At 34.7% G+C, this 57671-nt stretch carries 45 protein-coding genes (1 of these 45 running past the window's edge); 9 read left to right on the plus strand and 36 right to left on the minus strand.

All coding sequences use genetic code 11. The annotated features are described in order from the left end of the window. Positions 1-9: 9 nt before the first annotated feature. Both rpsT and gyrB read left to right on the plus strand, forming a co-directional pair. The gene (gene rpsT / locus K8V80_RS08270; protein WP_006743646.1) at positions 10-261 is read left to right on the plus strand and encodes a 30S ribosomal protein S20; all 252 of its coding nucleotides are present in this window, start codon (positions 10-12) and stop codon (positions 259-261) included. A 234-nt stretch (positions 262-495) separates the two neighbouring features. Then, complete coding sequence (gene gyrB / locus K8V80_RS08275) at positions 496-2454, plus strand: DNA topoisomerase (ATP-hydrolyzing) subunit B (RefSeq protein ID WP_276776938.1); 1959 nt, start codon at positions 496-498, stop codon at positions 2452-2454. A 111-nt stretch (positions 2455-2565) separates the two neighbouring features. On the opposite strand, the gene K8V80_RS08280 is transcribed toward gyrB, so the two are convergent. From K8V80_RS08280 to K8V80_RS08365, 18 genes are all read right to left on the minus strand, one after another. After that, entirely contained in the window at positions 2566-3153 is a 588-nt protein-coding gene (locus tag K8V80_RS08280) for a DUF3109 family protein (RefSeq protein ID WP_276776940.1), read from the minus strand. Positions 3154-3221: 68 nt separating this feature from the next. Next, positions 3222-4739 (minus strand): 2,3-bisphosphoglycerate-independent phosphoglycerate mutase, encoded by a 1518-nt coding sequence (gene gpmI, locus K8V80_RS08285; RefSeq protein ID WP_006743650.1) that lies wholly within the window; start codon positions 4737-4739, stop codon positions 3222-3224. 247 nt (positions 4740-4986) lie between these two features. Beyond that, the gene (gene sufD / locus K8V80_RS08290) at positions 4987-6327 is read right to left on the minus strand and encodes a Fe-S cluster assembly protein SufD (RefSeq protein WP_276776943.1); all 1341 of its coding nucleotides are present in this window, start codon (positions 6325-6327) and stop codon (positions 4987-4989) included. Position 6328: 1 nt separating this feature from the next. Continuing rightward, positions 6329-7081, minus strand: coding sequence for a Fe-S cluster assembly ATPase SufC (gene sufC / locus K8V80_RS08295; protein WP_006743652.1), 753 nt, complete (start codon positions 7079-7081; stop codon positions 6329-6331). A 324-nt stretch (positions 7082-7405) separates the two neighbouring features. Beyond that, complete coding sequence (locus K8V80_RS08300) at positions 7406-8005, minus strand: ribonuclease HII (protein WP_006743653.1); 600 nt, start codon at positions 8003-8005, stop codon at positions 7406-7408. A gap of 114 nt (positions 8006-8119) precedes the next feature. Beyond that, positions 8120-8575, minus strand: coding sequence for a copper resistance protein NlpE (locus tag K8V80_RS08305; RefSeq protein WP_006743654.1), 456 nt, complete (start codon positions 8573-8575; stop codon positions 8120-8122). Between the two features lie 13 nt (positions 8576-8588). After that, entirely contained in the window at positions 8589-9800 is a 1212-nt protein-coding gene (locus K8V80_RS08310) for an aminotransferase class V-fold PLP-dependent enzyme (protein WP_276776951.1), read from the minus strand. A gap of 8 nt (positions 9801-9808) precedes the next feature. Further along, a complete protein-coding gene (gene sufD, locus K8V80_RS08315; RefSeq protein ID WP_276776954.1) occupies positions 9809-11152 on the minus strand; it encodes a Fe-S cluster assembly protein SufD in 1344 nt (447 codons plus the stop codon). Positions 11153-11154: 2 nt separating this feature from the next. Continuing rightward, positions 11155-11907 carry a Fe-S cluster assembly ATPase SufC gene (gene sufC, locus K8V80_RS08320; RefSeq protein WP_276776957.1) on the minus strand — a complete coding sequence of 251 codons (753 nt, stop codon included), beginning with the start codon at positions 11905-11907 and terminating at the stop codon, positions 11155-11157. A 78-nt stretch (positions 11908-11985) separates the two neighbouring features. Next, positions 11986-13434 carry a Fe-S cluster assembly protein SufB gene (sufB, locus tag K8V80_RS08325; RefSeq protein ID WP_006743658.1) on the minus strand — a complete coding sequence of 483 codons (1449 nt, stop codon included), beginning with the start codon at positions 13432-13434 and terminating at the stop codon, positions 11986-11988. A 47-nt stretch (positions 13435-13481) separates the two neighbouring features. Next, a complete protein-coding gene (locus K8V80_RS08330) occupies positions 13482-13988 on the minus strand; it encodes a CvpA family protein (protein WP_276776960.1) in 507 nt (168 codons plus the stop codon). 115 nt (positions 13989-14103) lie between these two features. Next, a complete protein-coding gene (gene infB / locus K8V80_RS08335; protein ID WP_006743661.1) occupies positions 14104-17034 on the minus strand; it encodes a translation initiation factor IF-2 in 2931 nt (976 codons plus the stop codon). A 116-nt stretch (positions 17035-17150) separates the two neighbouring features. After that, positions 17151-18413 (minus strand): transcription termination factor NusA, encoded by a 1263-nt coding sequence (gene nusA, locus K8V80_RS08340; protein WP_006743662.1) that lies wholly within the window; start codon positions 18411-18413, stop codon positions 17151-17153. Positions 18414-18415: 2 nt separating this feature from the next. Beyond that, positions 18416-18883, minus strand: a complete 468-nt coding sequence (rimP, locus tag K8V80_RS08345) for a ribosome assembly cofactor RimP (RefSeq protein WP_006743663.1) — start codon at positions 18881-18883, stop codon at positions 18416-18418. 190 nt (positions 18884-19073) lie between these two features. Next, complete coding sequence (locus K8V80_RS08350) at positions 19074-21398, minus strand: glycoside hydrolase family 20 protein (RefSeq protein ID WP_006743664.1); 2325 nt, start codon at positions 21396-21398, stop codon at positions 19074-19076. Between the two features lie 10 nt (positions 21399-21408). Then, entirely contained in the window at positions 21409-23979 is a 2571-nt protein-coding gene (locus K8V80_RS08355; protein ID WP_338083568.1) for a beta-mannosidase, read from the minus strand. A gap of 144 nt (positions 23980-24123) precedes the next feature. Further along, the gene (locus K8V80_RS08360) at positions 24124-25182 is read right to left on the minus strand and encodes a lactonase family protein (RefSeq protein WP_276776969.1); all 1059 of its coding nucleotides are present in this window, start codon (positions 25180-25182) and stop codon (positions 24124-24126) included. Between the two features lie 73 nt (positions 25183-25255). Continuing rightward, positions 25256-26851 (minus strand): YfcC family protein, encoded by a 1596-nt coding sequence (locus K8V80_RS08365; protein WP_276776972.1) that lies wholly within the window; start codon positions 26849-26851, stop codon positions 25256-25258. Between the two features lie 210 nt (positions 26852-27061). Between K8V80_RS08365 and K8V80_RS08370 the strand changes: the two genes are divergently transcribed. Further along, positions 27062-27196 (plus strand): hypothetical protein, encoded by a 135-nt coding sequence (locus tag K8V80_RS08370; RefSeq protein ID WP_276776974.1) that lies wholly within the window; start codon positions 27062-27064, stop codon positions 27194-27196. Positions 27197-27493: 297 nt separating this feature from the next. Here the strand turns inward: K8V80_RS08370 and K8V80_RS08375 are convergent, their stop codons facing one another. The 5 genes from K8V80_RS08375 to K8V80_RS08395 are packed head-to-tail and all read right to left on the minus strand — an operon-like array spanning position 27494 to position 36851. Then, complete coding sequence (locus K8V80_RS08375; RefSeq protein WP_276776975.1) at positions 27494-30163, minus strand: transglutaminase-like domain-containing protein; 2670 nt, start codon at positions 30161-30163, stop codon at positions 27494-27496. 7 nt (positions 30164-30170) lie between these two features. After that, positions 30171-32237, minus strand: a complete 2067-nt coding sequence (locus K8V80_RS08380) for a family 20 glycosylhydrolase (protein ID WP_276776976.1) — start codon at positions 32235-32237, stop codon at positions 30171-30173. Positions 32238-32263: 26 nt separating this feature from the next. After that, positions 32264-34516, minus strand: coding sequence for a GH92 family glycosyl hydrolase (locus K8V80_RS08385; RefSeq protein WP_276776977.1), 2253 nt, complete (start codon positions 34514-34516; stop codon positions 32264-32266). Positions 34517-34549: 33 nt separating this feature from the next. Then, positions 34550-35512, minus strand: coding sequence for a glycoside hydrolase family 130 protein (locus tag K8V80_RS08390; protein ID WP_040310257.1), 963 nt, complete (start codon positions 35510-35512; stop codon positions 34550-34552). Positions 35513-35564: 52 nt separating this feature from the next. Next, positions 35565-36851 carry an MFS transporter gene (locus K8V80_RS08395; RefSeq protein WP_006743674.1) on the minus strand — a complete coding sequence of 429 codons (1287 nt, stop codon included), beginning with the start codon at positions 36849-36851 and terminating at the stop codon, positions 35565-35567. A gap of 479 nt (positions 36852-37330) precedes the next feature. On the opposite strand from K8V80_RS08395, the gene K8V80_RS08400 reads away from it, so the two are divergent. Continuing rightward, the gene (locus K8V80_RS08400) at positions 37331-37726 is read left to right on the plus strand and encodes a hypothetical protein (protein ID WP_006743675.1); all 396 of its coding nucleotides are present in this window, start codon (positions 37331-37333) and stop codon (positions 37724-37726) included. Here K8V80_RS08400 and K8V80_RS08405 read toward each other — a convergent pair. From K8V80_RS08405 to K8V80_RS08420, 4 genes are all read right to left on the minus strand, one after another. Further along, positions 37707-38435, minus strand: coding sequence for a SprT family zinc-dependent metalloprotease (locus K8V80_RS08405; RefSeq protein ID WP_276776980.1), 729 nt, complete (start codon positions 38433-38435; stop codon positions 37707-37709). The two genes, K8V80_RS08400 and K8V80_RS08405, sit on opposite strands and share 20 nt — an antisense overlap. Positions 38436-38444: 9 nt before the next feature. Then, positions 38445-39221 (minus strand): acetylglutamate kinase, encoded by a 777-nt coding sequence (gene argB, locus K8V80_RS08410; protein ID WP_276776983.1) that lies wholly within the window; start codon positions 39219-39221, stop codon positions 38445-38447. An 81-nt stretch (positions 39222-39302) separates the two neighbouring features. Continuing rightward, positions 39303-41198, minus strand: a complete 1896-nt coding sequence (speA, locus tag K8V80_RS08415; RefSeq protein ID WP_276776985.1) for a biosynthetic arginine decarboxylase — start codon at positions 41196-41198, stop codon at positions 39303-39305. Positions 41199-41456: 258 nt separating this feature from the next. Beyond that, positions 41457-41999: a shikimate kinase gene (locus tag K8V80_RS08420; RefSeq protein WP_276776987.1), complete on the minus strand. Its 543-nt coding sequence runs from the start codon at positions 41997-41999 to the stop codon at positions 41457-41459. Between the two features lie 139 nt (positions 42000-42138). On the opposite strand from K8V80_RS08420, the gene K8V80_RS08425 reads away from it, so the two are divergent. Continuing rightward, positions 42139-42777: a viroplasmin family protein gene (locus K8V80_RS08425; RefSeq protein ID WP_040310258.1), complete on the plus strand. Its 639-nt coding sequence runs from the start codon at positions 42139-42141 to the stop codon at positions 42775-42777. Between the two features lie 2 nt (positions 42778-42779). Here K8V80_RS08425 and K8V80_RS08430 read toward each other — a convergent pair whose 3' ends face one another. From K8V80_RS08430 to rpsO, 5 genes are all read right to left on the minus strand, one after another. Then, positions 42780-44615, minus strand: coding sequence for an ABC transporter ATP-binding protein (locus K8V80_RS08430; protein WP_006743681.1), 1836 nt, complete (start codon positions 44613-44615; stop codon positions 42780-42782). A gap of 318 nt (positions 44616-44933) precedes the next feature. After that, positions 44934-45683, minus strand: coding sequence for a lipopolysaccharide kinase InaA family protein (locus K8V80_RS08435; RefSeq protein ID WP_276776991.1), 750 nt, complete (start codon positions 45681-45683; stop codon positions 44934-44936). Between the two features lie 25 nt (positions 45684-45708). Continuing rightward, complete coding sequence (locus tag K8V80_RS08440) at positions 45709-46743, minus strand: glycosyltransferase family 9 protein (protein ID WP_006743683.1); 1035 nt, start codon at positions 46741-46743, stop codon at positions 45709-45711. A 7-nt stretch (positions 46744-46750) separates the two neighbouring features. Next, positions 46751-47356 (minus strand): DUF4254 domain-containing protein, encoded by a 606-nt coding sequence (locus K8V80_RS08445; RefSeq protein WP_006743684.1) that lies wholly within the window; start codon positions 47354-47356, stop codon positions 46751-46753. A gap of 201 nt (positions 47357-47557) precedes the next feature. Further along, complete coding sequence (gene rpsO, locus K8V80_RS08450; RefSeq protein WP_006743685.1) at positions 47558-47827, minus strand: 30S ribosomal protein S15; 270 nt, start codon at positions 47825-47827, stop codon at positions 47558-47560. A 155-nt stretch (positions 47828-47982) separates the two neighbouring features. Here rpsO and typA point away from each other — a divergent pair, with 155 nt between their 5' ends. Next, positions 47983-49782, plus strand: a complete 1800-nt coding sequence (gene typA, locus K8V80_RS08455; protein WP_006743686.1) for a translational GTPase TypA — start codon at positions 47983-47985, stop codon at positions 49780-49782. A gap of 292 nt (positions 49783-50074) precedes the next feature. On the opposite strand, the gene K8V80_RS08460 is transcribed toward typA, so the two are convergent. The 3 genes from K8V80_RS08460 to K8V80_RS08470 are packed head-to-tail and all read right to left on the minus strand — an operon-like array spanning position 50075 to position 52964. Continuing rightward, on the minus strand, positions 50075-51064 hold the full coding sequence (locus K8V80_RS08460; protein ID WP_276776998.1) for a phosphatase PAP2 family protein: 990 nt from the start codon (positions 51062-51064) through the stop codon (positions 50075-50077). Then, the gene (locus K8V80_RS08465; RefSeq protein ID WP_006743688.1) at positions 51055-52062 is read right to left on the minus strand and encodes an NAD-dependent epimerase/dehydratase family protein; all 1008 of its coding nucleotides are present in this window, start codon (positions 52060-52062) and stop codon (positions 51055-51057) included. Before K8V80_RS08465 ends, K8V80_RS08460 begins: the two co-directional genes overlap by 10 nt. After that, positions 52062-52964, minus strand: coding sequence for a cation diffusion facilitator family transporter (locus K8V80_RS08470; protein WP_006743689.1), 903 nt, complete (start codon positions 52962-52964; stop codon positions 52062-52064). Before K8V80_RS08470 ends, K8V80_RS08465 begins: the two co-directional genes overlap by 1 nt. Before the next feature lie 319 nt (positions 52965-53283). Between K8V80_RS08470 and rnr the strand changes: the two genes are divergently transcribed. Further along, entirely contained in the window at positions 53284-55455 is a 2172-nt protein-coding gene (gene rnr / locus K8V80_RS08475; protein WP_276777003.1) for a ribonuclease R, read from the plus strand. Then, positions 55452-55985 (plus strand): pyridoxamine 5'-phosphate oxidase family protein, encoded by a 534-nt coding sequence (locus K8V80_RS08480; protein WP_276777006.1) that lies wholly within the window; start codon positions 55452-55454, stop codon positions 55983-55985. Before rnr ends, K8V80_RS08480 begins: the two co-directional genes overlap by 4 nt. A 55-nt stretch (positions 55986-56040) precedes the next feature. On the opposite strand, the gene cysK is transcribed toward K8V80_RS08480, so the two are convergent. Continuing rightward, a complete protein-coding gene (gene cysK / locus K8V80_RS08485; RefSeq protein WP_006743692.1) occupies positions 56041-56988 on the minus strand; it encodes a cysteine synthase A in 948 nt (315 codons plus the stop codon). A 157-nt stretch (positions 56989-57145) separates the two neighbouring features. Between cysK and epsC the strand changes: the two genes are divergently transcribed. Then, positions 57146-57671: the 5' portion of a serine O-acetyltransferase EpsC gene (gene epsC / locus K8V80_RS08490; protein ID WP_006743693.1), read on the plus strand. 374 nt of this gene lie beyond the right edge of the window; only the first 526 of its 900 coding nucleotides appear in the window; the start codon lies at positions 57146-57148; the stop codon falls past the right edge of the window.

Here is a 57671-nt window from a genome sequence, read left to right on the forward strand (position 1 = left end):
TAGTCAAAAATGGCAAATCACAAATCATCTCTAAAGAGAATCAGACAAGATCAGACAAGAAGACTACGTAACAGATATTATGGTAGAACCATGAGAAATGCTGTTAGAAATCTTCGTAATGCTACTGATAAAAAGGAAGCTGAAGAAATGTTTCCTAGTGTTGCTAAGATGGTTGACAAGCTTGCTAAGAAAAATTTCATTCACTGGAAAAAGGCTGGCAACTTGAAATCAAAATTAGCAAAGCATATCAATAGCCTTTAAGAATCGCATTTCTAAGACAATTACTTAGACAATATATAGACTGAACATTAATGTTCAGTCTTTTTTGTTTACCCCTACTCTACCTCATAGTTATCGAATCCTATCTATACTTTTATCGGGTGCTACTAACCTATTGAAATACACGAATTGAGAGATACTAAAATCAGTAAAAAGCCCTCATAAATCGGAGTATTTTCACTATCTTTGTATTGATAATATAAGAGAAAATTAATTATGACCGAAGAACAAATTCAAGCCAATAAGGGTTCCTACAAAGCGGATAGTATTCAGGTTCTAGAAGGACTTGAAGCAGTAAGAAAACGTCCAGCTATGTATATTGGAGATACTAGCTTAAAAGGGCTACATCACTTAGTATACGAAGTTGTAGATAACTCTATTGACGAAGCATTAGCTGGATATTGTGATCACATAGATGTAACTATTAACGAAGATAACTCAATCACCGTAAAGGATAATGGTCGTGGTATTCCTACCGACTTTCATGAGAAAGAACAGCGCTCTGCTCTTGAGGTGGTAATGACCGTTCTACACGCTGGTGGTAAATTTGATAAAGGTTCATATAAAGTTTCAGGTGGTCTGCACGGTGTTGGTGTTTCTTGTGTTAATGCACTTTCAACTCGAATGATTACCGAGGTCAGCCGCAATGGCATTACTTATCGTCAAGAATATGCTTGTGGTAAACCTCAATATCCTGTCAAGGAAGTGGGTACAACTGATGATACTGGGACAAAACAAACTTTTTGGCCAGATCCAACTATCTTCACTGTATTAGTATATAGCTATGATATTCTTGCTACAAGAATGCGTGAGCTTGCATTCTTAAATGCAGGTTTAAAAATTAGCCTTACAGATAAACGCACACAAAATGAGGATGGAACATATAAATCGGAATCCTTCCAATCTAAAGAAGGATTAAAAGAATTTGTCCGCTATATAGACTCTTCACGCGAACACCTTGTCAATGACGTAATTTATTTAAATACAGAAAAACAAGGAGTTCCTATTGAAGTTGCTATCATGTACAACACTTCTTTCTCAGAAAACATTCACTCATACGTGAATAATATTAATACTATAGAAGGTGGTACACACTTAGCTGGATTCCGACGTGCTCTTACACGTACCCTTAAAAAGTATGCTGAAGACAACAAACTATTAGATAAGATAAAAGTTGACATCTCTGGAGACGACTTTAGAGAAGGTTTAACAGCCGTTATTTCCATCAAGGTGGCTGAGCCTCAATTTGAGGGACAAACCAAAACTAAGCTAGGAAATACAGAAGTTATGGGTGCAGTAGACCAAGCTGTTGGTGAAGCACTAAATTACTACTTAGAAGAACATCCTAGAGAAGCTAAAACTATCGTTGATAAAGTAATCTTAGCAGCTACAGCACGTCACGCAGCTCGTAAAGCAAGAGAACTAGTACAACGCAAATCTCCTATGTCTGGAGGAGGACTTCCAGGAAAACTAGCTGACTGCTCTGAAAAGAATCCAGAAATATGTGAATTATTCCTTGTCGAAGGGGACTCTGCGGGAGGTACTGCTAAACAAGGAAGAGACCGATCATTCCAAGCTATTTTGCCATTAAGAGGTAAAATCTTAAATGTAGAAAAAGCAATGTATCACAAGGCTCTAGAAAGTGAAGAAATTCGCAACATTTATACAGCTTTAGGTGTTACAATAGGAACAGAGGAAGATAGCAAAGAAGCTAATTTAGAAAAATTACGCTATCATAAGATTATTATCATGACCGATGCTGATGTCGATGGTTCACACATTGACACATTGATTATGACTTTCTTCTTTAGATATATGCCTCAAATGATTCAAAATGGCTATCTATATATTGCAACTCCTCCATTATACCTTTGCCGAAAAGGAAAAACAGAAGAATATTGCTGGACAGAAGAACAACGTTTAGCTTTTATCAATAATTATGGTGGAGGTTCTGAAAGTGGTATTCACATCCAACGCTACAAAGGTCTCGGAGAAATGAATGCACATCAGCTATGGGAAACCACAATGGATCCCGACAATAGAATGCTTAAGCAAGTAACTATTGATAACGCATATGATGCAGACAGAATATTCTCTATGCTAATGGGTGAAGATGTTGGACCAAGAAGAGAATTTATTGAAGAAAATGCAACTTATGCTAATATTGACGCATAAGATGATACTATAATTAAATAATACGTAAATCCGACCTCACATCTTACAGAGGAAAAAAGCGAGTAATGAACCAATCATTACTCGCTTACTTTTTATAGCCTAAAACAAAGTTTATTCTTTAATATAACCTGCCTTTTTTAATTCATCTACTGCTATTTCTAATTCATCAAACCAAGCTTGACCAAATTTACGTATTAAGGGCTTTTCCAAGAACTTATAGACAGGAACACCTTCTTTCTCACCTAATAGTACAGCAGCTTTACAAATCTCCCATCTATGGTAATTAACAGCTTTATATTTACCAAAGTTTGAAACTCTAATAGGGTATAGGTGACAAGAAACAGGCTTGTAAAAATCTGTCTTACCTGCACGATATGCTTTTTCAATAGCACAATAACAGAACCCTTTTTCATCATAACAGGTAAAAACGCAATCTTTCCCATTCACTATTGATGTGACAATATCTCCTTCTTCATCCACATATACTACTCCTTGCTTGTTGATAATTTCTTTAGCATTATCTGCTAAATCATCCCAGATAATAGGCAACACTTCTTCAAGTTTGGCAACTTCTTCTTTCTCAACAGGAGCACCAGCATCACCCTCAATACAGCATGCACCTTTACACACTCCAAGGTCGCAGATAAACTTCTCACGTAGTACATCTAAAGTAACTACAACATCATCTATTTGAATCATATTGAAATATAACTATAAAAAATGCCCAAGCAATTGCTAGGGCATTTATATGAAAATAGCCCTGCAGACTATTCTTTAATCAAAACTTTTCCTGCCATTTCTGCTGGAGCTTCTAATCCCATAATATGTAGAATAGATGGAGCTACATCAGCTAAACGACCATTGTCCACCTCTACATCCATCTTTTCACTTACATATACACAAGGAACAGGGTTTAGAGAGTGAGCAGTATTAGGAGAACCATCAGCATTTACTGCATTATCAGCATTACCATGATCGGCTATAATTATAGCTTCATATCCTGTTGCTTTAGCAGCTTCAATAGTTTCTTTTAAGCAAGCATCAACAGCAACTACAGCTTTTTCAATAGCTTCGTAAACACCAGTATGTCCTACCATGTCACCATTTGCATAATTCACAACGATAAAATCATATTTATCTTCTTGGATAGCAGCAACTAATTTATCTTTCACTTCATAAGCACTCATTTCTGGCTTTAAGTCATAAGTAGCTACCTTAGGAGAAGGAACAAGAATTCTATCTTCATTATTATAAGGTTGTTCACGGCCACCATTAAAAAAGAATGTTACGTGTGCATATTTTTCGGTTTCAGCAATATGAAGTTGAGTAAGACCTTTTGATGCCACATATTCACCTAAAGTGTTCTGAACATTTTCCTTATCAAATAAGACATGAACACCTTTAAACGAGGCATCATATGGAGTCATACAATAATATTGAAGATTAGGAACAATATTCATTCCTGCATCGGGCATATCTTGCTGTGTCAGAACAATAGTAAGTTCTTTGGCACGATCATTTCGGTAATTAAAGAAAATAACGACATCACCTTCTTGAATTTTACCATTAATAGAGCTATTTACAATTGGCTTAATGAACTCATCAGTCACACCTGCATCATAAGAAGCTTGTACAGCATCTACCATTGATGTAGCCTCAACACCCTTACCATGTACCAACAAATCGTATGATTCTTTTACACGTTCCCAACGTTTATCACGATCCATAGCATAATAACGACCAATAACAGATGCTATTTTCCCTGTAGATTTAGCACAGTGCGCTTCCAACTGTTCGATGAATCCTTTACCACTCTTAGGATCGGTATCACGACCATCCATAAAACAATGAATGAATGTGTTTTCAATAGCATATTCCTTAGCAATATCACAAAGTTTATATAAGTGATCTAAAGAACTATGCACACCACCATCCGAAGTAAGACCCATGAAGTGAATGTTCTTGTTATTCTCTTTAGCATAGGTAAATGCAGAAACAATTTCTGGATTTTTCATAATGCTATTGTCTTCACAAGCTTTATTGATTTTCACAAGGTCTTGATCTACTACACGGCCTGCTCCAATATTCAAGTGTCCTACCTCTGAATTACCCATTTGTCCATCAGGTAAACCTACATTTTCACCACTTGCTTGTAATTCAGAATGTGGATATGTTTTTAGAAGATAATCCCAGTATGGAGTTGGAGTATTAAATATTACATCTTCTTTACCTTTATCTCCTATACCCCATCCATCAAGGATTACTAATAGTGCTTTCTTTTTCATTATAAATATTTTTAGATCTTGTTATCCATTATTTATTGAGGCACAAAGGTACAAAAAACACAGCGTATTAAGTATTTCTTTAAAATCAATTAATATAATAAGTCAATCAAAACTGATTTTACACATTATTTTGCTAGTTGGGTATCTCATAAGCAGTTAAAAGCTCTTTGTTTAAGAATAAAATCAAATAAAAAGCCTCCACTTGTTTAAACAAATGGAGGCTTGCAAATTAATTGAACCTATATTATTATTTAATATCCGATCCAGAGCAATTACACAACTCTCCTTTAAACCTCTTTTCAACCAATACATGAAGACGTTCTTTAAGAGGTTCAATCTTAATCTTATCTACTACCTCATTAATGAATGCAAACATAAGAAGTAAGCGTGCTTCATACATAGACATACCTCTAGTACGCATATAAAACAATGCATCTTCATCTAGCTGGCCTACTGTGGCTCCATGCGCACACTTTACATCATCCGCATAAATTTCTAACTGTGGACGAGCATACATACGCGCATCTTTTGTTAGACAAATGCTTCTATTCGTTTGAATCGAATCTGTCTTTTGTGCATTCGGTCGAACCAAAATCATACCTGTAAAAGCTCCTACTGACTTGTCATCTAATACATATTTATAGAGTTCATGACTTGTGCAGTGAGGAACCGAATGTTCAATAAGCGTAATATTATCAACATGTTGTTCCTTATCTGTAATAGCCATACCATTACAATCGGCATGAGCACCTTCTCCAGCAAGATAGAAATTTGTACAATTACAGCTAATGCCGTTATGAAGTGTCATTCCATTGACTTGGACAGTACTATTTGATTCTTGATAAACAAAAGTATGATTGAATCTTTTCGACTTAGAGTTATTCTCCTCTATTTCATAAAAGTTCACATGAGCATTTTCACCTGCAAAGATCTCAGTGACCCCTGTCATTAAAAAACTTACAGGATCAACTGTATGATTACAAAGTAAAAAGTTTACTTGACTATTTTCTTCGGCAATGATTAATAAGCGTCTATTCACCATCAAATTCTCTTTTGAAGTAAGAATATTGATTAGTTGGATAGGCATATCGACTACGGTGTTTTTAGGAATATAAATAAAGACACCATCTTGAACAAGAGCTGTATTCAATGCAACTATAGCATCTTCTCTCGTATCAGCTATCTTGCCATAATACTTGGCAAACCATTCTAAAAACCTCTCCGACATGGCATTTAACCCACCAATGGTAACACCTCTTGGTAAGATATCCTTTTTAGTAATCTCTGGATGGAAACTATCATTCACTAGAAAAGCCTGAGCAGTATCTAAATGAGGTACATCACATTTAAAAACTTCATCCACTTTCAAGGACGAAGGAGCTCTATTAAAATTCACTTTGTAATCCCCCTCAAAAAACTGAGCAACATCAGTATATTTGTATTTTTCAAGCTTTCGAGTAGGCAACCCCAACTTTTTAAAGCTAGAAATAGCACTAGGCCGAGTTCCATTAAGGATATAAGAACAATTCTCTTCAATTATCCCTCTTTCCCTCTTATATAACTCTAATAACTTTTCTGTAGTATCCATATTATTTCTCTCCTTCCTCTTTAATCCAATCATACCCTTTCTCTTCCAAAAGTAAAGCCAACTCTGGACCACCCGACTTTACAATTTTTCCCCCATAAAGGACATGAACATAATCAGGTTTAATATAGTCTAGTAATCTTTGATAATGAGTAATAATAATAAAACTTCTTTCAGGAGATTTATATTGGTTGACGCCATTAGCTACAATTCTTAAGGCATCAATATCCAACCCTGAATCGGTTTCATCTAGAATACTCAATGTCGGTTCAAGAAGAGCCATCTGAAATATTTCATTCCTTTTTTTCTCCCCTCCCGAGAATCCTTCATTTACAGCTCTAGAGGTTAAATTTCCATCTAGCTTAACAAGGTCTCTTTTTTCCTTCATTATCTTCAGGAAATCTTCTGCACTTACGTGAGGTAAGCCTCTATATTCTCTCTGTCCATTCATTGCTGAACGAAGAAAACGTGTCATACTTACACCTGGTATCTCCACAGGATACTGAAAACTCAAAAATAAGCCTTCGCCAGCACGTTCCTCAGGCTCTAACTGAAGCAGATCTTTATCAAGATACTCTACAGTACCCTTCGTAATTTCATAATTGGGATTCCCAATCAAAACATTTCCTAAAGTACTCTTACCTGAACCATTAGGTCCCATTATAGCATGAGTTTCTCCTCTATTTATACTTAGGTTGATCCCTTTTAGAATTTCATTTCCGTTAATACTAGCATGCAAGTTTTTTATTTTTAACATAGATAGATCTTTTTATAGAATGAATTATTGGCATAAGTCTATATATCATTCAAATTGACTAGTGATAAGTAAGCTCCTATCAAAGTCTTATGCTATATCTAGATTAAATTAATCCACCACGATTTTCAATAGACTTAAAATGACAACTATTGTTATAGTACTCAAAAAAGAGTATTATGAATCAGGATAAACTTAACCTTTACATATTAATGATTTAAGAGGCTGAAATGTTCTATTTATTTAGATGTATTCTATATTAAAAGTTTTATATATAAAAAAAGCACTATAAAATAGTGCTTAACATTAAAATTGAATTTTAATCATTTAAAAAATTGAGAGCTGTTTATCTTTTAACAATCGAAAAGTATGACGATGTAGCGGAGTAATTCCATACTTCTCAATAGCTTCTCTATGCTTCTTTGTTGGATACCCTTTGTTATGATTCCAGTCATAGTTTGGATATTTATTATGTTGAGCTAGCATATAATCATCACGATAAGTCTTAGCTAATATTGAGGCTGCAGCAATAGATAGAAAAGTAGCATCTCCTTTCACTATAGTTGTATGCTTTATACCGTCATAAGGGTTAAAACGATTACCATCAATCAATAAATGCTCTGGTCTTACTTTAAGGCAATCAATAGCTCTATGCATTGCTAAAAAGGAAGCATTTAAAATATTAATTTTATCTATTTCTTCAACAGAAACTACTCCAACTCCACATGCTAATGCTTCATTCTCTATAATAACACGCAGTTCATAACGTTTTTTCTCTGACAATTGCTTGGAGTCATTTAGTAAGTTGTTTTCGAAATCAGAAGGTAAAATTACTGCCGCGGCAAAAACAGGACCTGCTAAACATCCTCTGCCTGCTTCATCACAGCCTGCCTCTATACGTTCTTTTAATAAATATTGTTTCAACATTATCTAAAACTTTTTACAAATATACTGATATCAAAAACTAGGAGAAGCAATATACACCATAAAAAAGGCACCTCAAGAAAGAGATGCCTTTAAATGTATATTTTAAAATTCTTATTATTCAAATACTTCAGTTTGATTTAAGATGTAATGAGGAGCTAATTCACTTGTCACTTCTTCTTGATCCTGAGTAAGCATTTTAAGTCTACCTTCTTCTACTTTATAGTATGATTTTTCATTTTCATTTCTAAATAAAGTAAGAACATTTTCATTTAAAGAATAAGAACCTTTTTCTTGAAACTCTCCATCTTCTTTATCAATGAATGTTTCATGAAGTTCATAGCTATTGTCATCATTAAGAATTAATGTAACTTGAATACCTGGAGCATCAGCAGCAGGAATGACCCCTTGATAAATACCACAATAACTTAATGAATTTTCAGCATTGTGCATATCCACAACTTGTTCCGTATTATTCTGAGCCACAACTTCATTCTTATTCTCAGATTTATTGGTGTTTTTACAAGCGACTACACTTAAACACACACATAAGGTTAAGATTATTTTTTTCATTTCTATCTATTGTTTAAAACATTGAGCGAACTCTATTTATCCCATTTATAAGGATATCTACTTCTTCTTTAGTATTGTATAATGCAAATGATGCTCTTACTGTACCTTCTATTCCTAAACGAATCATCAAGGGTTGAGCACAATGATGCCCTGTTCTGACAGCAATACCTAAACGATCCAATAAAGTACCCATATCAAAGTGATGGATATTTCCAACTAAGAATGAAACAACACTTGTCTTCTCTTTTGCCGTACCGATCAACCGCATACCCTCTATCTCACTCAAGCGAGCCATAGCATAATGAGTTAATTCAAGTTCGTGAGCAGCTATTTTATCTAAACCAATACTATCTATATACTCTAAAGCTTTAGCTAAGCCAGTTGTTCCAACATAGTCCGGAGTACCGGCTTCAAACTTAAAAGGCAACTCATTAAATACAGTTTTTTCAAAGCTGACAGATTGAATCATTTCTCCACCGCCTTGATAGGGAGGCATTTTATCAAGCCACTTTTCTTTACCATAAAGAACTCCAACACCTGTTGGTCCATAAGCCTTATGAGCAGAGAATACATAGAAATCAACATCTAAAGCTTGTACATCAACGGCTTTATGAGGAATGGCTTGTGCACCATCTAGCAGTACAGGAACATCATGCGAATGTGCTATTTCAATGATTTCTCGAACAGGATTTATCGTTCCTAACACATTTGATACATGAGCTAAACTAACTAGTTTTGTTTTGTTATTGAATATCTTTCGATATTCATCCATACACAACTCACCTTCATTTGTTATGGGTACCACTCGTAAAACAATTCCTTTACGCTGTTCTAACAACTGCCAAGGCACAATATTACTATGATGCTCCATTTCCGATACAATCACCTCGTCTCCCTCTTTGAGAAAAGCTTCACCAAAACATGAAGCTACAAGGTTAATAGACTCGGTAGTCCCTCGAGTAAAGATAACCTCACCAACGGAAGCAGCATTTATATGCCTTCTAACTATTTCTCTTGCACCTTCATGCAGTTCTGTAGCTTGTTGAGAAAGGTAGTGAACACCACGATGAACATTTGCATTTACAGTAAAATATTCATCAGACATTGCATCTACCACTACTCTAGGTTTTTGAGAAGTAGCTCCGTTATCTAAATAAACGAGAGGTTTACCATATACTTCTCTTGAAAGTATAGGAAAGTCTGCTCTAATTTTATCTAAATCCATTTTATTAATTATTTACAAACAGCACAACCCGAGCATTTACTCAATTCTCCTCTAAAGCGTTTTTCAACTAAAATATGTAAGCGATCTTTCAATGCTTCGATTGAAATTGTATCAATAACTTCATTTACAAAAGCAAACATAAGCAATAAACGAGCTTCATGCTCTGATATTCCTCTTGCACGCATATAAAATAAAGCGGTTTCATCTAGCTGACCTACTGTAGCCCCATGTCCACATTTCACATCATCAGCATAAATTTCCAATTGTGGTCGAGCATACATACGTGCATCTTTAGTAACGCATAGGTTGCGATTCGTTTGTTGTGAATTCGTTTTTTGTGCATCTGGGCGCACTAATACTAATCCTGTAAAAGCTCCTACAGAGTGATCATCTAGAACATATTTAAATAGCTCATTACTTGTACAATTAGGCACAACGTGATCAATTAATGTTGTGTTATCCACATGCTGGTTCTTATCCTCTATTGCCATACCATGACAATCAATATGTGCTCCCTCACCCAATAGTTTTACTTCAATAGTATTACGAGTAGCACCATTATGTAAAGTCATATTATTTAGCAACACATTACTGTTAGCATCCTGACTAACAAATACATTGTTAAAACGAGCTGTTCTAGTGTGTGTTTCTTCTAACTCATAGAAGTCGAAGTTTGCATTTTCTCCCACAAAGATTTCCGTAACTCCTGTTGAGAGAAATTCAACCTCATCTACAGCATGATTACATATTAACATTTTAGCCTGGGCTCCTCTTTCTAGAATGATTAACAAACGACGATTAGACATTAAATTCACATCTGCTCGTAGAAGATTAATCAGTTGTATAGGTTCTTCTATGATTACATTTTTGGGAATGTACAAAAGGATTCCATCTTGAGCAAACGCCGTGTTCAAAGCAGAAATAGCATCCTTAGACGTATCAGCCAACTGCCCATAATACTTTTCTACTATATCTGCATATTTATCACCTAAATCCTTCAAACTACCAAAAACGACACCATCAGGAATTAATGATTGCTTTCTAACTTCAGGATAAAAAACATCATTAACCATAAAGCATTCAATAGTATTTAAATTGGGGACATCACATTTAAATACACTATCTGGATTTGCAGGAATATTTAATCTTTTTAAATTAATACCATAATCAGGTTCAAAGAACTTGGCTACATCGGTATATTTAAAATCCTCTAGTTTCTTAGTTGGAAAACCTTGTTTTTCAAAATCAGAAATAGCATTTTTTCTAAGCCTATTCATTATGACTGAACTATTGCTATTAATCACCTTTTCTGATTGAGAGAACAGATCTATATATTGTTTTTCTGCACCCATAATTACTCTCCAATTTCTTTCTTAATCCAGTCGTAGCCTCTTTCTTCTAACTCAAGAGCTAATTCTGGACCAGCTGTTTTCACTATTTGTCCCTTATATAAAACATGAACTATATCGGGTTTTATATAATCTAATAAACGTTGGTAGTGGGTAATTAGGATACAACTATTTTCTGGAGTCTTCAACTTATTCACACCATCAGCGACAATACGAAGAGCATCAATATCCAAACCTGAATCTGTTTCATCGAGAATACTTAATTTGGGTTCTAGCATTGCCATCTGAAATATCTCATTACGCTTTTTTTCTCCTCCAGAGAAACCTTCGTTTACCGAACGATTGGTTAGTTTGTTATCTAATTCAACGATCGCTCTCTTCTCACGCATTAGCTTTAAAAACTCGCTTGCTGTTAATGGAGGAAGATTACGATATTTACGTTGCTCATTTACTGCAGAGCGCATAAAGTTTACCATACTCACTCCTGGTATTTCAACAGGATATTGAAAACTGAGGAAGATACCTTCATGACTTCTATCTTCTGGAGCCAAATCTAGCAGGTTTTTACCCATAAACTCTACAGATCCCTTTGTTACTTCAAAGTTCGGATTACCTACTAAAACACTACTTAGAGTACTTTTACCAGAACCATTAGGTCCCATAATAGCATGCACTTCTCCTGGTTGAACTTCAAGGTTGATTCCCTTTAATATCTCCTTACCATTAATACTGGCATGTAGGTCTTTTATCTTTAGCATAATTATTGTTTATATTCTGGGGTGACACATATTCAAATGTATCATCTTTATATTGTATGTATAATTTATTTTAATTCGTTATCCAACACTACCTTCTAGTGAAATAGACAATAGTTTTTGTGCTTCTACTGCAAACTCCATAGGAAGCTTATTTATAACCTCTTTGGCATAGCCATTTACAATTAGCCCAATGGCATCTTCTGTACTAATACCTCTTTGGTTACAATAGAAAATTTGATCTTCATTAATTTTACTAGTAGTTGCCTCGTGCTCAATGACAGCTGTCTCATTATGAATATCCATATAAGGGAAAGTGTGTGCACCACATTTATCTCCTAGTAAAAGAGAGTCACACTCACTATAATTTCTAGCATTTTCAGCCTTCTCAGCAACACGCACTAAACCTCTATAAGAGTTTTCACTGTGTCCTGCAGATATACCTTTACTAATGATAGTACTACTGGTATTTTTTCCTAAGTGAATCATCTTTGTTCCTGTATCAGCCTGCTGATAATTGTTAGTAACAGCAACACTATAAAATTCGGCCGTAGAATTATCACCACTTAAGATACATGAAGGATATTTCCATGTAATTGCTGAACCTGTTTCTACTTGAGTCCATGACAATTTACTATTAATACCTTTACAATGACCACGTTTAGTAACAAAGTTGTAAACACCACCTTTACCTTGAGCATCTCCTGGATACCAGTTTTGAACGGTGCTATATTTCACTTCAGCTCTATCATTCACTATAATTTCAACAATAGCAGCATGAAGTTGATTTTCATCTCTCATAGGAGCAGTACAACCTTCCAAATAAGACACATAAGCATCATCATCTGCCACAATTAAAGTGCGTTCAAATTGCCCTGTATTCATTGCATTAATACGGAAATAGGTAGATAGCTCCATAGGACATCTTACTCCTTTAGGAATATAAACAAATGACCCATCCGAAAATACTGCAGAATTTAAAGCGGCAAAGAAATTATCTCTATAACCTACAACACTACCCATATATTGACGGACTAAATCAGGATGTTCCCTCACTGCCTCACTAAATGAGCAGAAGATAATCCCTTTTTCCATCAATGTTTCTTTGAAGGTAGTTTTAACAGACACAGAGTCCATTACAGCATCAACAGCAATTCCACTTAAAGCCATTTGTTCCTCAAGAGGAATCCCCAGTTTATTAAATGTTTTAAGAACTTCTGGATCTACTTCATCAAGACTCTTTGGACCTTCTTTCTTCTTTGTTGGGTCTGCATAATAAGAAATAGCTTGATAATCTATTTCTGGTATTCTCAAGTGTGCCCATTTAGGCATCTCTAATGTTAACCAATGACGATAAGCTTTTAGTCTAAAATCTAAAAGCCAATCGGGTTCACCTTTTTTTTCTGAAATTAAACGAACTACATCTTCATTTAGTCCTTTTTCAATGATTTCAGTATGGACATCAGTAGTAAATCCATATTTATATTTCTCTTTGGTGAGCTCCTTTACGTATTTATTAGCTTCTTCCATCCTTAATAACTCTTTTAATTGATTATCAATATTGACAATATATATATTTAGTCAACTTGCTCATATTCAAAGCAAGTATCTTTAACGACAAAAAATAAAACTTTTGTCACAGACTTTGTTGGTCTATATAACACAGACTCAGTCTTCTTTGTTTCACTTATAATTTTATTATCAGAATCTATAAAATCAAATACACAAAGAATAATACTGAGTAGCAGGATATATTTTATAACGCCCACTACTATCCCTAATAAGCGATTAACCCATCCTAAATAGATTTTATCCATTATAAAGGTTAACAATGACGCTAATATACTAAAGACAATAGGAACTAAAATCCATATTCCTATAAAAGAAACAGCTTGAGCTACAGATATCGAATCTATTACTCTAGGGGAAATTTCTTCTGCTACAGAGCTAAAATACTCTTTAGCTACATAAAGTCCAACTATGAACCCCAAGAGAGAGGCTAGCTGGTGCAATAAACCTTTCCGGTACCCCGCAAATATACCTAATCCTACGAATAAAAGTATAGCTATATCCAAAGGTTGCATTCTTTTTCCATTTATTTATAAAAAGTGCCGATAAATCACTACAAACGGATAATTTTCGATTTGCAATGATTCATCGGCACAATATTTTAAAAGCTAGTGCTCTAAGGCGCTAGTATTATAATTTTTGTTTGATTTCTACTTCTTCGTATCCTTCAATTATATCATTAGGTTTAATATCATTGAAGTTTGTTAAACTGATACCACATTCAAAGTTTGAACCAACCTCTTTCACGTCATCTTTGAAACGTTTTAGAGCAGCCATTTGACCAGAGAAGATTACTATACCGTCACGGATTAAACGAACCTTATCAGAACGTTTTATTTTACCCGTCTTAACAAGACATCCTGCAACTTGACCTACCTTAGTAATGTTAAATACTTCTTTAACTTCTATAGTAGCAGTAACTTGTTCCTTTATAATAGGCTCAAGCATACCTTCCATTGCAGATTTCACTTCCTCTATAGCGTCGTAAATAATAGAGTATTTACGGATATCAACACCTTCATTCTCTGCCATTCTTTCAGCCATATTAGATGGTCTCACTTGGAAACCAATAATAATCGCATCAGAAGCTGCAGCAAGAGATACATCAGATTCAGATATTTGTCCTACGCCCTTATGAATTACATTTATTTGTATTTGTTCAGTAGACAATTTGATCAGAGAGTCACTTAACGCCTCAACCGAACCATCCACGTCACCCTTAACAATAACATTAAGTTCTTGGAAGTTACCTAGAGCAATACGTCTACCGACTTCATCCAAAGTAAGAAGTTTCTGAGTACGAATACCTTGTTCTCTCTGAAGCTGTTTACGTTTGGTTGTGATTTCTCTTGCTTCTTGTTCTGTTTCAATAACATGGAATGTATCACCAGCAGCTGGAGCACCATCTAAACCTAAAATCAATACTGGTTCAGAAGGACCAGCTTCTTCAATAGCTTGATTACGCTCATTAAACATTGCTTTAATTTTACCAAAGCTTGTTCCTGCAAGAACGATATCTCCCATTCTTAGTGTACCATTTGACACAAGCATTGTAGCCACATAACCTCTACCTTTATCCAAAGTAGATTCAATTATAGAACCAGTACCTGGTCTATCAGGGTTGGCTTTAAGGTCTAGCAATTCTGCTTCAAGAAGAACTTTTTCTAGAAGTTCTTGAACCCCAGTACCTTTTTTAGCTGAAATATCTTGAGATTGATATTGACCACCCCATTCTTCTACTAAGTAGTTCATTTCGGCCAATTCTGTTTTAATCTTATCTGGATTAGCTGTTGGTTTATCAACCTTATTAATAGCAAATACAATAGGAACGCCTGCTGCCATAGCATGATTGATAGCTTCTTTTGTCTGAGGCATCACATTATCATCAGCAGCAACAATTACAATTGCAATATCTGTAACTTTAGCACCACGAGCACGCATCGCTGTAAACGCTTCGTGACCTGGAGTATCCAAGAATGTTATTTTTCTATTATCAGGTAAAGTAACGTGATAAGCACCAATGTGCTGAGTAATACCACCAGCTTCACCAGCAATCACATTTGCTTTACGAATAGAGTCTAGTAAAGATGTCTTACCGTGGTCAACGTGACCCATTACAGTTACGATTGGAGCACGATGTTCTAGATCTTCAGGTTCATCATCTTCCTCTTCAATAGCTTGAGAAACCTCCGCACTCACGTATTCTGTCTTAAAGCCAAATTCTTCTGCAACGAGGTTAATTGTTTCTGCATCCAAGCGTTGGTTGATAGAAACCATAATACCAATAGTCATACAAGTACTAATAACCTGTGTAACGGATACATCCATCAGACTAGCTAGTTCACTTACAGTAACAAACTCTGTAAGTTGAATTACTTTTTCTGCAGCTGTTTCTTGTTTCTCCTTTTGCTGAGCACGAACAGAAGCTTGTTCTCTCTTTTCTTTTCTATAGCGTGAAGCTTTATTACGACCTTTAGAAGTTAATCTAGCAAGAGTTTCTTTTATTTGTTTTGCTACATCCTCTTCACTTACCTCTTGTTTTTGTAGAGGTTTTTTGAAGCGATTCTTATTTTTGGTAAACTTCTTACGTTCTGGGCGTGGAGTTTGAGTACCTTGATTAGAAGAAGCTGCCTTGTCTATATCTACTTTCTCTTTAGTTATACGACGACGTTTTCTAATCTTTTTTGTATTAGTTGTACCACTTGTATTAGCGCGATTCTTATCTTTTTCCTCGCGTTCTTTTTTACGTTCTTCTTTAGACTTTTTCTTAGGACGAGTTGATTGGTTTATTGCATCCAAGTCAATATGTCCGACAACGTTTATACTTGTTTTTAACTCTGAAGAACCTAAAGTAAATACTTCATCTTTTTTCTTAGTACTTGCTCCGTCACCTTTAACCTCAGTTTTAGCAACTTTAACTTCTTGTTTAGCTGTTGTTCTAGTACTTGTCTTTACGGATTTCTTATCCTTAGACTCCTGTTTTTTAACCTCTTTCACGTTCACGCTCTCTTTTACAGCCTTTTTAATAGGTTCAGCCTTTTCCTCGCGTGGCTTTTCCTTTTTAGTCACAGGCTCTTTCTTTTTGTCTGCAACAGCTGTTTTCTTATTTTCTAAATTAGACTTAATATTTTCGGAATTTTCAGTTTTTACTGCATCAGCAGGAGTAGATTTCTCTTCTTTTTTCTCTTCCACTTTTTTACGACCAGGGTTGTCTAAATCAATTTTACCAACTGGTTTAACTTTGGGACGTACCTCCTCTGGAACTACAGTCTCGATAACCTCTTTCTTTTCAGTAGTTGGTTTCTTAGACTCGTAACCATCAATAGCAACAGATGCTTTGTTGCGTTTTTTGTCTTCTTGACGTTCTTGAATAAAACGTTCAGACTTTATTCTAAGAGTCTTATCTGTACTAAACTCTTTCACGAGTAAAGAGTATTGCTCTTTGGTAATTTTCGTATTTGGGTTTTCATCAACCTCTATTCCCTTCTTTTTTAAGAACTCAACTACCGTAGCAATGCCAACATTTAAGTCTCTTGTTACTTTATTTAACCTTATCGTCATATTAATAATTTAATAAATAAATGGAGAGAGAAGCAAAAATCTCTAATGTAACTTTCCGCTATAGACGATATTAAGATTGAAATCTACATGCCTATTATCGTCTACTCATAAGTCTTTTAGTTTTCATCTTCTTCAAACTCCGATTTCAAAATACTCAATACCTCATCAACTGTCTCTTCTTCTAAGTCAGCATCTTCAATTAATCGATTACGAGGTACTTCTAATACAGCTTTTGCTGTAGTAAGGCCTAGGCCTTTAATTGCATCAATTACCCATCCTTCAATCTCATCAGAGAATTCATCAAGATAGATATCCTCACCTTCAGTTTCATCAAGTTCACGGAATACATCAATAGTGTATTCTGTTAACATACTAGCTAGTTTAATATTCAAACCACCTTTACCTATGGCTAAAGATACTTCATCTGGTTGAAGGAAGATTTCGGCTTTATGCTCTTCTTCATTCAAACGGATAGATGAAATAGTAGCAGGGCTTAAAGATCTTTGAATAAATAGCTGAATATTTGATGTGTAATTTATTACATCAATATTTTCATTGCATAGTTCTCGTACGATACCATGAATACGGCTACCTTTCACACCTACACATGCTCCTACTGGATCAATACGATCATCATAAGATTCAACAGCAACTTTAGCACGTTCACCTGGGATACGAGCAACTTTTTTGATAGTTATCAAGCCATCATTGATTTCAGGAACTTCTAATTCAAAAAGACGTTCCAAAAACAAAGGAGATGTTCTTGACAAAATAATTTTCGGATTATTATTCTTATTATCAACACGAGCCACTACAGCACGAACGCTTTCTCCTTTACGGAAGAAATCTCTTGGTATTTGCTCCGATTTAGGTAGTATCAATTCATTACCCTCATCATCAACAAGAAGTATTTCTTTTTTCCAGATTTGATAGACTTCTGCTGAAACAATCATTCCAACACGCTCTATATACTTGTTATATAGACTGTCTTTTTCTAACTCTAGAATTTTTGAAGCCAATGTTTGACGAAGATTCAAGATAGCACGACGACCAAAGCTTTCAAAGTGGACTTTATCTGTTACTTCTTCTCCAATCTCATATGACTCATCTGTTTTTCTAGCTTCTGTCAATGAAATCTGCATATTTTCGTCGGTAACATCACCGTCAGCTACTACCTCACGATTACGCCATATTTCAAAGTCACCCTGATCAGGGTTTACAATTACATCGTAATTTTCATCAGTTCCAACAATCTTCGCGATTACGCTACGAAAAGACTCTTCAAGAACACTAATCATAGTGGTCTTGTCAATTTTCTTATTTTCTTTAAAATCAGAAAACGTATCAATTAGACTGATGTTGTCTTCTTTCTTGGCCATAATTATTTAAAACTAATTAAGTATTTAGTATATTTTATTTTCTCAAATGGAATATCTTCTTCCACAGCGATTAGTTTAGGACGCTTTGAGCCTTCAACTTTAACCTTCTTTTCAACGGCAACTTTAATACCGTCCTCAGTCACATCAAGAAGTTCTCCAATCAACTTTATTCCAGTTTTTTCTAAAACTTCAACTTGACGACCAATATGGTTATAATACTGCTGCAGCACTTTGAATGGTTGACCAACTCCTGCAGAGCCTACTTCAAGTTCATAGTCTTCTTCATCTCTGTTTAACTTGGATTCGATGAAACGACTTAGGTCTACACAATCTTCGATCCACACGCCTTCAGCGTGATCAATCTCAACAACAATTTTATCATCAGATTCTACTGAGACTTCTACGAGGAAATATTCCTTTCCTTCTAGCCACTCTTCAACTATCTGATGAACAGTTCTTTTATCTATCATTAATTAACTATTAAGAACAAAAAAAGGAAGCTTTATCGCCCCCTCCTCAATCATCCATATCGCGAACAAAGATACTAATAATCTATTCGAATACAAAATATTAGAAAAAAAAATGTATTTACCTGCTATGTATTCAGGGCCAGGTAAATACATTTTTCATATTTTAAGTTTAAACAACTTACATATTTGTTTAGTTTACTCCGATTTCATCTATAAATAAGAAACCAGGCTTTCCTTTTCCATCATGCCACTCAGGTAGATTATGCTCAGAAAGACCTTTAACTTTAATATATTGAGCATGAATAGGATCAAAAGTCAAATGGTAAGTTTTTATTCCATTTTCATCTGTTTCTTTCATCGGTAAATATGATTCTGTCAACACATTTTTGAAGTTTTCTCCATCTGTAGAAACAGATATTTCAAACCCCCTTGAATCGAACACCCAATCACTTTTATCGACAAACACTCTAATATCCACTGAACTTACTTCTTGTTCTGATTTCAAATTGATAACTGCCTCTAGATCATTTCCAGAAAGACCTAACCAACGAGTGGTTCTTAAAGTTAGATTGCCTTTTAAGCCATCTACCAAGGTCGTTTCTCCACCATATTTATATCTTTCATTTAGTGGCTGAAGCAAAGTAATAGGCTTCATGGTTGCTTTATTAAAGTCGATCTCTTCGCTAAACACTTTACTATTTCCTGATGTCCGAACTGCTATTGCCCTAAAAGAGCAAGTTTCATTTAATTTTAGAACTCCCTCATAATGTACTGAAGCCTCAGTAGGTTGTGAGCCATCTAAAGTATAATAAATTGGAGCATCATCAATTGTATTTAGGTGTACTTCAATAACTCCTTCATTAATATTAGGAATTAACTTCGCTTGAATATCAAATACATGTTTAGCATAATTATAACCCTCTAAAGCATAAATTTCCATTAAGCCAGGTAGGCGTTTAATAAAGTTGACATAGTCTTTCTGTTCAGGAACACACCATTGAACTTCTGCTAATGCAGCCATACGAGGTAAGACCATATATTCTACTTGTTCGGTAGTAGGAATATATTCTGTCCACAAGTTTGCCTGAGTACCTATTATATATTTTTGTTCTTCAACAGTTAATTCAGCAGGAGCAGGCTCCAAACTATATACAGTTTGAATAGGAACATACCCTCCAATTGCTATAGGCTCATTTTCTACATCCTGAGTTTGGTAGTAATCGAAATAAACATGAGATGTTGGAGCCATAACTACATCATGTTTCATTTTTGCTGCCTCAATACCTCCAGAGAGTCCTCTCCAAGACATAACTGTAGCATTTGGAGCTATATCTCCTTCCATAATCTCATCCCAGCCAATAATTTGACGCCCATTATCATTAAGGTATTTTTCAACATGCGACATTATAAAGCTTTGCAAATAATCTTCAGCCGAATGCTTTTTATCTGCTTTCAAACCTAATGTTTTAATGCGAGATTGGCACTTAGGACACTCTTGCCATCTTGATTTGGGGCACTCATCTCCTCCAATATGGATATATTCTGATGGAAATATTTCCATAATTTCATCCATTACATCTATAAGGAATTCTAGGACATCATCATTACCAGCACAAAGAACATCTTCAGATACTCCCCATTGCTTCCAAACTTCATAAGGGCCTCCAGTACAACCCAGATTTGGGTATGCAGCTAATGCAGCTTGCATATGTCCAGGTAAGTCTATTTCAGGAATAACAGTAATAAAATGATCAGCTGCATATTCCACTATTTCTTTAGCTTCTTCTTGTGTGAAAAAACCACCATAAGGTATACCATCGTATTCTCCTGAGTTATGCCCAATAACAGTTTCTGTTCTTTGTGAACCTATTTCTGTCAATTTAGGATATTTTTTTATCTCAATTCTCCAGCCTTGATCATCAGTTAGATGCCAATGGAACGTATTAATATTATGTAAGGCTAAAATATCAATATATCTTTTAATAAAATCAAGAGGGAAGAAATGACGAGATACATCCAGCATCATTCCTCTATAAGAGAAACGAGGCTCATCTTTAATTTCTACAGCAGGTAATGACACCTTTAGATTCTTACCTATTGGTAGTGATTTGCGTAAGGTTTGAATTCCATAAAAAACACCAGCTTCGGATGTACCATGAATTGAAACTTTATTAGCCTCAACAACAAGAGTATATGCCTCTTTATTTTCTCCCTCCACTAAATCAAGAATAATAGCATTTGTGGATTTGAGATCAGTTGTTAATGACAGTTTTAAACCCAACATTTCATGCAAGTAATCCGAAAGGAAGTTTGCATTTTTTTCCATCTTCTCATTTTCTGCAGGATAGGCTATAAGAGTCGCCTTATCTAAATTAAAAGCTTCACCCTCTCCTTTCACTATTGTTTTAGGTAAGGGAATTACTTCATAATTAGCTTTTTTCATTTCAGGCGACGAACAAGCAACAAGAGCTATACATGCCACCAGTGTACTACAAATTGTTAACAGTTTTTTCATAATCATTTTATCAATATGTGTTTTTTATATGATTTATTTTCACTTCAGTATTTTGAATTTCTTTACTTCTTCCTTCCAAGCTCAAGCTTACAATTTTTTTTTCTCCAGGTAGCAAGTCAAAGAAATTATCTGTGAAGCGTACCCCTTGAATAGGAATTTCAATAAATACGTCTTTAGCCAAAGTTTTTGATTTTAAGGTTAATTCAATCCCTTCGGTTGTTTTCTTTATTTGAGTTGTAACTTTTGCCTCAGGTAATTCTAGATTTTTTGTGACATCGAAAAAGTAGTGATCCTCTACCAATATACCCTTTTTCTGTTTTAACTTTAAGTTTAGAAATACTTTGTTTTTGTCTAAACCAGACAACCACTCTGTCATATCCTTTGACACTAATTGAGTACTGCTATTTGATTTTACAGATAAGTTATGAAAGGAACCTTTTTTCAATTTCTTTCCATGAAAATCGATTATTTCATAATCAAGAACTAAATTTTCATAGTCTCGTAATTCATCTGATAAAAGATACACATTAACATTCTCTCCTTCTTGAATAGTATTCAATGCCAATGGAGCAAAAGCTCTTTTGGCTTGATAGTGCATAGCCTTCCAATTTCCGTAATAATCAATACTCGACCAAGAGACCACAGGCCAACTATCGTTTAATTGCCAGTACAGAGTACCCATACAATAGGGTTTATTTCTTCTATGAGCTTCAAAACCATGTTTCATCCCCTGCCCTTGCAATACAAGTCCTACATAAACAAAGTCTTCAAATCGCTCTGGTACATTATAATACCGTTTCATACTGGCTTCTACTAATTCATTCCCTACAGAACTTTTTTGGTGGCCATTCATTACATCAGATTCTAACTGATAATCTTTAGGCTCCGCAAAAGTGGATATGGTTTTCATTTCAGGAAAAGATTGAAATCCAAATTCGCTCATAAAGCGAGAAAGCTCGGTATCCAAACTTTCAAAAGGCTTTCTCCCATACCAAATACCCCAGTTATGGCTATCTCCATACTTCCAAGATTCTGGCCTACCCCAATTAGCTGAGTAAGGAGAACTATGAACATAAGATCGAAAGGGGTCTAAATCACTCACAACTTCAGGTAGTAGTTGATTAAATAATATTTCATATCCCTCTTTCATATCACTATAAACAGCAGGAGAGAATCGCTTATCCCAACCCCAATATTTAATACCTTCTAATATTTCATTATTTCCGCACCAGAGTGCTACAGAGGCATAGTTCCTTAATCTCTTTATATTATACGTCGCTTCTTCCTTTACTTTTTTTAAAAACAGAGAATCGTGAGGATACGTTGTACAAGCAAACATAAAATCTTGCCAAATCAAAATACCGTTTTCATCAGCCAATTGATAAAACACATCATTCTCATAAGTTCCACCTCCCCATATTCTAATCATATTCATGTTTGCATCTTTAATATCTCTAAATAGATTTTGATATCTATCCACTGAAATATTAGGAAGCAGAGCATCATCAGGAATATAGTTAGCACCTTTAGCAAACATGGGCTCGCCATTCACTTCAAAGAAAAAAGATCGTCCATTCTGATCCTCTTCGTGAATTAAGCGTATCGTCCTTAAGCCTGTTCTTACTTGTTTTGTAGCAAAAACATCACCATCAGGATTTGACAAATTTATCCCAAAATCATATAAATTAGGATCACCCCAACCATTTGGCATCCATAATTCTGGATTCACTATATTTATCGGAATTTGCTTCTTATTAAGTCCTTTTTTGAGATCTAAGTTTTGAATAAGAATCTCTAAGTTAGTACCTATACCATAGAGTAATTCTAGTCGTACATCCTCCACATCTACGAGACTATTGATCTCTAAGTTTAAATTGAGATCTGCCGATTCTTTTGATATTTCCCTCTGCTCTACGTACATATCATCTATGCGAGCAATATCATATAATGTCAGACTAATAGGTCGCCAGACTCCAGATGTAACCATGCGTATACCCCAATCCCACCCATAACTATAGGGTGCTTTACGAGTAAAGACACTTAGTTTTTGATTATGATGATCGTTATCTGCAGGATAGTCAAATCCTCTAGCAGCCCATTGGGGAATAACGTGATTTATAGGAGAATGAAAATAAATATAAAGTAAATTCTCTCCTTCTCGCAAAATATTTCTCACCTCTTCTTTATAACCTACGAACATATTATCTGCTTTAAAAAGCAGTGTTCCATTGAGATAAACATCAGCATAAGTATCTAGTCCTTCCAAAAACAACATAGCGCCGGAATGAGCTAAATCTTTATCGGTAAGAATAAAAGAGGTTCGATACTCCCAATCATAATTCTCTACCCATTGAATTTTTTCTTCATTTAAACCCCAGAAAGGATTTGGCAATAAGTTATGATTAATTAAAGCTTGATGTACAGTACCAGGAACTGTTGCTGGTCGCCATTCATTTTTATGAGCTTGGGAGAATTCCCAATTCTGAGAAATATCTATTTGACACATTCTATCCGTATTTGAAGCCAAAAGACAGGAGGTAACTAAAAAAGAGAATAATAGAGATAAATAATATTTAGTCATAACTTATTAGGATTCATTTGTTTTCTTAGGCAGAAGAATCTACTTACTCTCCAACAAAGATAACAATTAAACCCTATGTATATCAACTATATATACCACTAATTATTGAAGGGATGATTAAATTCAACCCTTGAGTAGCCATATTTAATTAGAAAAAAACTTGATACAAACGGGCATACTAATATTTATAGAGAAAGGAGTCGGTAATAAACGCCCTGTTTTATAATCAATCTCATAAAACTCTATGGAGTCTTCATCTCTACAAGCAACTACTAAATATTTACCATTAGGAGTTATGTTTATATTTCTAGGATGCTTTCCTGTAAACTGATACCCTATCCTCTCAAGTCCACCTGTTTTAGGGTCAACTCTAAAGATAGCCACACCATCTCCAGCTAGTCTATTTGAAGCATACAAGAATTTGCCATTAGGTGAAATTTGAATATCACCAGAGCCCTGAACTTGTAAACTATCCGCTATGATAGACTGAAACTCATGTAATATTCCATCTTGATATTTATAAGCAACAACCTCACCTGATAGTTCTGTTATAGTATAAGCCCATTTCTGATTAGGATGGAATACAGTATGACGAGGTCCTGCCCCTGGTTTTAGAGAGAAGCAAACATCTGAAAGTCCCAACCCAACAGAATCAAGATTAAAACGATATATTTTATCTGAACCTAAATCATTTGCAAACAGATAATGATCATCGGGAGAAAGATAGACACAATGTAAATGCGATTGTTCTTGTCTTTCTTTAATAGGACCATTACCCAAAAAAGGTATTACCTCTACTAAGTCTACAAGATTATTATTGTCATCTTGTGTAAATACTGAAATACTACCACTCATATAGTTTGCTGTAACCACCTTATGACTAGAAGGTATTTCCAATACATAACAAGGAGCGGCTCCTTGTGTTAATATAGAATGTTCTAATTGAAGCTTCCCTTTCTCTTTATCTATTGCCACTTGATGTACAGCATCACGCATCATATCATTACTTTCTGTTACTATATACATTTTATCTTGGGTAGAAGAGATTGTTAAATAAGAAGGATTTTCCACCTCAAGGGTATCTACAAAGAGAGATTCTCCTGTTTCCGTATTTAGTTTCAATAGATAAACTCCCTCACTCTCTTTCTGTGTATATGTTCCTACAGCCATATACACATCATAATTCTTATCTTTGTGCTTCATGCAAGAGCTAAATATTCCCAGTACTGATATAAGTATGAATAATTTCTGAATCATATTAAAATTTTAAATATCCCTAAAACCCATTTAAGGATATAGTGACAGTAGGAATCAATAATAAGAATCCTACAAGGATAAAAAACAATAGGTATTTAAAAAACCATTTCAGCCAGACTCCATAAGGAATTTTCGCTATACCCAATACACCTAGCAATACGGCTGACGTGGGTGTAACCATATTTGTAAACCCATCACCAAACTGAAATGCCATAACAGTCGCTTGTCTTGAAATCCCTATTACATCTGAGAATGGAGCCATAATAGGCATAGTCAATGCGGCCTTAGCTGTTCCAGAAGGGATAATTAGGTTTATTAGGGATTGTATAATATACATTATAGTCAGAGAGAATACTTTACTTGTTTCTCCAAGTAATGAAGCTAAGCCATGTAATATCGGATCAATGATAGAGCCATCTTCTAATATTTGAATAATACCCCCTGCTAGGCCAACTACAATCGCTGCAGACAGCATATCTTTTGCTCCATCTTGAAAATGCTTTATCAAACTATCTGTTTTTAACCCATCTGCAAATCCAGCCATAACACCCATTGCTAAAAATATACCCGAAATCTCGGGTAGATACCAGCCATGTGCCATTACTCCTACAATAAGGAATATAATGGTAAACGCTAAGATGGTTAATATAAAAAAATGATTCGATTTTCTCAAACCTACAAACCCTAGTAAAGCATATAAAACTGTTAAGACTGGTGTGACTAGCAATGTAGAGCTTTTACCCCCTAATTCAAAAGTACTATAAGGATATTGAATGGAGAATAAAACCAAAGCTATGAGTATTAAACCATAAACAACTTTTGAAGAACGAGTTGTCTTATACTCAAGAGCTATATCTTCGCTATCTTCTTTACTCCTCCAGTAACTATCTATTTCGTACATAGGAGAAGCTTTGGGATTCTTTTTTATTTTAGCAGCATAACGCAACACAAAAAAGATGATTAAAGTAGTTAGTACCACCCAGCAAAAAAGTCGATATTCTATCCCTGAAAATAAAGGTAGATCAGAAAACCCCTGTGCAATACCCACAGTAAAGGGATTGAGCATTGCTCCTGAAAAGCCAATATGAGCTGCCACATAAACCATACATACTCCTACAATAGAATCATACCCCATGCGAATAGCTAGCGGCATCACTAAAATAGTAAAAGCTATAGTTTCTTCCGACATTCCAAAGACTGCTCCAAAAAGACTAAAGAGAAGCATTACAGACACAATGATGAGATTATTGACGCCAATCCGTTGCATCCATTTATGTTTTTCAAACTTTTTAGTATAGTTTAAAAATGAAAAAATACCAATATCAATAGACCGAGTTACATTCATTACCTGAAAAGCTCCTCCCATGATTAAAAGAAATGCAATAATTCCAGCCTGCCTTTCAAAACCCACAAGCAGAGAACTAAAGACCTGCCAAGTTTGGGGAGATTGTTCTACTAAGTGAAAAGAGTTCTCAACTATTACAGTTTTTTCTACACCATTTACTAGTATTTGTTCTCGATCATATTCTCCGGCAGGAATAACCCAAGATAATACAGCACATAATAATATTGCTACAGAAATAATTGTGTAAGCGTGTGGTATTCGTTTTGTCATGTCATCAGTTTAGTTATAACACAAAGTTATGTAATATAAATGTAACAAGGAGAATCAAGTATGCGTTCTAAAAATTAAATATAGCATTAAAAGCAAATTTATATGTTGTATAACATGTTATATTCAAAAGAAGTCGTATCTTTGCAGTGATAATTAAAAGAAATAAAAAAACCGATCTTCAAAACGTGAGGATCACAAAAGATGAACAAGATGAAAAAGAACGAAAATGAAATTATGATGTTGCAGTACCGTATCAAAAGATACCAAGCAATGGGAAATGGAATCATGAGCCAAAGATTAAATGGCCAATTACAAAAGTTACTTTCCAAAAAAGTAACTCTTTAATTAGAAAAAAGATTTATTTAGATATATAGAAAGAGGGTTTGCTACTTAAGCAAGCCCTCTTTTATTTTGGTACAAACTCCTTAGCAGAATGAAGGGAATAGAAGATTCTAATCAAGTTGCATTAACTACATAACACCGACATGAGGATGCTTTGACACCGACATGTCATCCTCATGTCGGTGTCAAAAGAGTTCTATGATTCCTCTTAAAACACAATTTAAACCTCAATCAGCCACAAAAAAAGCCTATCTAAAACAAATTAGACAGGCTTTTATGCTCATTTATATATTTTAAATTTTACAATCCATGTATCGTCTTCATTAATTGGTTTCCTAGTCCGATAGTATAACCTTGAGATACAAAAACTACTCTATTGAAGGTATCTGCTATAATAAAAATAGGTAATGCCGATTTATTCAACTTCATAGACTCTGCAATATCTCTTTGTACAATTCCATCAACATCTATACCATATGTTATAGTTGAAGGAAGATTAGGGAAATCGTCCTTTTTAAACTTGTCAGCTTTTTGCTGATCTGGAAACAATAAGACCATTCCTCTACCCCATTTTTCTAAATCTTCTTTTACCGCAGCAATATCTTTCAATGCATGATTGGTCGGCTCTTGCCCAACGCCAAGTATCCCGACTACAAAATATCCTCTACCTGTCGTTTGAAGAATACTCTTCAGCTCCGTTTCCTCTAGTGGTAGATACTTTGATTCAGAGTTAAAGTTTCCTATTACTTGAACTTGTTCACTATCTTCTCTCATCACTAAATTGACCGTAGTAGTTTTTCCCTCATTCACTGTAAATAAATTCACAGATGAAAGAACTGCACCACTAGCTAAACGAGTACCTGTCACCAACATATAACTACCAGTATCCAATTTTAAGCCTTTTTCTAGTAAATTGGACCATGTAGCCCCTTCTCCCATATCAGAATCTCCACTATCAAAATTTAAAAGGTGATATGTTCCATTTTCATATTTAGAAATAGTAAAGTGTGTATAGTATTTAGGGTCACTTAACGTCTTTATTGGTTTGTATTTAGCTATAACAGTTCCTTGTGGTGCTTTAGTTTCTTCATCCGCAGAGAAATCTACATCAAACACCTCTCTCGTTATGAGATTTCGATACTGTACTTTATTTGTTACTTCATCTTTCCATGCAGGTATGCCCAAGCTCCTGGCAACAGCTACAAAAAAGATATCTCTTGATAAATTATCTGTTGTCCTAGAAAGCCAAACTCCTTGAGGAGACATTCTTATTTTTTGAGCATTCAGTTCATTAAAAACAGTAATTTCACGATTGCACCAATTTACTAGCATCAAAGGATTCTTACGCATTTCTACAGCTTCATCTTCTTCTATTTTTTCCTGAAAGTATCCTTTATAAGCTGTCAGCATCTCATTTTCAACACGAGGATTAAGAATTTCTTTATATGCCTCTAATGTTAAGTCTTTAGGTAATAAACTATTGTATAAGTGATCTTCTAGTACTTCTAAAGAAATATCTCGTAAATCTTTAGCTGAAAGAACATTTAAAAGTTCTAATGCCAAATCACCTTGTTTCTCAACAACTGCTTGAGCTAAGAAAGAAGAAATAGTTTCATGATTTCCTCTTGAGCCTATTAGAAATTTTACAACCTTTTCCTTATTCAACTGCCACTCATCCGCTTTTTGAGCCGCTTGATCTTTGGTAACAAAAGTACTTACATAAGCTTTACGAATAGCATCTTCTTCAGCCATCCTCTTATCATTTTGAGCTCTTTGCTCTGGAGTAACCTCGGGTAAATGAGCACTTTCAACTGGAGGAACTATATCTAGTTCTACATTAAAATGATCATCAGCAGAATGATTTAAGACTATTTCAACTTCTTGTTCTTCACCAAAAGAGCATTTCGTGAAGCCAAATCGATCTCCTTTTGAAGCCCATACCAGCATATCTCCCTTTCCTGCTGTCAGTGATGTGTAACCTTCACCATTCGTGAATTTTTGAGCAACCGTATAGAACTCAGCATAATTGTAAACTTTAAACTCTACTTTAGCACCCGAAACAAATTCTCTACTATCGTCTAATACAAAAACTTTTGCATTGGCTGTAGGGGCATAGTTTTCAATCACATTTATCTCTGTATAGTTTAGAGTTTCCTCCATAATCTCCTCGGGACCATTGTAGCGACCAAACACTTTTGTATGCATCAACATACCTCTACTTGCAGGAGAATTAAACCAACCTAAATTCAAAACGGGTTCAGGTTCACAAGCACCTAGGAAATACCATTCCCCATCTGCCCAAGCCTCAACCCATGCATGGTTATCATCGGTATGTGCCCAACGAGGAGTATAAACTTGTCGAGCAGGAATTCCTACCGAACGTAATGCTGCTACAGCGAAAGTTGACTCCTCTCCACAGCGTCCATAAGCAGTTTTCACAGAGGCCAATGGTGAACTTGTTCTTGCATCACTAGGTTGGTAAACCACCTTCTCATGACACCAATGATTAACTTCTAAAATAGCATCTTTCATACTAAGGTCTTTAACCCTGTCTTTGAGTTCAGAATAAAAAACATCTCGGGATGTATCTAAGTTTTCATTGTTTACACGAATTGGCAACACGAAATGACGAACTAATTCTTCTGGAACAGATGCACCCCAACTCATCTCTTTCTGAGCTTGAAAGGTTAAGCGTACATTTTCTAAAAAATAAGAAGTGGAATAGTCTGTAATATCTGAAGAGGGCATATAAGCATACAGAAACATCATGGCTTCTCGTTCCGCTTTAGTCATTTTAAGAAGACGCAAATCATCAAAAAAGTTCCCTTGTTGCATAGAACGTTCTTTCGACTCATAATCTTGAGTCAATTGCTGTAGATAAGTCTCATCATTAATAAAGTGTGCCTGACTACATCCCCCTAAAATCAATAAAGTGAATGCAAAGAGACAAAGTTTAAGTTGTTTAGTCATGACTTTACTATTTTATTATAATTTCATCTGTGAAAATCCAACCTCCTAAGTCTTTACTAGATCTAGCTACAAATCTTACAAAACGACCACTAGCTTGACCTTCCCAAGCGTATTTTTTTATCAAAATGGATGATCCTTTTTCAACTTCGAAGGTTTTATTCATCAAGGTAGTAAAATTTTCACCATCTTCAGAAACTTCTATCAATATTTGAGAAGGTAAATAAACCTCAGCACCAGGACTTTGCATGATATCAGCTGAAATTTCATGAATATCTTCGATCTTTTCCAAATCAATAATCACATCTAGTCGTTCGGGAGAAATAAAGCCCTGCCAACGCTTATCACCATAAGTCCAACCACCTCTAATACCGTCTGTTAGAGTTTCATCACCATTTGCTATATAGCTAGAACTATAGGGAGCGTTGTACTGCACTTTTTTTCCTCTAGCAAGATGTTCACATAGTTCTTTTGCTTCTACTCTATTTCCTACTTCTTGACTCAATTCAAAAGGATGATAGCCCCATTTTTTCATTAGTTCAACCATCTGTAACGATTTTTGATTGAAACTATTCCAATCTTTCCTCGCTGGCTCAGTCCAAGCTACTTCTGCTAGAGCAAATAGACGAGGATAAATCATCAACTCCACATGATCTGTTGTAGGTACATATTCTGTCCATAAATTTGCTTGTACACCATCAATCAGATTTTTTTGATCCTCAGTAAAAGAACTAATAATTGGATCGTAGCTATATACCTTTTCTAATGGTAAATATCCTCCAATAGCTTCTGGTAAAGTATAAGGAGCATCTTGATAGGTATCAAAATAACAAAATTCTCCAGGAGTCATTACAGCATGGTGACCCGTTTCCACCGCATGAATTCCCCCTTCTATTCCTCTCCAAGACATTACAGTAGCTCCCTCGGCTAATCCTCCTTGTATTATTTCATCCCAACCTAAAAGCTTTCTTCCTTTCGATTTTAAAAAAAGGTTCATACGCTCCATAAAGTAACTTTGAAGTTCATCAACATCCTTCAAATTGTTTTCTTTTATTCTTTGCTGGCATTTAGGACATGTTTTCCAAGCTCCTTTTCCTGCTTCATCACCCCCAACATGAATATATTCAGAAGGGAACAGCTCAATAACTTCAGATAAAACATTTTCAAGGAAAGTAAATACCGAATCATTACCTGCACAAAAATCAGAGTTTTTATAAGGTACACCAGCACATGATAATTCTGGGTATGCAGCGAGTACCTCTTCAGAGTGCCCTGGCATTTCGATTTCTGGAATAATTGTAATATGCTTTTTGGAAGCGTATGCAACCATTTCTTTAATATCGTCTTGCGTATAATAACCTCCAAAACCTTGAGAAGAACCCTTTTCTACATATTTTCGATCCCCATTCCACCATTTTTTCCAGCTAGCATCTGTTCTCCATGCAGCAAATTCTGTTAAGCGAGGATATTTTTTAATCTCAATACGCCAACCAGCAGCATCAGTAAGATGCAAGTGTAGCCTATTCAATTTAAAAAATGACAGCGCATCAATTTGTTTTTTTACAAATTCTTTAGGGAAAAAGTGCCTAGAAACATCAAGCATAAACCCACGATACCCAAACCTGGGTTCATCTTGTATTCTCACACAAGGTAAGGTCTTACTAAAATAATTAGATCGATCTGTCGCAATTTGAATTAAACTTTGCAATCCGTAAAAAAGCCCTGCTTCAGAAGTAGCTTTAATCACAATCTGATTTTTATTAATCTCTAACTCATAGGCCTCTTCTTGTATTAAAGATGAATCTAGCTGATTGACTAAGACTAAAGCTATTTGACTTTTTCTTAATGAAGTTTGATTCCAATCTTTAATATCTAAGCTCTTAGTTAATAACTCTTGATAATGTTTCTGAGCCTGCTTATCAGCATTTGAATACCATTTAAGCTTATTGCCAAACTTGAACTCTCCTTGAATGTCTTCTATTGATAAAGGAGTAGGGATTACTGACACCTTTTGCGCATCAACAACCCCTACACCAACAATAATAAGACTTAGTAAAAAAAATACTCTTCTTATCATTTTATAAGTATTATGTGTTTATATTCTTATTTGGTTGATTTCAGATCAAAGATCAGATGCCCACCATGAACTAATTCATCATGAGTGATACGATATTTCTTTATCTGTTTGCCTCCTAAAGTCACTTTGTCTATATAAATATCTTCAGGTGAATTTCTATTAACTTCAATTATCAATTCATTTTCTTTATACCACTTAGGGCTTAACTCAATAGTAACCTTATCGAATACAGGCGAAACAAGTGTATATTCCGGCAAACCAGGACAATCAGGATAGAATCCTATCATATTAAAAATAGCCCATGTAGAAAGCGTTCCAGTATCGTCATTACCTGGTATTCCATCAGGTTTCGTAGTATAATATTTTTTTAATAGACGATGAACTTCATTAGATGTTCTCCATTCTTCTCCTTTAAAATAAGAGAACAAGTATGGATATGCAATGTCTGGCTCATTAGCTGGATCGTAATACCCTTTATCAAAAACCATTTGTAACTTATTGATAAACTTGGTTTTTCCACCCATCAGCTTAGCCAGTCCATACACATCATGTGGTACATAGAATGTATAATTCCATGAATTGCCCTCATGAAAACCTGGGTTTGGTTCAAAATCAGCACCTTGCAGTGGATTAAAAGGAGTATAGAATGTTCCATCAGGTAGCTTAGGGCGGAATGTTCCAAACTCTTTACTATAATAGTGTTTATAGTTTAATGAACGACTATAGAACATCTTAGCATCTTCTTTCTTTCCTAGAGCCTGAGCAAATTTGGACAATGAATAATCAGCGATATAGTACTCTAAGGCATGAGAAACAGAATTATCATATTTTTCACGTAATGGAACATAACCCAAACTCAAATAATCATCATTGTCGGGGCGCATTAAATTTTCATTCCCAGGAAGAGTAGCCGATTTATACATTGCTTCGTAAGCTAAATCCACATCAAAATCGCGCAATCCTTTCATCCATGAATCAACTATTACTGGGATACTTGGGTCTCCTTCCATGGTTAAAGTTTCTCTACCATATAGCTCCCACTTAGGTAACCAACCATGCTCTCTATACATATCAAGCATCGTCTGTACCATTTCCATCTGACGTTCAGGATAAACTAAAGTCAATAATTGATGTACATTTCGATACGTATCCCACAATGAAAATACAGTATAACGATTACCCTTTGTTGTTAAGATTTTATCACTTTCCATTGCAGGATATTCCCCATTTACATCTTGAAGAATATTAGGATGAATAAGTAAATGATAAAGTGATGTATAGAATATTTTTCTTTGATCTTCTGTACCACCTTCTACCGTGATACGAGCTAAATTCTTTTCCCATAAATTGCGAGCATCTTGATAGATCTTATCGAAATGGCTATCTTTTTGTTCTGTCTCTAGGTTCAAACGAGCATTTTCAATACTAACAAAGGATACTCCCATTTGCACCTCAACCTGCTCGTTTTCTTCGGTATCAAAAGAAAAATAAACTCCTATATCATCTCCTGCAATCTCTTTACCATATTTTGTATAAAGCTTGTTTTTACCTTGATCAGCATCCCATTCAGCCTCCGCTGTCATTGGACGTTGTTTTTTCCAGTACCCAGTTTCTGCTGGAACTTTACTAATGCGCATAACAAAGTAAATAGGAAAAACTGCTTGGGAGTTATAACAAAAAGTCCCAAGCAGTTTCATTCCTTCATATTCTTGATTATTTACACGTCTAACCATAGCTCCCGACTCATTCGTCAAGCCTTCTCCTAAATTAAGTAAAACGTTACCTTGCCCCTTAGGGAAAGTGAAACGAGCTAAACCAGTTCGTGGGGTAGCAGTTACTTCAGTTTTTACATTATATTTAGTTAAGAAGTTACTATAATAACCAGGAGTAGCAACCTCATCTTTGTATTTACTTCCATATTGAGTATAATCTACATTTAGTTCTCCAGTCGTTGGCATTAAAAGTAGTGATCCTAACTCAGGACAACCCACACCACTTAAATTAACATGAGAGTAACCAGTGAAAAAATTGTTTGTATACTCATAAGGTGTTGACCACCATCGAGCATCTTTGTCATATGTATTTTCGCTGGATCCCATTACATTAAATGGAACAACCGACATTAATCCATTAGGCGTAATAGCACCAGGATTGGTAGTACCAAAGTTTGTAGTACCTATAAAAGGATCTACATAATCAACTAAAGCTTTCTGTGAGTTTTGAGCACTCATAGAAAAACAAAAAGAAAATAAAAAGATAGAGGTTAACAGTTTTTTCATGTAAACAGTCTTTTAAAGTTTTAGATAATCAAATTATATGATGCTTGTTCGTTTTGTAAACTCAACAATTTCATCAATATAACCAAAGGCAACTCCAGTTACAGTATCAGCAGCACCATAATAAACAGCAACTTTTTTACCATCTTGTAAAGCAGCACATGGGAAAACCACATTAGGAACATCACCTTGAAGCTCATAGGGAGCAGCTGGTCCTAGTAAGTATTCACGAGTACGATATAACACCTTAGATGGGTCATCTTTATCTAAAATTGCTGACCCCATAGCATAACGGAAACCATTACAAGTAGTAATCACTCCATGATAGAACATCAACCAGCCTTCTTCCACTAAGAAAGGAACTGAACCAGCACCAATTTTAGTACATTGCCAAGCACTTTCTGGGAATGGAGTAACTTTCATAACACTACGATGTTCTCCCCAATATTTCATATCAGGACTATAGCTAATATAAATATCACCAAAAGGTGTGTGACCATTATCACTTGGGCGACTTAACATAGCATATTTTCCGTCAATCTTTTGAGGAAATAATACTCCATTACGATTAAATGGTAGAAAAGCATTCTCACATTGAAAAAACTCTTTGAAGTCGAAAGTATATCCAATTCCAATAGTTGGTCCATGATAACCATTACACCAAGTTATCCAATAACGATCTTCTATCCATGTAACTCGAGGATCATATTTATATTCAGATTCAATCATTTCGGTATTACCCGCTTTGAACTGAATAGGTTCGTGGTTTATATCCCAATTAATACCATCCTTGCTAAAACCTGCGAAGATATTCATCTGAACAGCTTTATTGTCACAGCGGAATACACCGGCAAAACCATCCTCAAAAGGAACAACTGCACTATTAAAGATACTATTTGATGAAGGAATTTGATAACGTCCAATAACAGGGTTCTTTGAATAACGCCACATTACATCTTTACATCCTTCGGGTCTATCTTCCCAAGGCATTTCTGGCATTACAGGACCTACATTTTTAAGTTTGCTCATAATATTAATAAATAGAAGTTTATTATTCTTTCACTGGATCTCCATTGTCATAAGTAAAAGGGACTAATGCCGTTACTATGAATGCTGGAATAGCAGCTACTAGAACTATGATAAAAAAGTTTTTATATCCAACACTTTCAGCAATTAACCCACTTATTGCACCAGGTACTAACACACCTAAGTTCATAATTCCAGAAGCAAAGGCATAGTGAGCCATTTTATGCTTTCCTGGAGCTACTTGCTGCATCATAAATAGGGTTAAACCTACAAATCCGAAACCATAACCAAACCATTCAAAAGTGACACCTAAACCGATTGCAGGAAGTGAGCTTGGCTGGTATATTGCAAATAATAAATAGATAACAAAGGGTATATTGAAAATACAACATAGTGAGAATAAGGTTTTTTTCAAACTAAATCTACTAATATAATATCCTCCTAGTATAGAGCCTATTACAAAAGCCAAAGCTCCACAGATTCCATTTATAATACCTATTTGCTCAGTTCTTAATCCTAACCCTCCATTCACAACATCATCTGCCAAGAACAAAGGTAAAACCTTCATTGCTAAACCCTCTGCAGATCTATATAGAACTATGAAGATAATATACCAAATAATATGTTTTTTCTTAAAGAAAGAGATAATTATCTCAATTAATTCATGATATGTTTCTTTGACTGATCTCACTTGGTCCTGAGATTGTCCTCCTGTTGGCAAAACTTTTATATGATATAAAGCTGCACAAACCATTATAGCAGAAAAAATTCCCATAATAATAGTCCAAGCTTCAAGTGCTCCTAAACTATTTTTCAGTACACCGGCGACATAAACTAACCCACCAAAAGATAGAAGTTTAGCCATATTATAAAAGGCACCCTGCCAACCAATGTATTGAGCCTGAACTTTTGGTGATAAAACTGATAAATAGATTCCATCTAGAGCTATATCATGAGTAGCTCCACTTATAGCAATAACCCCCATAAGGGCAATAGCTATTTGAAAAAATTCAGGAAGATGTAAACTAAATGCAACTAAAGCAAAAGTGATACCTGTTACCAACTGTGTCAATACAACAAAGAATTTCTTTGTCTTAAATAATTCAAGAAAAGGGCTCCATAAAGGTTTTAATGTCCATGGGAGTGTAATAATTGATAACCAGAAAGTTATACTAGCTTTAGATACCCCTAAGTCTTGGAACATCAAAACAGAGACCATACTTAAAACAATAAAAGGAAGTCCCATAGCAAAATATGCCGTTGGAATCCATTTAAGGGGATTTTGTGATTGTGAAGTTTGTTTGTTTTCCATAATATTTTTGCGTATTCTGCAAAACTACAGATTTACACGCTATTTTGTACGATTTTACTATTTATTAAGATAATTATCACCTCTTTTATCTCTATTTTTCATAAAAAAGGACCAAAACGGAACACCTAATAATATCAGATGAAGTTTTTTCATTGCATTTTAAAGTCATAGATAGACCTTTTAATAATAATACCACTACAAGGTATCTCTTACTAATAGTATGACCTTTTTTTAAGGATATTTATTAAGCTATTTTAATGAAACAAAATAGAGGAAAACACTCCCCCACTTCAAAAACACTTTTAGAAGCTCCCCCTTTCTTATTCTTTTTAACATCAATACGATACCAAAAAAACAAATGTGAGAATTCAATAATAAGACAAGCAATCAAGATAAACTACTCAATATCTTGATAATTTAAAGGTCTAGATCCTTAAATCTAACTTTAATAGTTATTTTTGTCCTTATAAATAATTGATATGAGTAAGCACTTAAATACAAACAAACAATTTATGATAGGCAATGGTATGCTAGCCTTTGCCGTTATATTTATTGTCGTAATCTTCATCTATATGAGTTTACGCCTAAACAGTAAAAATGAAGAAACTTTTGAAGGGATATACGAGATAACACTTTCCGAGGGCTTTTTAAATGAGATGACAGAAATTCATCTAAATGACAGCATACTATTTCATGATGTAGTAATCAAGGAACCTATGAAGCTTGAAATACACCAGTTTGCATCCCAAAATGCACTTCTATTTGTTGATCAAGAAACGAATGGGATTTCTATTTTCAACCTATCTGATAAAGGTGGTAATTACAAATTCAAAAAAGATATCCATAGTAATAAGGTCACTCTTTTGAATAATTAAAAATTGAAGTGTGATAGTTTTTCAGTTCTTCATTTAGTTCTTCAGCTCTGCCTTCAGTTAGATTATTCAACAATGCCCAGAAATTTGGACCATGATTCATCTCATAAGTATGACATAGTTCATGCAAAAGAACATAATCAATCAAATGCTTTGGAAGAAGGACTAAATAAACTGATAAATTTATATTCTTTCGTCCAGAACAGCTACCCCATCTCCCCTCACTTGTATTGATTTTAAGTTGATTGTAAGGGATATTGTGTTTTTGTGAAAGCATATATAGTCTAGGGGCCAAAATAATTTTCGCATTTCTTCTAAGGGCCTCTATAATCACTCTTTTCAGCCACTCTTGAAGCTGTACATCATTAAAATCAACAGACTTAGGAGCAATAATAGACAGCTCACCCAATTCAGAACGAGCTAAAAATCGTTCCCTATTTCCTTCCTCAATTTTAAGTTTAAAAAATTCAGTATCAATTGAAAAATTTAAATCAATAAGAGGGTTTGTATTATTAGATAACAGTTTTTTTAGTTTATCATACATAGAGGATACAGCCTGATACATTTCTTTTTTAGAGGAATATTTAGGCGTAGTCATTTGCAGCCGATTATCTTTCACCCGAAAGACAAATCGTTTAGCACGTGCGTTAGGCTTTATAATAATATCTCCCAAGCCTTCGTATCTTAATATATTATCCTCTTTTTTAATCATTCCTTTTATTTAGTCCAGTTGTATAGAGGTACCACCAGATGAAGATAGTTGATCAACAGATGTAATAATAACCTTTTCAACCCCTTTATTTAAAGCAGAAAAGGCATTTTCTAGTTTAGGAATCATTCCTCCTTCAACAATCTCATCATCAACAAGTTTTTTGAATAGTTGAGGCGTTATCTTATCAATTACACTATTATTATCAGAAGCATCAGATAAGACACCTCTTTTTTCAAAACAATAAATCAAACTAACTTGAAAAAACTCAGTCAAAGCCAAGGCACAGCTACTAGCAATTGTATCTGCATTAGTATTTAATAGAGAACCTCTTCCATCATGAGTTAATGGAGCCATAACAGGTACTAATTCACTATACATCAATTGACTTAGTAATAAAGAGTTTACTGAATCTATATCCCCTACGTAACCATAATCAACATCTCCAACTTCTCTTTTATGGGCACGCATAACATCTCCATCAGCACCAGTCAGCCCTATTGCATTAATTCCTGAACTTTGAAGTTTAGCGACAATATTCTTATTTATCAAACCTCCATATACCATGGTTACTACCTTTAGCATTTCTCGATCTGTAATTCTTCGACCATCTACCATAGAAGTCTGAATACCTAATTGTTCTGCCATTTGAGTAGCTGATCTTCCTCCCCCATGTACAAGAATCTTTTTCCCAGGTATCAGTTTGAATTTTAATATCAAATTATTGAGTGATTTCTCATCTTCAACAATTTTTCCTCCCACTTTTACAATTGTTAGTTGTTCTTTCATATTCACAAATATAGAAAAATATAGCCTATAAGTTTAACAACTCATAGGCTATAAATATTTTAGATTTTAGTAATCTTTCAATTATTGTTCGAGATATGTGTATCCATACAATCCTGATCGATAGTTTGCTAAAAACTCCTTACCTTCTTCTAGTGTGATCTTACCAGCTTTAACAGACTTAGATACCCAACCTTCTAAAGCACGTACTAGTTTCTTTGGATTATATTCTACATATTCTAGTACCTCAGCAACAGTTTCACCATCGATAATCTGGTCAATAACATGTGTTTTTGAGTTTACTGATACGTGCACTACATTTGTATCACCAAATAGATTGTGCAGGTCTCCTAAAATTTCCTGATAGGCACCTACTAAAAATACTCCAATATAGTATGATTCATTTGGCTTCACTGCATGTACTGGCAAATGGTGCGACACACTACGAGGAGAAATAAAGTTGGCAATCTTTCCATCCGAATCGCAGGTAACATCTTGCAATGTAGCTAATCTACTAGGCTTTTCATCCAATCTCTGAATTGGTATAATTGGGAAGATCTGATCAATAGCCCAAGAGTCTGGTAAAGACTGGAATAAAGAGAAGTTACAGAAATATTTATCTGCTAACAATTTTGACAACCCAACAAACTCTTCAGGAGTATGCTTTAATCCTGATGCAATCTGGTTGATTTCTCTTGTAATAGACCAATATAAACGTTCTATTTGGGCTCTTGTTTTTAAATCTACGATACCATGGCTAAATAAATCCAACCCTTCTTCTCTAATCTGTTGAGCATCGTGCCAAGACTCTAACATCGAGTTTTGATTTAAAGAATCCCAAATACTATATAATTCACGAACCAGCTCATGATCATTTTCAGAAACCACCATTTCATCATCCCACTCAGGAAGAGATGTTGTTTCCAGAACCTCAAAGATTAATACAGAGTGATGTGCTGTCAAAGCTCTCCCACTCTCTGTTATAATATTAGGATGAGGCAAGCCATTTTTATCACTCGCATCTACCATAGAAGAGATAGAGTCGTTTACATACTCTTGCAAAGTATAGTTAACGCTGCTTCCTGTGCTTGCCGAACGAGTACCATCGTAGTCGACACCTAGACCACCACCTACATCTACAAACTCAACAGCGAAGCCCAATTTGTGTAATTGGACATAAAATTGAGAAGCCTCACGTAGAGCAGTTTTAATTCTCCTAATTTTAGTTACTTGACTACCAATATGGAAGTGGATCAGTTTTAAGCAATCTTTCATATCTTTGCTTTCTAAGTAATCCAAAGCTTCTAGTAACTCACTTGAAGTCAATCCAAATTTACTTGCATCACCACCTGAATCTTCCCATTTTCCACTACCTGATGAAGCTAATTTAATACGAATACCTATATTAGGACGTACGTTCAGCTTTTTACCCAAACGAGCAATCAGCTTTAATTCATTCATCTTTTCAACAACAAGAAAGATTCTCTTACCCATTTTTTGAGCAAGAAGAGCTAGTTCAATATAACTTTCATCTTTATATCCATTACAAATAATTAAAGATTCTGAGTCTGTATTGATAGCTATAACAGCATGTAATTCTGGTTTAGACCCTGCTTCTAAGCCAAGGTTAAACTTTTTACCATGACTTATAATTTCACTTACCACAGGCTGCATTTGATTTACCTTAATAGGGTAAATAATAAAGTTTTGAGCTTTATAATTGTACTCTTCAGATGCCTGTTTAAAACATTGAGCGGTGTTTTCAATACGATGATCCAATATATCAGGAAATCGTACCAAAAGAGGTGTGGCAATATCCTTTAGTTGCATCTCATCTATAAGCTCTCTTAAGTCTACAGATGCAGCGTTCTCACGAGGGGTTACTTCAACATTTCCTTTTTCATTAATACGGAAATATGGGTTTCCCCAACCATTGATATTATACATCTCCTCAGAATCTTCAATTCTCCATTTTCTCATATTATCAAAACCTTATTAAATAAGTAAAACAATTGGGTCGCAAAAATAGATATTAATCTAGATTAAACAACTTCTATTGCCACAAAATATTTAAAACTAATTGTATTTATCAAACAAGGTATTCAACAGATAGTTCAAAAGCAAGAGAATGAGGGTATAACTAATTCATTATCCGAAGATTTAATCGAAATAGTTTGAATGAAAGAATAATATTACTTTTTAGGGTAAAGAATGTCTTATTTATTTACACAAAGAGCACTAAGACCTTTTAACTCTCTCATTTATAGTCCTAGCTATAAGTTTAGCTGTCCGTGTTACAGACTCTACACTATTCAAATCATCTACTAAAAATTGATGATGACATTTACGATAAATATTGACTCTTTTTGACAAAGATTCTTCTATGAAGCTAAGTAATTCATTATCTGTTTTATCTTTTAATATGGGACGTTTTCTCCTACCCAACTTTAAACGTTCAAATAACACGGATGTACTTACCTCCAAATAAATAGTAGTTCCAGCCTTATTCATCACATCCATATTGTCAAAATGACAAGGAGTTCCTCCACCAGTAGAAATCACTATATCCTCAAATTCTGCAACCTCTTTTAGTGTTTTCTGCTCAATTAAACGAAACTCTTGCTCTCCATATTCATGAAATAGTTCATTAATCGTCTTATGATACCGTTTCTCTATAAAAATATCAAGATCGATAAAAGACATACCAAGCTCTTTGGCCAAAGGAGAACCTAAAATAGTCTTACCAGCCCCCATGTATCCTATTAAAAATATTCGTTGCATACCCTATTTTATTTATAACAAAGTTAAAAAGTTTTTTAAGAGCTGAGAGCATAGATTTCATAATTTATAGATCCTTTCACTGCCAACTATTTTATCATACTAATAGATATGCGTAACTTTGATGAAAATTATTGGTTATATGGCAAAAAAGCAGAAATATTATGTTGTTTGGAAGGGTGTTAACCCAGGTATCTATACAAGCTGGACAGACTGTCAACTTCAGATAAATGGTTATGAAGGCGCTCTTTATAAGTCTTTTCCTACACTTGAAAAAGCAGAATATGCCTATGCTTCTTCACCTTATGATTTTTTTCAGAAGAAAACTAGCACTAATTCTGACCCCAAAGACTTACAAAAGCAACAAATTCCTGCCGAGGTTTTTGAAAACAGTCTGTGTGTAGATGCTGCTTGTAGTGGAAATCCTGGTCCAATGGAATATAGAGGTGTATACACAGCTACTGGTCAGCAATTGTTTCATTATGGTCCTATTCAAGGCACAAATAACATAGGAGAATTCTTAGCTTTAGTGCATGGCCTTGCATATTTAAAGCAACAAGGATGGGATATGCCAATTTATAGCGATAGTCGAAATGCGATCAGCTGGATTAAACAAAAAAAATGCAAGACCAAATTAGAAAGAAACACAAAAACAGCCACTGTTTATGACCTAATTGCTAGGGCAGAAAAGTGGCTGAAATCTAATTCTTACTCAACTCCTATTTACAAATGGGAAACTGAGAAATGGGGTGAAATACCTGCAGACTTTGGTCGCAAATAAACTTACAAGCTCTGCATATCATTCAATCTTCTATAATAACCATTTCGAGCTAGTAGCTCTTCATGTTTTCCTCGCTCTACTATTTCTCCTTCATAAAGGACACAGATTTCATCTGCGTTCTTTATAGTGGATAGACGATGTGCAATCGCTATCGTGGTACGTGATTTCATCAAGTGCTCTAATGCCTCTTGTACAAGTCTTTCAGACTCTGTATCCAATGCTGACGTAGCTTCATCGAGTATTAATATAGGAGGATTTTTAAGGATAGCACGAGCAATACTGATACGCTGACGTTGACCTCCAGAAAGTTTACTTCCACGATCACCTATATTCGTATTATACCCATCTTCTGTTTCCATAATAAACTCATGGGCATTAGCTATTTTGGCTGCTTCCATAACCTCTTCCAAAGTAGCAGATTCTACTCCAAAAGCTATATTATTTAAGAATGTATCATTAAAAAGAATAGCCTCTTGATTGACATTTCCTATAATACTTCGTAAGTCGGATATTTTAATATCTCTAACATCAATTCCATCAATACTTATTTCTCCCGATGTAACATCATGATAGCGAGGAAGCAAATCTACCAAAGTGGATTTACCAGACCCAGACTGACCAACAAGAGCAATTGTCTGACCTTTTTTAACGCTTAGGTTGATATTCTTTAATACGTCTCTAACAGAGTCATAGCTAAAACTGACATTCTTAAACTCTATAGAATCTTGAAGGGTGTTGAGTGATTTAGCATTTTCCTTGTCTACAATAGTACTTTCTGCTTGCAGTATTTTATCAATACGTTCCATTGAAGCCAAGCCTTTTGGAATGTTATAACCTGCTTTTGAGAACTCTTTTAATGGGTTTATTAAGCTATATAGCATAGCCATATAAACCATAAACGCAGGAGCATCAATAGCAGAATTATTGCTTAATATTAAAGTTCCACCAAACCATAATACTATCACAATTAGGATTGTTCCTAAAAACTCACTCATAGGATGGGCTAGGGTTTGACGTGTTGCCACTCTATTAATGGCAGAACGATACTCATTACTTGATTGCAAAAATCGAGCAGACATTTTCTTCTCAGCAACGAAGGCTTTTATAATTCTAAGCCCACCTAAAGTTTCTTCCATTTGAGACATAGAATTACTCCATTTCTCTTGTGCCTCTAAAGATTGTCTTTTTAATCTTCTACCTATAATGCCCATAAACCATCCCATGAAAGGCAGTACAATAAGGGTAAATAAGGTTAACTCCCAACTAATAATTAGCAGTGTAGAGAAATAAACAACAATTAAAATAGGATTCTTTAAAAGCATATCCAAAGAGCTGGTCACCGAATTTTCAACTTCGGAGACATCACCACTCATACGCGTAATAATATCTCCTTTCCTTTCTTCTGAGAAAAAAGCAATCGGCAAATCAAGCACTTTATTATATAACTGTGTGCGGATATCTCTTACAATACCGGTTCTTAAAGGAATCATCACTGCAGATGAACCAAAGTAACAAGCGGTCTTTAATAAAGTTCCAACAACAAGAAACACTCCGAGAATCATCAACGTAGTCGATCCTCCGTAAGTATTTATTAAATCAGTCACATAATAATAAGCATTATTATAGAGGATTTCCTTGGTATTTAAACCTTCAGTTTCCCAGGGTATAAAATGATATACGGCTTTATCTGTTTCAAATAGAATAGATAAAATGGGGGCAATCAGTGTAAATGAAAAGATATTCAATACAGCTGATAGAAGATTTAAAACAGTAGCCCATATTACATACGCTTTATATGGAGGGATAAACCTCCTTAAAATCTTTAGGAAATCTTTCATATACTTTTATTATAACTTATTGTCTTTTGTCAAACTATTAGGTATTTCTCATTTTCACTTTGAAAAGTTACTTCAACATGAACTCATGCTGTTTTCAAATCAATAACATCCCTTGAGAATACTTCTAAACAGAAATAAATAGATATTTGGCTAAGTTAGATGAGTAGCCTTCATTACGCAAATCTCTAAAGAATAATGCTTTATATTTAACAGACTTTATTTCTTTAAACAGCTCTTAGAAGTAGTCTATTTGAGTACAAAAATAAAAAATCCACACTCAGTAATAATAATTATTATGTGTGCAGATTTATGATCAATTTAATCAAATTTTAAATTATATCGAACCTTATATTTCCCTGAATAATACTTCCAAAACTTCTTTCGATAATGCATTACCCATTCAATGCATTCATTTACATCAGCATCTCTATCATCAGCATATACTTTTGCTAAATATCTAAAAAAAGAAGGTTGACCCCATAATCGAGCAAAGTTAGCACAACCTTTTTCGACATTTACTGGGCCAAACTCCATTCGATTAATATCTACTAAACAAAAATCATATTCACCATCCTTCTTTCCGCACAATATATTCCCAGGTGAGTAGTCTTTATGGTATACATCTTTTTTATGCATATCCGAAGTAAATAGAGCAAAAGCTTTCGTAAACTCCTTTATTTCATCAACCTCCATATTCCCTATTTCATAAAGAAATGATTTATAAGGAGATTGGATACTTACAAAGTAGGAATATTTAATTAATCCCATGGAGCGTTCTTCCATATAGGCTATAGGCTCTGGAGTATTGATACCTCGTTCAGCTAAAATATAAGGATAGGTATAAGCTCGAAAACCCTTTGGCTTTCTAAAAAACGTATAAGCGAAGCGGTTAATTAATAAAGGTACGCCATAGCGTTTTACATTTACAGTTAGCCCTTCTACCTCAAAAACTTTTATTAAGTTGCGACCAGTATATATAGTTTCGCCAGATGTCTCAAAAACATCTGGTAACTTTTCTAAAAAAGAGGTTAAATGAATGTACTTGGGGTTTATTAGTCTTTTATACATATAAAGATAACGCTATTTAGCCCTATTACAGACTAAAATCACGTTCTATTCTATCAATAATAACTTGTGGTTCTATTCTATTTAGACAAGCATAATCTTTTCTATAACATTCCTTTTGTCCGTAAACAGAACAAGGTCTGCAAGGGAGATCTTCTATTTGAATTGTATTGGTAGGTAATTGCTTCCAACCTAAAAATCCTGCATACGGATGAGTTGCTCCCCAGATAGATAATACAGGAACATTGACAAGTGATGCCAAATGCATATTTGATGAATCCATAGAGAGCATTAAATCTAAGTAACTCATCAGGATAAGCTCGTGTTCCATATCAAACTTCCCAATCATAGACATAACACTCGGGTATTTTTTTACCCATTCATCAAAGACTGCTTTCTCTTTGGCTCCACCTCCAAATAAGAAAATTTTGACTCTTTTCTCATTTGCAAAATGAGCGAGAACCTTTTCCATCTTTTCTATTGGATAGATTTTACCTTTATGCTGAGCAAAAGGAGCTATACCTAACCATTTCTGATTTTTATCTCCTACTACTTCTTTTATTTTAGAAAAATCGCCTTTACCCTCTCCAAAGATAGAATCAAAATTGGCTGAAATTGGGAAACCTAAATATTCTAAGACATCAGTATATCTCTGAAAAAGACTTTTTTGTCGAACAAAGACTTTGTTATTTCTTCTTACTAATTTACGTTTACCTGCACGCCCTTTAAAGACAGTAGCTACAGGCACTCCCTCTAGCTTGAATCTCAATCCCAAATATTTTGATCTCAAGACATTGTGAAAATCTGCAACATAGTCGAACTTGTACTTTTTCAACTCTTTGAATAGTTTATTCAAGCCAGCTATTCCCTTATGTTCACCTTTTAAATCTGCCCCTAAAAATTTTACATTAGAAGGCATTTCTTTGAAAATCGGTTGAAGGAAATTACGACTAAGTACAGTAATCTCTAGCTCTGGATATTGCAGAGCTAGAGAATGTACGATAGGCGCAGTCATTGCGACGTCTCCAATCGCCGAAAATCGTATAATTAATATACGTGCCATGTGTTATTTATTTCTTTGCATAAAGAACTGGATTCAAATTAGGATCGTTGTACATTTTCATTTGTTTGTACACTTTCATATATTTTCTACCAGCTTCGATATCTTCAATTAATTGGTCTATAGCAGTTGATAGATCTTTTTGCTGTTCAAGCAAAACATTCAACTTAGACTTACATTGTGCTACATGTTCTTTTGAAGTATCCGTACGTTTTGTTTCTTCATCCATGTGATAGATTTTCAATGTTAAAATTGATAATCTATCTATAGCCCAAGCAGGACTTTCTGTATTAATAGTTGCATCTTCTTTGATTTTTACGCTTTTGTATTTATCAAGGAAATAACTATCAATTAACTCTACCAAGTCTGTACGATCTTGATTTGATTTATCAATACGTCTCTTTAATTTAAGAGCTGCAATTGGATCAATATTTGGATCACGGATAATATCCTCAAAGTGCCATTGTACGGCATCAATCCAGTTTTTTAAGTATAAATAATACTCAATCGTTTTTAACTCGTATGGATTTTTAATTGTGGCATCCACACTATCAGTCACATGATAATCTTTCGTCGCTTGCAGAAAGATCTTATTACAAAGATTGCTAAAATTCATAATGATATACTCTCTAATTTAGTGATTAAAAATAAGATTAACGCTTACTAAAATAGTACTAAACCACTAAAAATAGTGATTAAAGTCCTAAAATAGTTAAGCAAAAGTACTCAAATCTTTAATGTAAGCCAACTTATAGTCATAGAAATAGAAAAGCCCCTTAATAAGGGGCTTTTCAAAGTTCTTTTTCGACTTATTAGATTATCTTCTAAGTCCTAGAGCCTTAACGATGCTACGATATCTTTCAATATCTACATCTTTTAAATAGTCTAGTAAACCACGACGTTTACCTACTAGTCTTGTAAGAGCTCTCTCTGTGCTATAATCTTTTCTATTGAGCTTCATGTGCTCAGTTAGGTGAGAAATACGGTATGAAAACAATGCTATCTGAGCCTCAGCTGAGCCAGTATCAGTGTTAGACTTTCCGTACTTTTCAAAGATTTCTTGTTTTTTAGCTACGTCTAAATACATAATTTTTAGCTTTTGTGATATATATAACTATTCTTTGAGCATGCAAAGATAAGTATTCTTTTTAATATATTAGCATGATTATCAGAATATATTCGCTATTTACTCAAAATATCTAATCGCTTTTTCGTACCTTTGCAGGCAAATAATAGGTATTTATGCAAAATATTAGAAATATTGCAATTATTGCCCATGTTGACCATGGTAAAACCACTTTAGTAGACCGCATGTTATCTGCAGGTCAACTATTTAGAGATAACCAATCTAGTGGCGAGTTGATATTGGATAACAATGACATCGAACGTGAGCGTGGTATAACCATATTATCGAAGAACGTATCGATCAATTACAAAGGAACAAAAATCAATATTATTGATACTCCAGGGCACAGTGATTTTGGAGGAGAAGTTGAGCGCGTTTTAAATATGGCAGATGGCTGTATTTTGCTAGCTGATGCTTTTGAAGGTCCTATGCCTCAAACTAGATTTGTTCTTCAAAAAGCTCTAGAGATTGGATTAAAACCAATCGTTGTTATTAATAAGGTAGATAAACAAAACTGTAGACCGGACGAAGTAAATGAAATGGTTTTCGACTTGATGTTTAATCTTGACGCAACTGAAGATCAATTAAACTTCCCTACTCTATATGGTTCTGCTAAAAATGGCTGGATGAGCAAAAACTGGAAACAACCAACAGATAGCATTACTCCTTTGTTGGATTGCATCATCGAAACCATTCCTTCACCTCAAGTATTAGAAGGTACTCCTCAAATGTTGATTACTTCTTTAGACTATTCTGCATATACAGGGCGTATTGCGGTAGGTCGTGTACACAGAGGTACCCTAAAAGAAGGTATGAACATCACCTTATCAAAAAGAGATGGCTCTACCGTAAAATCAAAAATCAAAGAACTTCATGTTTTTGAAGGACTTGGTCGAGTAAAAGCTCAAGAAGTTTCTTCTGGCGATATATGTGCTATTGTAGGTGTTGATGGATTTGAAATTGGTGATACTATCTGCGATTATGAAAATCCAGAACCATTGGCTCCAATTAAAATTGATGAACCTACCATGAGTATGTTATTTACAATTAACGACTCTCCTTTCTTTGGTAAAGATGGTAAGTTTGTTACTTCTAGACATATTCACGAACGCTTGGTCAAAGAACTTGATAAAAACTTAGCTCTTCGTGTACAAAAGAGTGAAGAAGACGGAAAGTGGATTGTGTCTGGTCGTGGCGTGCTACACTTATCTGTACTTATTGAAACTATGCGCCGTGAAGGTTATGAGCTTCAAGTTGGTCAGCCTCAGGTTATTTTCAAACAAATTGAGGGTCAAAGATGTGAACCAATTGAAGAGCTTACAATTAATGTTCCTGAAGAATACTCTAGCCGTATTATTGATATGGTAACTCGCCGTAAAGGTGAAATGGTTATGATGGAAAATACTGGAGACCGTATCAATCTACAATTTGATATGCCTTCTCGTGGTATTATTGGACTTCGTACCAATGTTCTTACAGCCTCAGCTGGTGAAGCTATTATGGCACACAGATTCAAAGAATATCAAGCATTCAAAGGTCCTATCGAACGTAGATCTAATGGATCAATGATTGCAATGGAAGCAGGTACAGCTTTTGCTTATGCCATAGACAAACTTCAAGATAGAGGTAAGTTCTTTATTTTCCCTCAAGAAGATGTTTATGCAGGACAAGTTGTGGGTGAACATATTCATGAAAAAGATTTAGTAATCAATGTTACTAAATCTAAGAAGCTAACCAATATGCGTGCTTCAGGCTCTGATGATAAAGCATCTATCACTCCTCCTATTCAATTCTCTCTAGAAGAAGCTTTAGAATATATCAAGGAAGATGAGTACGTAGAAGTTACTCCGAACCACATGCGTATGCGTAAAGTTATTCTTGATGAATTAGAACGAAAGAAAGCAAACAAACAGTAATCTGTGTTGTTTTTTAGATATTAAAAAGAGTTGGTTAATTAAGTTTAACCAACTCTTTTTTATTTTACCTGAATGTCTAGTCCTAACATAGCGTTACACTATACTCAAAACTATTATAAATTATAACCCTGACAAGATGAAGACATGACTAAGTCAAGATCTTATCATGACACCGACATGTCATCATCATATCCCTATGGGAAAGTCAATACATTGAAGAGAATGAACATAGAAAAAGGCTATCTCGAAGTATTGAGATAGCCTTTTTCTATGCTATATTCTTACTTTAAGTCTACTTAGAAATCGTATAACACTTTAAGGAAAAATCATTTTGTTTAAAAAAAGCATTATAGCCATACAACACCACTCCGTATATTATAAAAGCAGAAACAAACCCTGCTAAAACATCAATGGCATAGTGAGCCTGAATATATACAGTTGCTCCACAAAGCAAGAGATAAAAAGGAAACATAAAGCCAAAAATACTTTTATTTACCCTCCATGCTAATATCATTAAGATGGTAGATATCCCAACATGAGAGCTAGGAAAAGCTGCTGTAGGACGTTCTCCTACTTGCTGAGACGTCTCAACCAACTGACAAAATAATCCCTTTTCAGTATATGGACCAACATGAAGTGTCTGACTATAATTAAAAAAATCACCAATAGAAGGAAAGACTCCAGCGTGTACATTGTCTAGACCAATTGCAGGAAAATAAAACTGAGGACCAGCTACTGGAATAAAAATATATAGAAAATAGTAGAGGAAGAAAGATCCAACAAGTATAAAAGCTACTTTACTAAACTCCTCATAGCGTTGAAAAAAATAGGCTAAAGTAACCAAAGCAATCATAGGGTAGTAAGAAAAATAGCCCATATTAAAAGCCTCACTAATCCATAGTTTAGGATATTGAACACTAAACTCCAATGCAGGTTGAAAACCGAACAAGCTTTGCTCTATAGTAGCAAAGACATGGTCTAGGTTTTGGAATAATCTATTAAATTCATAAGTATCAGGATACCAATAAGACAGTAACCCCATTTGGAATCCGACACGAACCAAAACCATCAATTTATTAGGCCACCATGCACCCAGTAATGAAAGCCCCAATGTAATACCTACAATAGCAAATCGTTCCAACAACATTTGGATAGGATGATCCATTCTTGGAAAAAGAATGAGTATCATAATTCCTGTTATTAAACTATATGCTAGTGAAATCTTTTCAACACTAAAAAGATTTCTTTTCACTCCAATAGCCTTTGTCAACTCTAAATCCATTTTTCTTTTTTATACCAATCGACAGCTTCCTCAACACCCTTCTCTAACTTATATTTAGGCTCATAACCTAACTCTTCAATGGTTGGAGTTATGTCACATCTCCAGTTTCGCTGTTTCATAATCTTATACTTATCAGAATTCAAAGTACTACTTTTACCAAGAATCCCTGAAATAAATTCAGCGCACAAAGATATTACTTTTAAGATAATTAGGGGACTTTTTATGTGAAGAACAAATGGGATCCCTAATTCTTTTTGAATTAAATCAGAAAAAGCTCTACTGCTATATACCTCTCCATCAGTTACTGAGTAGGCTCTACGCACTACTTTTTTCTCAATCGCCAAAAAAATAGCCTCAACAAGATCTTTCACATAAACAAATGTAAGATCTTGCCTTTTATACCCTACAGAAAAGTCTATATGCCCTTTAATAGACTTTACCATAAGGAAGTAATCGCTTTCACGCGGACCATAAACTCCTGTTGGTCTAAATATAACAAAGGGAAAATCAACTAAGCTTTCAAGATACCTCTCTGATTTCAGTTTGCTTAATCCATAAGCCGTATTAGGCTTTTTTATATCATCTTCAGCAATCGGTTGATAAGATTTCTCATGAATAGGACCAAAAACACTTAGAGTACTTATATAAAGGAATTGTTTTGGAACCATCTCTAGCTCAATAAGAACATCTACAAAATCTTTCGTTTGCTGATAATTGACTTCTATAAAGTCATTTTTACTTATGCATTTAGTCACTCCTGCACAATGCACGATGTAATCAAAGTTGCCATTATCTTTTTTGAATAAACTCAATACTTCCCTAAGTTTTTGCTTATCTGAAAAGTCTAACTCAATAAAATTAATTCGATTATCAATTAGATATCTTTTACTACTAGTAGACCTTATCCCAGCAAAGGTTTCTAAGCCTTTTTCAACTGCAGCTTCAGTAATAAAGCTTCCAATAAAGCCACTGGCTCCTGTAACAAGTATTTTCGCCATTATTTATCTGGTTCTATATGTATATTGATGTAAGTATTCTGACCAAACTTCTTTCTTAACCGAACTTCTACTTCATCAGAGAAACTATGTGCTTCACGCAAATTTAAATTTCCATTAATTAAAATATCAAATTCTATGGCATAATAATTTCCAATTCTACGAGTACGGAGTTCTTGAACTCCCTTAACACCATCAACAGAACTAGCTATTTTTATAATTTCACCCTCAGTATCACAAGGCAGAGAACGTTCAAGAAGTTCATCCAAGCACGAAGTTAGCAATTTTATTGCCTCAATTATAATCAAAACACTAACAACTATTGCAGCAATCGGGTCTAAAATACTCCAATTCTTCCCTAGTAGTATAGCTCCACCAATACCAATTGTAGTACCAATAGAAGATAGAGCATCACTTCTATGATGCCAAGCATTGGCTATCACAGCTTGAGACTCTATCTTTCTCCCTACCCTAATCGTATACTGATATAGTAATTCTTTAGAAACCAAAGAAAGTATTGCAGCAATAAGAGCAATCATTGTTGGAGAAGCAAGAGATTCTTTTTTCACTAATACAGCATAAATATCTACCCCTCCACTCCACATAATACCAACACCTACCATCAATAAAAAAATACCTATTATAGCTGTAGCCAACGTTTCATACTTACCATGACCAAAATCATGATTTTCATCTTGTGGCCTACTCGAAATTCTAACAAAGACAATGACTATAAAGTCTGTAATGAAATCTGTTAATGAATGGACGGCATCAGCAATCATTGCAGAACTTCTACCAAAAAAGCCTGCTATAAATTTGAATATCATCAAAGCAAAGTTTATAATACTACCTTGCAAAGTGACCTTATATATCTCTTTTTCTCTGTTACTTATTTTCTTAATCATAATTTATAAACATTGGATAACTAAAAATAGTTACTAAAATAGATGAATTCTTTCGCGTTTTAACAGGAACCAACTTAAATTCTCCTTAAGATTAAGAGAACTACACAATCGATAAATTGTTATACACATATAATATTTACTTTCAATTGTATCTCATATAAATAAAATAAAGCGAGCTGTTAATAAAAAATTAAATGGTTTGAAGTGCTATTTAAACGATATCTAGACTTATATTTTATGTTTATAAGAGAGATAAAGTAGTTTTATTTATTTACTTTGTTAAAAAGAAAGATTAAAATACAGTATAAAATACCATTATATGGCAAAAAAAAGTAAAAAGGGAAACAAGAAACGATTAAATAAAAAAGAATTAACCAATCTATTGGTTAATCTTTTTGAAGCTAAGTCTAGAGAGAAGCTTTCCTTTAAATATATCTGCTCGGAATTAAGACTAACCACTCATCCTTCGAAGATGCTATGCAAAGATATTCTTAGTAATATGATTGGAGATGAGTATGTTATTGAATCTGCACGTGGGAAGTTTTCTTTAAATCAAAGAGGTGTAGAAATAGTGGGTATCTTCCAACGCAAAAGCAATGGAAAAAACTCATTCCTTCCTGAAGATGGTGGAGATCCAATTTTTATTGCAGAAAGAAACTCTGCCCATGCCATGAATAATGATAAAGTACGCATTGCCTTCTACGCAAAACGTAAAAATCATGAATCTGAGGGTGAAGTAATTGAAATATTAGAAAGAGCAAATGATACATTTGTAGGGACACTTGAGGTTTCTAAATCTTATGCCTTCCTTGTTACAGAAAATAGAACTTTAGCTAATGACATTTTTATCCCAGCTGATAAACTTAAAAATGGGCAAACAGGAGATAAAGCTGTAGTTAAAGTTATAGAATGGCCTGATAAAGCAAAAAACCCAATCGGCGAAGTGTTGGATATCCTTGGAAAAGCAGGAAACAATGACACTGAAATGCACGCAATCTTAGCAGAGTTTGGTTTACCTTATTCCTATCCTAAAGAAGTAGAGCTGTTTGCTGACAAAATATCTGCTGAAATTCCTAAAGATGAAATAGAGAAAAGAGAAGACTTCAGAAACATTGCCACCTTTACTATTGACCCTAAAGATGCTAAAGATTTTGATGATGCTTTATCTATTCGCCAACTTAAAAATGGGAACTGGGAAGTAGGTGTTCATATTGCAGATGTAACACACTATGTTCAAGAAGGAGATATCATAGACCAAGAAGCAGAAAAAAGAGCTACATCTATTTATTTGGTAGATAGAACTATACCTATGCTACCTGAGCGCTTATGCAATTTTATATGCTCACTAAGACCTAATGAAGAGAAATTAGCTTTCTCCGTAATTTTTGAGTTGGATGAAGCTGGAGAGGTTAAGCATTCTCATGTTGCTCATACTGTAATAAAGTCCGACAGAAGATTTACTTATGAAGAAGCTCAAGCAATCATAGAAAGTAAAGAAGGTGAATATGCTACAGAAATACTAATGCTCAATCACCTCGCTCAAGAACTTCGTAAACTAAGATTCAGTGATGGAGCCTTAAACTTTGAACGAGTTGAGGTGAAGTTTAAAATTGATGAAAAAGGAAAACCTATTAGTGTCTATTTTAAAGAATCAAAAGAGGCAAACAAGCTTATTGAGGAGTTTATGCTGTTAGCTAATCGTACAGTAGCAGAAAAGGTTGGAAAAGTAGGACACAATAAAAAAGCGAAAGTATTGCCATATAGAATTCACGACTTACCTGACCCTGATAAGCTGGATAACCTTTCACAGTTTATAGCACGCTTTGGATACAAAATTAGAACATCTGGTTCAAAGAGTACAGTCGCACACTCATTAAATGTCTTATTAGAAGATATTCAAGGCAAAAAAGAAGCTAATCTAATAGAAACAATTTCAATAAGAGCAATGCAAAAAGCACGCTATTCTACACATAACATAGGACATTATGGATTAGCGTTTGATTATTATACGCATTTTACATCTCCTATCCGTCGTTACCCCGATATGATGGTACATCGACTAATCACGAGATATATGGATGGAGGAAGTGATGTTTCAGAAGACAAGTATGAAGACTTATGTGACCACTGCTCAAATATGGAACTAATTGCTTCCAATGCCGAAAGAGCTTCTATTAAGTATAAACAAGTAGAGTTTATGGGAGAGAGACTTGGAAATGAATACGACGGAGTTATTTCTGGTGTTACGGAATGGGGACTGTATGTGGAACTCAATGAAAACAAATGTGAAGGTATGATTCCTATTCGTGATTTAGGAGACGACTACTATGAGTTTGATGAAAAGAATTATTGCTTAATAGGCAGACGTACACACAAAGTATATTCTTTAGGCGATCCTATTCGTATCAAAGTAGCAAGAGCAAATCTAGAAAAGAAACAACTTGATTTTGCTTTAGTAGAAAAAGACTCATCATCTGACGATAACAAATGAAAACAGTGCAAATAGATAATAAAGAGCAAGTTGAGAACATCATCTCTTCTTGCTCTATTTGCTATGTAGGCCTGATCGATACGGATAATACTCCATACGTTATCCCTATGAACTTCGGATACAAAGATGGGGTAGTTTATTTACACTCAGCACCCGATGGACATCTTGTCGATTGTATTTACAAAAACTCAAAAATATGCATAACGTTTAATTTAGGACAAGAGTTAGTGTTTCAGCATCCCAAAGTAGCTTGTAGCTATCGAATGAGGTCTAAAAGTGTAGTATGCAAAGGAAAGGTAAACTTTATTGAAGATTTACAAGAGAAAGAAGAAATACTAAATGTTATTATGGCAAAATATGTTCCAGACAAAGCCTTTTCTTACTCTGAGCCAGCTCTAAAAAATGTAAAAGTATGGGAAATACCTCTAGATAAAGTCTCTGCAAAAGAATTTGCAGCACCCCATGGAAAGCCTAAAATAATTTATGGCAATTCATCTGTAAACATAGTTTCTGATCATTCAAATAAATGATATTAAAATAAAAACGGCAAAGATAAATAAACCTTTGCCGTTTTTTCTATCCTATTTACAATGGATATGTTTCAAAAGCATATAAATCAGTGGATAAATAGCGCTCCCCCGTATCTGGCAGTAAGACAACAATCATTTTACCTTTATTCTCGGGACGTTTAGCTAACTGGGTAGCTGCTGCTACAGCTGCTCCAGAAGAGATACCCACTAAAAGCCCTTCTTTTTTAGAGAGTTCTCTACTTGTACGGATCGCATCATCATTTTCTATTTTCATCACCTCATCTACAACTTTTGCATTATATGTTTTAGGTATAAAGTTCGCTCCAATACCTTGTATCTTATGAGGTCCTGGTTTTCCTCCTGATAAAATTGGTGAACTAGCTGGTTCAACTGCTACAATTTTCACTTTAGGATTATGTTTTTTTAGAGCCTCTCCAACTCCACTAACCGTGCCACCAGTTCCGACGCCTGCAACAAAAATATCTACTTTTCCATCTGTATCATTCCATATTTCCTGACCTGTAGTCTTAATATGTATAGCTGGGTTTGCAGGATTTTCAAACTGTTGTAGTATTATAGAACCATTAATTTCTTCTTTTAAAGCTTCTGCTTTATTTATAGCCCCCTTCATGCCTTCAGCCCCAGGAGTTAATACTAATTCTGCACCCAATGCTTTCAATAGGTTTCTACGTTCAACACTCATAGAATCGGGCATAGTCAAAATTAAACGATACCCTTTCACGGAAGAAACAAAAGCTAAACCTACACCCGTATTTCCACTTGTGGGTTCAATGATAGTTCCTCCTTGCTTTAGAAAACCTTTAGATTCGGCATCCTCAACCATAGCTAGTGCTATACGATCTTTAACACTACCAGCTGGGTTAAAATACTCTAGCTTAGCAATTAAAGTTGCTTCTAGATTTTTGGTTTCATTATAGCTTGCAAGCTCTAACATTGGAGTTGAGCCTATTAAATCAGTTAATTTTTTTACAATCTTTTTCATACTTTTCTATTTAATCCTATTTATCAATACGTTATATTTATGTAAATATAACAGAAAGAGCCAAAAGCTTGACTCGGTATAGGGTATTTTATCTTTTTTTTTAGCGGTATTATACCTACCTTTGCGTCGTATATCACTTCATTTTAAGCATATCCGAATGAACCCTTTAGACCACACACATCACTTGACTGACTCTATCGACAAGTTATCAAGGAGTGAATCTTATCAAGAACTTTTTCATCAACAGAGAGATGGAGAACTATTGCCTTCTTCTAAAGAATTAGATACCATAGTAGAGTTAGCTCGTACTATCCTTTTTCCTGGTTATTATGGAAACTCTAGTATCAATAGTAGAACTATTGAATATCACATTGGTGTCAATGTAGAAAAGCTCTATGAGCTTTTAACAGAACAAATATTTGCTGGATTATGTTTTGTACGCACCCACGAAGATGATGACTGTCGAGAAATTAAGCGTAATGAGGCAGCGAAACATGCCATCCACTTTATAGGTAAACTACCCGAGTTAAGACACACATTAGCAACTGACGTTAAAGCTGCTTACGACGGGGATCCTGCTGCTGTTAGCATTGGAGAGGTTATATTGTGCTATCCTGCGATTAAAGCTATTTGTAATTACAGAATAGCCCATGAATTACTTTCAATAGGCGTACCTCTTATAC

It is taken from the genome of Bacteroides coprosuis (assembly GCF_020741705.1).
Taxonomy (GTDB): Bacteria; Bacteroidota; Bacteroidia; order Bacteroidales; family Bacteroidaceae; genus Bacteroides_E; species Bacteroides_E coprosuis.

Bases quoted from the DNA above. Each gene is read 5' to 3' on its own strand.
- rpsT (WP_006743646.1), top strand. From the start codon at position 10: ATGGCAAATCACAAATCATCTCTAAAGAGAATCAGACAAGATCAGACA.
- gyrB (WP_276776938.1), top strand. From the start codon at position 496: ATGACCGAAGAACAAATTCAAGCCAATAAGGGTTCCTACAAAGCGGAT.
- K8V80_RS08280 (WP_276776940.1), bottom strand. From the start codon at position 3,153: ATGATTCAAATAGATGATGTTGTAGTTACTTTAGATGTACTACGTGAG.
- gpmI (WP_006743650.1), bottom strand. From the start codon at position 4,739: ATGAAAAAGAAAGCACTATTAGTAATCCTTGATGGATGGGGTATAGGA.
- sufD (WP_276776943.1), bottom strand. From the start codon at position 6,327: ATGGATACTACAGAAAAGTTATTAGAGTTATATAAGAGGGAAAGAGGG.
- sufC (WP_006743652.1), bottom strand. From the start codon at position 7,081: ATGTTAAAAATAAAAAACTTGCATGCTAGTATTAACGGAAATGAAATT.
- K8V80_RS08300 (WP_006743653.1), bottom strand. From the start codon at position 8,005: ATGTTGAAACAATATTTATTAAAAGAACGTATAGAGGCAGGCTGTGAT.
- K8V80_RS08305 (WP_006743654.1), bottom strand. From the start codon at position 8,575: ATGAAAAAAATAATCTTAACCTTATGTGTGTGTTTAAGTGTAGTCGCT.
- K8V80_RS08310 (WP_276776951.1), bottom strand. From the start codon at position 9,800: ATGGATTTAGATAAAATTAGAGCAGACTTTCCTATACTTTCAAGAGAA.
- sufD (WP_276776954.1), bottom strand. From the start codon at position 11,152: ATGGGTGCAGAAAAACAATATATAGATCTGTTCTCTCAATCAGAAAAG.
- sufC (WP_276776957.1), bottom strand. From the start codon at position 11,907: ATGCTAAAGATAAAAGACCTACATGCCAGTATTAATGGTAAGGAGATA.
- sufB (WP_006743658.1), bottom strand. From the start codon at position 13,434: ATGGAAGAAGCTAATAAATACGTAAAGGAGCTCACCAAAGAGAAATAT.
- K8V80_RS08330 (WP_276776960.1), bottom strand. From the start codon at position 13,988: ATGCAACCTTTGGATATAGCTATACTTTTATTCGTAGGATTAGGTATA.
- infB (WP_006743661.1), bottom strand. From the start codon at position 17,034: ATGACGATAAGGTTAAATAAAGTAACAAGAGACTTAAATGTTGGCATT.
- nusA (WP_006743662.1), bottom strand. From the start codon at position 18,413: ATGGCCAAGAAAGAAGACAACATCAGTCTAATTGATACGTTTTCTGAT.
- rimP (WP_006743663.1), bottom strand. From the start codon at position 18,883: ATGATAGATAAAAGAACTGTTCATCAGATAGTTGAAGAGTGGCTAGAA.
- K8V80_RS08350 (WP_006743664.1), bottom strand. From the start codon at position 21,398: ATGAAAAAACTGTTAACAATTTGTAGTACACTGGTGGCATGTATAGCT.
- K8V80_RS08355 (WP_338083568.1), bottom strand. From the start codon at position 23,979: ATGACTAAATATTATTTATCTCTATTATTCTCTTTTTTAGTTACCTCC.
- K8V80_RS08360 (WP_276776969.1), bottom strand. From the start codon at position 25,182: ATGAAGCACAAAGATAAGAATTATGATGTGTATATGGCTGTAGGAACA.
- K8V80_RS08365 (WP_276776972.1), bottom strand. From the start codon at position 26,851: ATGACAAAACGAATACCACACGCTTACACAATTATTTCTGTAGCAATA.
- K8V80_RS08370 (WP_276776974.1), top strand. From the start codon at position 27,062: ATGAAAAAGAACGAAAATGAAATTATGATGTTGCAGTACCGTATCAAA.
- K8V80_RS08375 (WP_276776975.1), bottom strand. From the start codon at position 30,163: ATGACTAAACAACTTAAACTTTGTCTCTTTGCATTCACTTTATTGATT.
- K8V80_RS08380 (WP_276776976.1), bottom strand. From the start codon at position 32,237: ATGATAAGAAGAGTATTTTTTTTACTAAGTCTTATTATTGTTGGTGTA.
- K8V80_RS08385 (WP_276776977.1), bottom strand. From the start codon at position 34,516: ATGAAAAAACTGTTAACCTCTATCTTTTTATTTTCTTTTTGTTTTTCT.
- K8V80_RS08390 (WP_040310257.1), bottom strand. From the start codon at position 35,512: ATGCCAGAAATGCCTTGGGAAGATAGACCCGAAGGATGTAAAGATGTA.
- K8V80_RS08395 (WP_006743674.1), bottom strand. From the start codon at position 36,851: ATGGAAAACAAACAAACTTCACAATCACAAAATCCCCTTAAATGGATT.
- K8V80_RS08400 (WP_006743675.1), top strand. From the start codon at position 37,331: ATGAGTAAGCACTTAAATACAAACAAACAATTTATGATAGGCAATGGT.
- K8V80_RS08405 (WP_276776980.1), bottom strand. From the start codon at position 38,435: ATGATTAAAAAAGAGGATAATATATTAAGATACGAAGGCTTGGGAGAT.
- argB (WP_276776983.1), bottom strand. From the start codon at position 39,221: ATGAAAGAACAACTAACAATTGTAAAAGTGGGAGGAAAAATTGTTGAA.
- speA (WP_276776985.1), bottom strand. From the start codon at position 41,198: ATGAGAAAATGGAGAATTGAAGATTCTGAGGAGATGTATAATATCAAT.
- K8V80_RS08420 (WP_276776987.1), bottom strand. From the start codon at position 41,999: ATGCAACGAATATTTTTAATAGGATACATGGGGGCTGGTAAGACTATT.
- K8V80_RS08425 (WP_040310258.1), top strand. From the start codon at position 42,139: ATGGCAAAAAAGCAGAAATATTATGTTGTTTGGAAGGGTGTTAACCCA.
- K8V80_RS08430 (WP_006743681.1), bottom strand. From the start codon at position 44,615: ATGAAAGATTTCCTAAAGATTTTAAGGAGGTTTATCCCTCCATATAAA.
- K8V80_RS08435 (WP_276776991.1), bottom strand. From the start codon at position 45,683: ATGTATAAAAGACTAATAAACCCCAAGTACATTCATTTAACCTCTTTT.
- K8V80_RS08440 (WP_006743683.1), bottom strand. From the start codon at position 46,743: ATGGCACGTATATTAATTATACGATTTTCGGCGATTGGAGACGTCGCA.
- K8V80_RS08445 (WP_006743684.1), bottom strand. From the start codon at position 47,356: ATGAATTTTAGCAATCTTTGTAATAAGATCTTTCTGCAAGCGACGAAA.
- rpsO (WP_006743685.1), bottom strand. From the start codon at position 47,827: ATGTATTTAGACGTAGCTAAAAAACAAGAAATCTTTGAAAAGTACGGA.
- typA (WP_006743686.1), top strand. From the start codon at position 47,983: ATGCAAAATATTAGAAATATTGCAATTATTGCCCATGTTGACCATGGT.
- K8V80_RS08460 (WP_276776998.1), bottom strand. From the start codon at position 51,064: ATGGATTTAGAGTTGACAAAGGCTATTGGAGTGAAAAGAAATCTTTTT.
- K8V80_RS08465 (WP_006743688.1), bottom strand. From the start codon at position 52,062: ATGGCGAAAATACTTGTTACAGGAGCCAGTGGCTTTATTGGAAGCTTT.
- K8V80_RS08470 (WP_006743689.1), bottom strand. From the start codon at position 52,964: ATGATTAAGAAAATAAGTAACAGAGAAAAAGAGATATATAAGGTCACT.
- rnr (WP_276777003.1), top strand. From the start codon at position 53,284: ATGGCAAAAAAAAGTAAAAAGGGAAACAAGAAACGATTAAATAAAAAA.
- K8V80_RS08480 (WP_276777006.1), top strand. From the start codon at position 55,452: ATGAAAACAGTGCAAATAGATAATAAAGAGCAAGTTGAGAACATCATC.
- cysK (WP_006743692.1), bottom strand. From the start codon at position 56,988: ATGAAAAAGATTGTAAAAAAATTAACTGATTTAATAGGCTCAACTCCA.